Raw genomic sequence first — 56,212 nt, forward strand, 5'->3', positions numbered from 1 at the left:
TCAAATCGCACGGGCATAATAGTCTCTCGGCGATGGCAGGGGTGTGACACACCTCTGTCCATTTCATGAGCCATGGGACTATACTGCCTGAGTCCCATGTATGGATGGTTTGAGGCTCGCTGATTTATGGATAACAAGCAGATAGAAGGCAACATCTTTGTTCCGGCCCATATCGACGATGTCTGGCGCGCCTGGACAACCGAGAGTGGCCTGCGCAGTTTTCTGGCGCCGGAGTGCCTGATGGTGCCCGAACCAAATGGTCCCTTCGAAATCTATTTCAGACCCGATGCCCCGCTGGGTGAACGTGGCAGCGAAGGTTGCCGGGTGATGGCCGTCATGCCCCACGACCTGCTCAGCTTCAGCTGGAATTTCCCGCCCTCCCTGCCCCACATCCGCCTGCAGAAGACCCAGGTCAGCCTGCGGTTCGTGCCGGAAGGCCAGGGCACCCGGCTCTACTTCCTGCAAACCGGCTGGGCCAACGACCCGGACTGGGATCAGGGCTACGCCTATTTTCGCGAAGAGTGGCTGGAAACCAGCCTGCCCCGCCTGCAATACCGCTTCACCCACGGCCCCATCGACTGGAACAACCCGCCGGACAAGCAGCAACTGAAGTCCCTGGCTCAATAAGAGCCCATATAAAGAAGAACACCGCCAGCTGGCGGTGTTTCTTTTTTCATGGAGATCAGACTCGGCACACCCTGACTCACACCCCCAGCCGGTCGCGCAGGGTGTACCAGGCGGCGCCGGCGGCGGTGAAGGGGATCCGGAACAGGCGGCCACCCGGGAAGGGGTAGTGCGGCAGTTTGGCAAACGCATCGAAGCGCTCAGCCTGACCGCTCAACACCTCGGAGAGCAGCTTGCCCGCCAGATGGGTACAGGTGACGCCATGGCCGCTGTAGCCCTGCATGTAGTAGATGTTGGAGCCGATACGGCCAAACTGCGGCAGGCGCGACAGGGTGAGCAGGAAGTTGCCGGTCCAGGTGTACTCCACCTTGACATCCGCCAGCTGGGGGAAGGTTTTCAGCATCTTGGGGATGATCAGCCGCTCGATATCCGCCGGATCCCGCGCCCCATAGACCACGCCACCGCCATAGATCAGCCGGTGATCACCGGAGGTACGGTAGTAGTCGAGCAGGTAGTTGCAATCTTCCAGGCAGTAGTTTTGCGGCAGCAGCGAGCGGGCCCGCTCCTCCCCCAGCACCTCGGTGGCGATCACCTGGGTGCCGCAGGGCATGCTCTTGCCGGCAAGCTCAGGCACCAGATTGCCGAGATAGGCGTTGCCGGCCACCACCACGAAGCGCGCCTTCACCGCCCCCTTGGCGGTCTTGACCAGCGCAGGCGTGCCCGGGGTGATGCTGGTGACGGCGGACTGCTCGAAGATCTTGCCCCCCTGCAAGCGGATGGCCTCCGCCTCCCCCAGCGCCAGGTTGAGAGGGTGGATGTGGCCGCCGCTCTTGTCGAGCAGGGCACCGACGTAGCGATCGCTCGCCACCACCTCGCGCACGCCGTCGGCATCGAGCAGCTCCAGCTTGTCGTTGCCCCACTTCTCCCAGCGCGCCTGCTGCGCCTTGAGCTCGTGCAGCTGCTTCTCGGTCTCGGCGGCAAAGACACCGCCCTCCTGCAGATCACACTGGATGTTGTAGCGCTTGATCCGCTCGCGGATGATCTGGCCCCCCTCAAACAGCATGGAACCGAGCAGCCTGGCCTGATCCGGCGGGCAGTTCGCTTCTATGGTGTCGATGTCACGGCTGTATGAGTTGACGATCTGGCCGCCGTTGCGACCGCTGGCGCCAAAGCCCACCCGGGCCGCCTCCAGCACCACCACCGAATAGCCCTTTTCCACCAGGTGCAGCGCGCTGGAGAGGCCGGTATAACCCGCCCCGATGACGCAGACATCGCACTCCAGCTGTTCGGTCAGCGTCGGATAGGGCGCGTGTTTGTTTGCACTGGCTGCGTAGTAACTGTTTACATGTTCGGTCATGATCCCTGTTTCCTTACCGGTTCTTTTCCCAAACGAGACGATGTCTCGGCACTAGAAGTTGGCCGGGGTGTGGGCGCTGACGATGCGGCACACCTGCCCCGACGGATTGCTGAAACTGTGGGGCTCGCCCGTGTCGATCACATAGCTGTCCCCGGCGCTGAGCGGATAGGCCTGGCCCGCCACCGTCAGAATCACAGATCCCTCCAGCACGGTGCCCACCTCCTCCCCCAGATGCGTGACCTGGCCGCCGGTGTCGGTACCGGGGGCGTAAGTCTCCAGCATGAAGCCGAGCTGGCGGCGGTTGTTGCCGTTGTGCACCAGCTTCATGGAGACCCCCTGGCTGCCCAGCTCGATCAGCTGCTCGGCCTTGATCACCACGCTCGGCGTACCGCCCTCCTCTTCCGCGAAGAAGCGCGACAGCGGCAGTTCATAGACGCTGAGCAGTTTTTGCAAAGAGGCCACCGACGGGCTCACCTTGTCCTGCTCTATCATGCAGATGGCGCCATGGGTCAGTCCGCTCAGCTCGGCGACCCGCCGCTGGGAGAGCCCGAGCCGCCGGCGGGTCGCCGCCAGACGCTCGCCCATGCTCTGCGCCCCCCCCTTGTCCGTCATGGGGTTGTCGGTCATGGACTGCCAGCGCGTCTCGCCCTGTGGTTGCTGCATTCGGCCACCTCCCTGTGTGCCTGTCAGGTGCCAGCTGGGCACCCGGTTAAAATAGCGAGTCAATCCCACCGACCTGTTTGTTATCCTGCACAGTGCATGCCGTTCATTATTTTGCACACCCTGCACCGCAAAAACCGGTAAAATCGCCCCAACAGCTCCATTTCTAGCACGCGAGACACAGTTTACTCAAATATATTTAACACTTGAAAAACATTTCAGCTCAATTTATGGTCTTCCTGTGCTTATTATTCTATACGGTGGCGGCACAGGATGAGCCGGCCCCCTGACCCACAATCGAGGCTTGCTATCTATGTCAGCATCACAACCTGCACTCTCCCTGATCAAATCCCTTGCCTATATAGATGGCCGCTGGTGTGAAGCCGGCGGCGGACGCCGGTTCGAGGTGCACAACCCGGCCACCGGTCAGGTCATTACCCAGGTGCCCGACATGGACGAGGGCGATACCCGCCGCGCCATCGCCGCCGCCCACGCGGCCCAGCCCGGCTGGGCGGCACTCACCGCCAAGGAGCGCAGCAACCGGCTCTACGCCTGGTTCGAGCTCATCATGGCCAACCAGGAGGAGCTTGCCCGCATCATGACCTGCGAGCAGGGCAAGCCGCTGGCCGAGGCCAAGGGGGAAGTGGCCTATGGCGCCAGCTTCATCCAGTGGTTCGCGGAAGAGGGCAAACGCGCCTACGGCCGCACCATTCCGGGCTTCTCCAGCGACCGCCGGCTGGCCACCATCAAGCAGCCGGTCGGGGTGGTCGCCGCCATCACCCCCTGGAACTTCCCCATCGCCATGATCACCCGCAAGGCGGGTCCGGCGCTGGCCGCCGGTTGCACCATCGTCATCAAGCCGGCTGCCGAGACCCCGCTCTGCGCGCTGGCGCTGGCGGCACTGGCGGAGCAGGCAGGCATCCCGGCCGGGGTCATCAACATCGTCACCAGCCATCAGGCCGCGGCGGTGGGCAACGAGCTGTGCAACAACAAGACGGTGCGCAAGCTCTCCTTCACCGGCTCCACCCGCATCGGCAAGCTGTTGATGCGTCAGTGCGCCGACACCATGAAGAAGCTGTCGCTGGAGCTCGGCGGCAACGCCCCCTTCATCGTGTTTGACGACGCCGATCTCGACGCCGCCATCGCCGGCGCACTCGCCTCCAAATACCGCAACGCCGGCCAGACCTGCGTCTGCGCCAACCGCATCCTGGTGCAGGCCGGCATCTACGACGCCTTCGCCGAGAAGCTCACCGCCGCAGTCAAGGCCTTCAAGGTGGGCGACGGCATGAGCGAGGGCACCCAGATAGGCCCGCTCATCAACCCGGCCGCCGCCAGCAAGGTGGCCCAGCTGGTCAAACAGGCTACCGCCGCCGGCGCTGAGCTGCTGCTGGGGGGCGAAGCCCACCCCGCCGGCCCGCTCTTCTACCAGCCCACCATTCTGGGCAAGGTGGATAAAGCCAACCCCATCCTGCAGGAGGAGATCTTCGGCCCGGTGGCGCCCTTGGTGCGCTTTGACACCGAGGCCGAGGCCATCGCCCTGGCCAACGACACCCCTTATGGTCTGGCCGCCTACTTCTATGGCCGCGACATCGCCCGCGTCTGGCGGGTGGCCGAGCAGCTCGAATACGGCATGGTCGGCATCAACGAGGGGATCATCTCGACCGAATTGGCCCCCTTTGGCGGCATCAAGGAGTCGGGCCTGGGTCGTGAAGGGGCAGCCGAGGGGCTGGAGGAGTACCTCGAGACCAAATACCTCTGCTTTGGCGGCATCCGATAGGCAGTCACATCTTGCGCCGGCAGCCGGGCCTGCAACAGGGGCCCGTCCCTCATCGGCGCAGCCATATCAGTTCACAAGGACGAAGTGAGTGCTCCCAAGGGGCCTCGCCACATTGAGACAGGGGCCCCCGGCCCCTCAGGGAGGAAAGATGAGTCAGTCAGTATCAAACAAGGCGTGGCAAGCGCGCCGTGAAGCGGCCGTGGTCAACGGCGTCGGCACCCTGCTGCCGGTGTTTATCGAGCGGGCGCAAAACGCCGAGCTGTGGGATGTGGAGGGCAACCGCTACATCGATTTTGCTTCCGGCATCGCCGTGCTCAACACTGGCCACAACCACCCGAAAGTGGTGGCGGCGGTGCGCGCGCAGCTGGAAAAATTCAGCCACACCTGTTTCCAGGTCACCCCCTACCCCGGCTATATCGAGCTGGCGGAAAAGTTGAATGCCCTGGTGCCCGGCCCCACCCCGAAACGCACCCTGTTTCTCTCCACCGGCGCCGAGGCGGTGGAGAACGCCATCAAGATCGCCCGTGCCCACACCGGCCGCAGCGGCACCATCGCCTTCAAGGGGGGCTTTCACGGCCGCACCATGATGGGGATGGCGCTCACCGGCAAGGTGGTGCCCTACAAGACCGGCTTCGGCCCCTTCCCGGGAGAGGTCTATCACCTGCCCTTCCCGAGCGACTACCTGGGGGTGAGCGAGGCCGATGCGCTGGCCGCGCTGGATCTCTGCTTCAGCTCGGATATCGAGCCGACCCGGGTGGCCGCCATCATCATCGAGCCGGTGCAGGGTGAAGGGGGCTTCTACCCCGCCTCCGCCAGCTTCATGCAGCGCCTGCGCCAGCTGTGCGATCAGCACGGCATCCTGCTCATCTGCGACGAGATCCAGAGCGGTTTCTGTCGCACCGGCAAGACCTTCGCCACCGAATATGCCGGCATCGAGCCGGACATCATGACCCTGGCCAAGAGCCTGGCTGGCGGCTTCCCGCTCTCCGCCGTGGTGGGCAAGGCGGAGGTGATGAACGCCGCCAAACCGGGTGGTCTGGGCGGCACCTATGCCGGCTCCCCCATCGCCTGCGCCGCCGCCCTGGCGGTGCTGGAGGTGATCGAAGAGGAGCAGCTCAACCAACGGGCCCAGGCTCAGGGCGAGCAGATCAAGGCGCGCCTGCAGCGGCTGGCGGAGCGTTTTGACTGCATCGGCGACATCCGCGGCCCCGGCGCCATGGTGGCCATGGAGCTTGTCAAACAGCGCGATGCGGCCAGACCGGATGCCGACCTCACCAAGCGGCTGGTGGCCGAGGCGGGCAATCGTGGACTGGTGCTGCTGGCCTGCGGTGTGCGCGCCAACGTCATCCGCTTCCTGGCGCCGCTGACGGCCTCGCCAGCCCTCGTCGACGAGGGGCTGGATCTGCTCGAGCAGGCCCTGCTGGCAGCCCAGGGCTGATCAGAACCGCAACATCCGCTCATCAGTGCAAAAAAATGCGTTTTTGCCCCCTTGATATGCTTGTCAAGGGGGCAACACGAATGCACAATGCGCCGCCGCAACAAAGGACCGACCACTTGCTGAGTCAGGTTCTTTTTTTGCGGCAAACAAATCCACAACGAGGCCGGAACCGACCGGAAATGATAGCGAGATGGGTTGCCATCTCACGACACCCGCTTCTCTAGTGAGGAACACCATGGGGTATTTCACTGCTTTCCTGCCGGCCCACGCCGGTCTGCGCCGCGTCTCTGGCGCCCCCTATGCCCAGGTTGATATCGTCAGCCTGATCCCTTCGGCCCGGATTGAGGGGAAAGCACAATGAATGCCCAACCCGTCGGCCTGAAAAAAAGCCTCAAACTGTGGCACGTGGTCATCATGGGGCTGGCTTACCTGACCCCCATGGCCGTGTTCGACACCTTCGGCATCGTCACCGAGATCACCGAAGGCCATGTGCCCACCGCCTACCTGTTCGCCCTCATCGGCATGCTGTTCACCGCCATGAGCTACGGCCACCTGGTTCGCAAGTTTCCCTCGGCAGGCTCCGCCTATACCTATGCCCAGAAGGTGTTTCACCCTTACGTGGGTTTCATGGTGGGCTGGGTCTCCCTGCTCGACTACATGTTTATGCCGATGATCAACATGCTGCTGGCCAAGATCTACATGGAGGCCCTGTTCCCGAGCGTGGAACCCTGGACCTACATTCTCGGTCTGGCCACCGTCATGACCCTGCTCAACCTGCGCGGCATCAAGCTGGTGGCCAACTTCAACAGCCTGATCGTCATCATGCAGTTCAGCATCATCGCCGTCTTCATCGGCCTCATCGCCTGGGATGTCTACCATGGCGAGGGGCTCGGCACGGTGGCGAGCAGCCGTCCCTTCTTCTCCGAGCACATGAATGTGGCCCCTCTGCTGACCGGTGCCTCCATTCTCTGCCTGTCGTTCCTCGGTTTTGACGCCATCACCACATTGAGCGAAGAGACCCCGGACGCCTCCCGGGTGATCCCCCGCGCCATCGTGCTGACGGCGCTGATCGGCGGCGTGCTGTTCATCTCCGTCTCCTACTTCCTGCAGCTGTTCTTCCCGGACATCTCCCGCTTCCAGCAGCCGGATGCGGTGCTGCCGGAGATCGCCCTCTATGTGGGCGGCAAGCTGTTCCAGGCGGTGGTGCTAGTCTGCACCACGGTGGCGGTGCTGGCCTCCGGGCTCGCCTCCCACGCCGGCGTGTCACGCCTGCTCTACGTGATGGGGCGGGATCGCGCCCTGCCGAGCCGCTTCTTCGCCTACGTGCACCCGACCTGGCAGACCCCGGCCCTGAACGTGCTGCTGGTGGGGGTGCTGGCCCTCTCGGCGGTGTCGTTCGACCTGGAGATGGCGCTGGCGCTGATCAACTTCGGCGCTCTGGTGGCCTTCACCTTCGTCAACCTGGCGGTGATCGCCCACTTCTACGTCAAGCTCGGTCACAACAAGACGCTGCGGGACCATCTGGTGTTCCTGCTGCTGCCCCTGTGCGGGGCCGCCTGCATCGGCGTGCTCTGGCTCAACCTGGAGCCAGCCTCCTTCGAGCTGGGGCTGATTTGGGCCGCTCTCGGCGCTCTCTATCTGCTGCTGCGCCTCACCGTGTTCCGGGTCCAGCTGCGCCGTCCTGAAACCGACGCTTCCTGAGCCTTCTTTGCGTTCACCGCGCCCGCCCTCTGCGGGCGCTTTTTTTTACCCCTGTCAGCCCTGCGCAACAGCCATGTTCGCGCGTGACCTGCGTCGCTGCAGCCCCCGTCAACACTGGCTGCCAGCCCGGTGGCGCAGCCCGACCTGACCCAGGTCAACAAAATCCCCCGACCGGGGCTTTTTTGCTTGTTTCCTACCCCCCCTGAGGGCACAATACGCCGCCCCTGAGAGCCGATGTTTTTTGCAGCATCGGTTCTTCGTTTTTTAGGGGAAAACCACATTCACCAAGAGGCCGGACTTTGTACCGGAATTGATATCGAGATTGCCAGGCAATCTCCCGACGTTGTGAGGAAAAACATGGGGCATTTCACTGCTTTCCTGCCGGTGCCCGCCGGCGTACGCCACCCGTCTGTGCCGCAGACCGGCGTCCCCTGTGTCCAGCGACGCGCTGCGTCCCTGATCCCGTCCCCCTTCGCCGACCTGGCGATCGCAGAGGAGAAAGCGTGATGGCCGGTGCCAAGCTGCTCAAGACGCTCACCCTCTTCCAGGTAGTGGTGATGGGTCTGGCTTACCTCACACCCATGGCGGTATTCGATACCTTTGCCATCGTCGGTGACATTACCGAAGGCCGCGTCGCCACCGCCTATCTGCTGGCGCTCGGCGGCATTCTGCTGACCGCCTTCAGCTACGGCCATCTGGTGCGCCGCTTCCCCTCCGCGGGCTCGGCTTATACCTATGCCCAGAAGGTGTTCAACCCCTACATCGGTTTCATGGTCGGCTGGTCCTCCCTGCTCGACTACATGTTCATGCCGATGATCAACATCCTGCTGGCCAAGATCTACCTGACCGCCATGTTCCCCGGCGTCGAGCCCTGGATCTTCATCTTCGGTCTGGTGACCGTGATGACCTTCCTCAACCTGCGCGGCATCAACCTGGTGGCCAACTTCAACGGCGTCATCGTCTTCATCCAGCTCGCCATCATCACCGTCTTCCTCGGCCTGATGGGCTGGGGCATCTATCACGGTGAAGGGGCGGCGACCCTGCTGAGCAGCCGGCCGTTCCACTTCGAGTCAGCCGGCATGGTGCCGCTGTTTACCGGCGCCACCATCCTCTGCTTCTCGTTCCTGGGCTTCGACGGCTTGAGCTCGCTCTCCGAAGAGACCCCCAACGCCGGCAAGGTGATCCCGCGCGCCATCGTGCTGACCGCGCTGATCGGCGGCATCATCTTCGTGGCCGTCTCCTACTTCCTGCAGCTCTACTTCCCGGATCTAGCCCGCTTCAAGGAGCCGGACGCCGTGCTGCCGGAGATCGCCCTCTACGTCGGCGGCACCCTGTTCCAGAGCGTGGTACTGGTGTGCACCACGGTCGCCGTGCTGGCCTCCGGCATGGCCGCCCACGCCGGCGTGTCGCGCATCCTCTACGTGATGGGGCGTGACCGGATGATCCCGGAGCGGGTGTTCGGCTACATCCACCCGAAATTCCGCACCCCGGCCATCAACGTGCTGATGGTGGGCGCCCTGGCGCTCTCCGCGGTGTCGTTCGATCTGGACATGGCGCTGGCGCTGGTGAACTTCGGTGCCCTGGTGGCCTTCACCTTCGTCAACCTGTCGGTCATCGGCCAGTTCTGGGTGCGCGAGAAGCGTAACAAGAGCCTCAAGGAGCACCTGCTGTTCCTGGTGCTGCCGCTGCTGGGCGCCGCCACCATAGGCGCACTCTGGATCAACCTGGAGCAGAGCTCGCTGGAGCTGGGCCTGATCTGGGCTGGCCTTGGCGTCACCTACCTGTTCCTGCGCCTCGCGGTGTTCCGCATCCCCTTCCGTCAGTACGAAGAGGCGGCCGACACCCAGTAAGGGCGACGAGCAGACGCACAAATGCAGAAGGGGAGCCATGGCTCCCCTTCTTGCTGTGCACGCCGCGCTCGCGGCCCCACCCACGACAGTCAGGCAGATCAGCCCTGATTGATCACCGCAGTGGCAGCCGCCTTGAGCGGATCCTTGGCCACCGCCTTCACATCCTGCTGGGTCTGCTTGAGCTGCTGACCGGCCTGATTGACCTTCTGCTGAGTCCCCTGCAGCTGGCTCTTGCCCTCTTTGAGGCCGGCAGTTTTCTGGTCCAGCACGTCCGTGGTGTGCTTCTTCACCTCGGCCTTGGCCTTCTCTTTCTGCTGGCGTACCAGCTTGTCGGTATCGCAGTTGCCCTTGACCCCCAGGGTCGCATTGAGCGCCTCGTTCTTCACCGCCTTGTCGAGGTTGCACTCGGATTTGAACACGCTCGCCTGCGCACCGGCAGACAGCAGACCCAGGGACAGACACAGCACCCATGCACGCATAACAACATCACTCTCGTTGAGGGAAGGAAAGGGGGCAGCATAGCGCCCTGACTCCCGGCTGCAAGCCGCGCGGGGGATCTGCGGCCAAACCGGCCGGGATCCCGGCCTGATCCGACACCTCCTGTCCAATGAGCCCCGCCGTCCATGTCATCAAATCATCACAAAAGTGTCACTTTGTCATATTTCTGTCATGGAGCCTTGGTCTAATGCGCCCGTCCATTTTCACGCAGACTGTCCCAAGAGGCTTCATGCACAGCACCCCATCTTTCGCACAACAGCAGACCCGTCGTACCGGCCCACTGTTCAACTGGCTCGCTGTCATCACTCTGATCTACCTGATCCTGGTTGCCGTCGGCGCCGTCTCCCACGGCTTCAAGGGCTTCTCCGGCGGCGCCGAGGGCGCGGCCCAGATCTTCGCCTTCGCCAGCAACCCCTTCGTCGCCCTGCTGCTCGGCATCCTGGCCACCGCCCTGGTGCAATCTTCCAGCACGGTGACCTCGGTCATCGTCGGCCTGGTGGCCGGCGGCCTGCCCATCGGCATGGCCATCCCCATGGTGATGGGCGCCAACCTCGGCACCACCATCACCAACACCATCGTCTCCCTCGGCCATATCCGGGATCGGGGCGAGTTTCGCCGCGCCTTTGCCGCCGCCACCGTGCACGACTTCTTCAACCTGCTGGCGGTGTTCATCTTCCTGCCGCTGGAACTGATGTTCGGCCTGCTGCAAAAGAGCGCCGAGGCGCTGGCCGACCTGCTGGCGGGCTCCGCCGACATGTCGATGCAGGGGATGGATTTCATGAAGCCGCTGCTCTCCCCAGCACTCACCTTCATCGACGGTCTGGTGGCCTTCCTGCCGGGCAAAGGGCCCGCCATCGCCACCATCTGCATCGGCATCCTGCTGATCCTCGGCTGCGTCACCTGGCTCGGCAAGGTGCTGCAGCGGGTGCTGGTGGGCCGTGCCAGGGATCTGCTGCACCGGGCGCTGGGCCGCGGCCCGCTGACCGGCATCGCCTCCGGCACCCTGGTCACCGTGATGGTGCAGTCCTCTTCCACCACCACCAGCCTGATGATCCCGCTGGCCGGCGGCGGCGTGTTCAGCACCCGTCAGCTCTACCCCTTCACCCTGGGCGCCAACATCGGCACCACCATCACCGCCCTACTGGCCGCCACCGCCATCAGCGGCGCCGGTGCCAAGCTGGCGCTGACCATCGCCCTGGTGCACGTGCTGTTCAACCTGTTCGCCGTGGTGCTCATCTACGGAGTGCCCTTCCTGCGTGAGCTGCCGGTCAAGGCGGCCGAGGGGCTGGCCCGGGTCGGCAGCGAGAACAAGCTGCTGGCGCTCGGTTACGTGGCGGGCCTCTTCTTCGCCCTGCCCGCTCTGATGATGGTGGCCGCCAAGTAACGACAGGGGCCGGGGGGTGCGCTGCGTCCCCCGGCTCTGGCTCTGGCTTTGCCCGCCCAGTCACATCTTGCCGCCCGCCGGCTCGCCCTCGCCTCCCGGCTGGGATAAGATGCCGCTCCCACTGCCCTCTCGGCATTTCACGACATAGGGATACCCGATGAAATTCGTTTTGATCGCGCTGCTGGTTGCCGGCGTCGCCTACTACTTCTACTCGAGCAGCAACAACAAGAAGCAGGCCGTGGAAAACGTGCGCAAGGGCGCCGAGTTCCTCGCCGCCAACAAGGAAAAACCCCTGGTGACCACCACCGCCTCCGGCCTGCAGTATGAAGTGCTGACCCCGGGCAGCGGCACCGTTCACCCCACCGCCACCAGCAAGGTGAAGGTGCACTACGAGGGCAAGCTGCTGGATGGCACCGTCTTCGACAGCTCGGTCGCCCGCGGCGAGCCCATCGAGTTTGGCCTCAACCAGGTGATCGCCGGCTGGACCGAAGGGGTGCAACTGATGGTGGAAGGGGAGAAGACCCGCTTCTACATCCCCGCCAACCTGGCCTATGGCGATCGCGCCGCCGGCAAAATCCCGCCGGGATCTGTGCTGATCTTCGACGTGGAACTGCTGGGTATTCAATAAACCGGCCAGATCCCACCCAGCGCCCGTGCTGACCTGCGAGGTGGCGCTGTTAGGGATAAAATCCGCATCAAGATGAACTGATGGCTGTGGGGCAAGACGCTCTCAGCCTTTCCCAGGGCCGGCCACTGCGCCGGCCTTGTCATGAGTAAAACCGCCCGCCCTCCCCCCCATCACTATCAACCAACAGTGAACAGTACTTATTCATAAAGCTGGATTGTTAACTTCATTGTCGGGGCAGATAATGACCATATCGTCAGTGGCATGTCGCCCTGGCCCAGAGTTTTCTGGTGCGCCGCGCACCAATACAACGCATATGGAGTCTGTCATGTCTATCGCCCCCGTCTGGTTCATCTCCCATGGCGCCCCGGATCTGGTTCTGCGCGACCAGCCGGCGACCCATTTCCTCAAAAATCTGCGCCTTGGCGATCTCAAGGGGCTGGTGGTCATCTCGGCCCACTGGTTTACCCGCAGCGAACTGCAGATCAACGTCGAGCCCAATCCGGCCTTGATGTACGACTTCTACGGCTTCCCCGAGCCGCTCTACCACATCCGCTGGCCGGCCAGCAGCCCGCTCTGGCTGCAGGAGGCGGTGAGCGATCAGCTGCTGCTGGCGGGCCTGCCCGCCGAGCCGGTGCGCCGCGAGCTGGATCACGGGGTCTGGTCGCCGCTCTCGCTGATGGATCCCGCCAGCAGCGTCCCGCTGGTGCAGCTCTCCATCCCGGCCAGCTTCACCCCGCGCCAGCTGTGGCAACTGGGGGAAGCGCTGCAGCAGCTGCGCACCCAGGGGATCGGCATCCTGGCCTCCGGCGCCATCACCCACAATCTGCGGGCACTGGGGCCGGAAAACTCGCCAGTGCCGGGCTGGGCCCGCAGCTTCGTCAACTGGCTGGAGCTGACCATGAGCGAGGGCGATCGGACCGCGCTGGAAGATTACCGGGCGCGCGCGCCGGGGGCGGTGGAATCCCACCCCCACGACGATCACCTGCGACCGCTGTTCGTGGCGCTCGGCGCCGCTGGCCAGGACAAGCCGGTCAAGCTGCACGACAGCTGGGATGGCGGCAGCCTCTACATGGGCTCCTACCGCTTCGGTTGAACCCTGGCAGCGCCAGACAGCGCAAGATGGCGGGTCGCTTCCCGCCATTTTTTATGGCGCCCACACTGACAAACTGCTGATTAAAGGTTCATTGTCCGCCGCTCTTCGGTAGAATCGCCGCTTTCGATCACCATCTGACCAGCGGGAGGGGCACAAGCCGGCAATGAACCTTATTCGACCCCTGCTGCTGCTCTGCCTGCTGTTTCCCCTCTGCGCCCAGGCGCTCACCCTGCACAGCCGTCACTATCTGCAGAGCAGCCCGGCCCCCACGCAGGCGGCCGAACAGCAGTGGCTGGCCCAACACCAGCTGCTGCGCGTCGGTGTGCTGCGCCACGACTACCGCCCGTTCGCCATGACCGGGCCGGACGAGCACTTCGAGGGGATCTCCGCCGACTATCTCGACATCGTCGCCAAGACCCTGCAAAAGCCGGTCGAGCTGCGGGTGTTCGACGACAAGCGCAGCGCACTGGCGGCGCTGCGGGCGGGGGAGCTTGACCTTGTCAATCTCGGCAACCTCAGCCTGAGCGGCCCCGACCAGGCGGGCATCGCCCTCAGCCAGCGCTATTTCAGCAGTGCCCCCGTCTTCTCGGCGCTCGCCGCCGAACAGGGCCCGCTGCTGCTGCCGGGCCAGCGGGTCGCCACCGTGCAGGGTTATGTGGACGAGGCCGCCTTCAAGCGCTACTACCCGGATCTGGTGCTGGTCAACTACCCCTCCAACGTGGCGGCCTTCGATGCGGTCTTCTTCGGCCGCGAGCCGCTGCTGCTAAGCGATCCCCACTCCCTGCACTACCTCAACAGCGAGCGCTTCGACAAGATCCGGCAGCGCAGCCAGGCGCAGCCCGCCATCGCGGCGGACGGCTTTCGCTTTGCGGTCTCGGCCGACAGCCCCCGGCTGCTGGCGCTGCTCAATCACGCCCTGGCGGGGGTGAGCGACATCACCCACAGCCTCATCTTCAGCCAGTGGAACGGCCCCATCCGCGACATCGTCGAGCGCCCCAGCAAGCTCTACAGCGCAGAGGAGCGCACCTGGCTGGCGACGGCAGGCCCAGTCAGGGTGTGGCTGATGGACGATCTCTACCCCTACGGGGTGCGCGACTACGACAACCAGCTCACCGGCATGTCGGTGGAGATGCTGGAGAAGATCAGCCGGCGCTCCGGCCTGCGCTTCGAGTTCGTCAGTTATGGCTCGGAGCTGGCGCGCAACGAGGCCCTGCTCAGGGGCGAGCTGGATCTCATCGGCGCCATCTCCCGCCCGGTGGCCGAGAGCTACCGGCTGCGCCCCTCCCTGCCCTATGCCACCGACGACATCTATGTGCTGGTGGCCCGCAAGGGGGATGCCTTGAGCGGCGATCTGGCACAACTCGCCGGCAAGCGGGTGGGCAGCACCCACTACAACCCCATTGCCCGGCGGCTCGACAACAGCCGGGTGAGCTATCTGGAGAGCGCCGACGAGGCGATGGCGGCCGTCGACGACGGCAGGCTCGACGCCGCCATCGTGCCGCTCTATTTTGCCCAGCATGCGGTGGAGTGCGGCCGGCTCAGCCAGATCCGCATCGCCGGCCCCGCCGACAACCAGCCCATCCGGATGGGCTTTGCCAGCCTGCCGGGCAACCGGATGCTGATGGATGTCATCGACAAGACCATCCTCTCCATCGCCCCCAACGAGCTGGCCACCATGAGCTACCAGTGGCGCAACCGCAAACTGCCGGCCCCCACTTTCATGGAGCGCAACGCCCCCTACTTCTACCTGCTGCTGGCCGGCCTGTTCGCCATCGCCCTGCTGCTGCTTTATCGCAACCGCATGCTCAACCGGCTGGCCCGCTCGGAGCAGGCCTCCCGCCGCCAGCTGGAGGAGCACGTGCGCTTCATCGAGGCGCTCGGCGAGAGCCTGCCCCACCCCATCGTGGTGCGTGACAAGGGCGGCAAGGTGATCCTCTGCAACAGCAAGTACCTGGCCATCCTCAACGCCCCTATCGAGCGGGTGCTCGGCACCTCGTTTGCAGAAGGGCTCAAGGGGCTGCTTGGCGCCGACGCCATCACTACCCTGGAGCAGGATTTTCAGCAGGTGCTGCAAAGCGGCAGCCCCATCTTGTCGGATCGCATCTTCAGCCAGCGCGGCCCGCGCCAGTTCGTCTACCACTGGATGGTGCCCTACTTTGACTACCGCGGCGCCATCAGCGGGGTGATCAACGGCTGGATCGACATCACCGAGCGCAAGACCATGGAGGAGGCGCTGCGCCGCGCCAAGGAGCAGGCCGACCGCGCCAGCCGCGCCAAGAGCGACTTTCTGGCCACCATGAGCCACGAGATCCGCACCCCCATGAACGCCATCCTCGGCATGCTGGAGCTGGCGAGCCAGGATCCCGCTCTGGCCCCCTACACCGGCGAGCAGCTGCGCATCGCCTCCGAATCCGCCAACGGTCTGCTGGATCTCATCGGCGACGTGCTGGACATCTCCAGCATCGAGTCGGGCCAGCTGACCCTGGCCCCCGAGCCGTGCGAGCTGGCGCCGCTGCTGCAATCGGTGGCCCGTGCCTTTGCGGGCATGGCCGAGCAGAAGGGGCTCAACTACCGGGTCGAGCTGGATCCCCTGCCGCGGGTGCTGATCGACGGGCCGCGCCTGCGTCAGATCGTCTTCAACCTGCTCGGCAACGCCATCAAGTTCACCGAGCGAGGGGAAGTGAGCCTGCAGGCCAGCCTAGTGGGAAGCGCGGAGCAACCCCAACTGCACCTGCTTATCCGCGACAGCGGGGTGGGCATCGCCCCCGACAAGCTGCCCGGGCTGTTCAACCCCTTCTACCGCGCCCACGACCCCTACCAGTTCGCTGGCACGGGTCTTGGGCTCAACATCGCCCGCATGCTGTGCCAGCTAATGGGGGGCAAGATAGCGGTCAGCAGCGAGCTTGGCAGCGGCACCGAGCTCAGGATCCGGCTGCCGCTCACCCCGCTGGCGCCAGCGCCAGAATCAGAGTGCGAACCCTTGCCTGTGCCGCTCGATGCCACATCGGCCATGGTGCCCTCCCCCAAGCGGCCCTCCCCCCCTGCCGCCACCGGCCGGCTGCGGGTGCTGGTGGTGGACGACAACCACGCCAACCAGGTGCTGCTGCGACAGCAGCTCAAGCACCTGGGCCACGAGGTGAGCGTGCGCGGCAACGGCGCCGAGGCGCTGCGGGCCATCCAGAATCAGGACTTCGACCTCATCATCACCGACTGCCAGATGCCGCTGATGGATGGCTTCGAGCTGACCCGCCGCCTGCGCGCCCGCGGCCACACCCTGCCCATCTGGGGCTTTACCGCCCACGCCACAGCGCGCGAGCGGGAGCGCTGCCTGGCCGCCGGCATGGACGAGTGCCTCTACAAGCCCATCGGCCTGGCCCGGCTGCGCACGGCCCTGGCCAGCCTCGAGCAGAGCGGCGCCAGCGCCCTGGGTCCGGTCTGATAATCTGAGCCGGATGGCGCGGGCTGTGCTCCCGCCCTATCTGCGCCAGCCGTGCCCGCCCCAGTCCCGCCAGCCCGATCTCTGTCACACCCTCGCATGCTCACGCCAGCCCTCAGCGCCTTCGGGCTGGAGTTAGCCTGCGGCAGGGTGTGTAATAGCCGTTTGTGTTTGGCGACTACCCGGAACCCCATGCAACTCAAACCCCTTCTCAAGGGGCGCTTTCAGCCCCACTGGCAAGCTGGCCACGATCTCATCGAACAGGTGGTCAGCTCCTGCATCACGGAGCGGCGTCTCATCCCCGAAGGAGAGCCCCTGATGCGCCAAGGCGAGCCGCTGCGGGATCTGGTGCTGGTCAAGAGCGGCCGCATCGCCATGGGCCACACCGCCATGAATGGCCGCCGCTTTCAGCTCGGCACCCTGGAGTGCGACCACCAGCTGTTTGGCGAGATGGAGTTCTTCACCGGCTACCGCTGCCAGCTCGACATCATCGCCGAGGAGCCGCTGGCAGTGGCCCGCATCGATGGCGAGCAGCTGGAGCAGGCGCTGGTCGCCCACCCCAAGGTGGCGCTCTTCTTTGCCACCGCCATTGCCATCGACTATCAGGACACGGTGGACATCTTCACCTGCCGCATGCTCTACCCCATCAGCTACAACATCGCCCTCGACCTCTATCACAGCCACTGCCACCACAACCCAGTGAGCGGCTTTCGCAAGGGGTATCAGGAGGCGGAACGCTTCGGCACTACGGACAGGGTCTACCGGCGGGCGGTGAAAGAGCTGATGGAGAAGGGATTGGTGGAGCGCGGTGAGGAGGGGTTGCAGATCCGCGATCTGGCGGGGCTCAAGGCCTTTCTGGAGCAGCCATAACTCGCGGGCATCAGTTGCCGGTTAAAGACAAAAAAGAGGGGCGGTTTATACCGCCCCTCTTGCTGTTTGCTCCCCCGCTCAGGCCAGACAAGGCTGGGGCCGGGCCATTTTCAGCGAGGCCACCAGCATGGCGAGGATCACGCCATAGATGACAGGGATGGCGTACATCACCGCCTGCAGACCGATCACCTGCTCGAACAGGGCGCTGATGGCCGGGCTGAACATGGCCCCGGCGCTGCCGCTGATGAGGATGTAGGAGACGTTCTTGCTCGATGCCTGGCGCACAAACGACACCCCGTAGGCGATAAAGGCGTTGTAGAGCGCGGCGCAGACAAAGCCGTAACCATAGGTGAGGTATGGCAGCTGGCTCAGGTTGTCGGTAGTGACGATGAGCGCCGTCATCCCCATCGCCAGGGTGATGATCACCAGCAGGAAGGTGCGGATCGCAATGCGGGTCACGATGGCGGTCGAGACCAGCGCGCCGAGCAGGGCCGCCGTCCAGTACTGGGTAATGATGTTGCCCGCCTCCTCGAAGGGGATGCCGAACTTGTTCTTCACGAACATGGGCGCCCAGGTGAGGAAGGTGTAGAGCGCCAGCATGCCCAGAAAAAGCCCCAACCCGCCGCTGATGATGCCGAGGTTCCACTCCGAGTGCTCGTTGCCGGCGCTCTCACCGCCCGCCTCGCAACTGCGGAAATTGGTCAGCACCGCCACCAGCATGGTTGCCAGCGCCACCACGCCCACCGCCAGATAGCTCCAGCTCCACGCCATGGCGTGAGCCAGGGTGTAGGTAGTGATAAGCGGGAAGACCACCCCGGCCACGTTGAAGGTGGCATCCTGCACCACCAGCATGGTGCTCTGCATCCGCGCCTGCCAGACGCTCACCACCAGGGTCCCCGCAATGCAGAGCCCCACCCCGCCGCACAGGCCGATCACCGTCATGGCCACCATCACCACATAGAGCGAGCCGGTCAGATGGAGCGCGGCCGCCGCCAGCGCGATCAGGCCGTAGCAGAGCAGCGTCATCCGCTTGAGGCCCACCTTCTCGATGAGGAAGAAGGCGGCAATGGTGCCCGCCAGCGCCCCGCCGTTGAGCAGGGAGAAGATGGAGGCCACCTGATTGACGTCGGCGCCGAACTTGGCGGCGATGGGGTCGATCAGCATGCCGAACTGGGTCGCAAAACCGGCCATCACGAAGTTGGCCAGGAAGCTGATGGCAGTGAGGGAGAGCTTATTGTTCATGTTGGATCTCTCTTGGGGTCAGGGTGCGTGCAGGGTTGGGCGGGCCGCGGCGCTTACAGCGCGGTGTGCAGCGCCAGCTCGATCATCTGGTTGAAGGAGAGTTGCCGCTCCTCGGCCGTGGTCTCTTCACCGGTCAGGCAGTGGTCGGAGACCGTCAGGATGGCGAGCGCCTCGATCCCCTGCTGATGGGCCAGCCCGTAGAGACCGGCCACCTCCATGTCGATGCCGAGCACGCCGAACTTCTCCAGCGCCGGAATCAGGTTTTCGTCCGGATCGTAATAGAGGTCGCCGGTGAAGATATTGCCCACCTTGACCGGAATGGCCTTCTCCTGCGCCTTGGTAAAGGCCTTGTGCAGCAGGGCGAAGTCGGCCGAAGTGGCCATCTGGTAACCGGCGCTGCGCTTGGCGTTGGTCGGGGAGTCGGTGCCCGCCGCCTGCGCCAGAATGACGTCACGCATCTGCACGTGGCGCTGGGTCGCCCCCAGACTGCCGATGCGGATGATCCGCTTGACCCCGAAGTCGTTCACCAGCTCGTGGGCGTAGAGCACCATGGAGGGGATCCCCATGCCGTGGCCCATCACCGAGATGCGCTGGCCGTTGTAGTAGCCGGTGTAGCCCAGCATGTTGCGCACATTGGTCACCTCGCGCGCATCGGTCAGAAAGGTCTCGGCGATATAGCGGGCCCGCAGCGGATCCCCCGGCATGATGACGGTCTCGGCGAAATCGCCCGGGTTAGCATTGATATGAGCGGTCATTGTTGTTGTGCTCCAGTTTGACTCGTGTGGATGAGCGCATCCTAGCCCCCGCCCCCTCGCCCCTTGCAGGACAAAAGTCCTGTTGCCCCGATCGAGATCCCAGTTCCGGCAACTTCTCCAAGGCCGCCCCCACTTGCCCCCCTTCGCCGCCGCTAATCTGCCTTCGCACAACCCAACCCAGCCCTACCCTGTCCTTGCGTCACCCGTTCAGCGATAACCCCTGCGCCCCAAAATAGCGCGGGGGGGCCATCAGGCCCCCCCGCAAACACACCCGACAAGAAAACCCCTTACTTGGCGGCGCTATCCTTCACGCACTTCTGGACAAAGCTGTTCTTGGCCGCGCCAGCCAGCTTCTTGTCGGCCGCCGCCTTCTCGCATTTGACCGCCGGATCCACTGCCGCGCCCGTCTTCACGCACTTCTGGATAAAGCTGTTCTTGGCCGCGCCGGCCAGCTTCTTGTCGACCGCCGCCTTCTCGCATTCGCCCGCCTTGGCGCCGGCGGCATCTTTCACGCACTTGCCGACAAAGCTGGTCTTGGCGGCGCCCGCCAGTTTTTTGGCCGCAGCCTGCGCCTCGCACTGCAACTGGGCAGCGTCGTTGGCAAAGACCGGATTGGCCAGCAGCACGCTGCCGCAGAGCAGGCCGAACAGGATGGCAATACGCTTCATATGACGTTCCTTATTGTGATGTGTTGGCATGGTGACCTCTTTGCATGGTGATCTGATTGCAAGTAACTGTTATGACAACAGCTGATTGTTGCCGCAGATCCCTCGCCTCGCCAGCCAGGGCCACGGAGCACAGGGCACCATAGCCGCACTATAGCGCTGATTGGCTAAGCGGGACTCTCCCCGGCCAGCCCTTCCTCAACAGTCAGCTTGCTCCTTTCTTCCCCGCCACGCTCTCCAAGCCAATAAAATCAAGGACCATGGGAATCCGGCCCCCGCTACAGCAATTTCTTGAGCCAGCGCATAAAACGCAGATATTCCTGATAGTTACGTCATTTTTTGACTGGTTTGCGTATGAAGCTTGAGCATATGCTGGTCATTCAGCGCCTACAGTACCATCCGGGCCCCGCCCGTTGGTCAATCGAGCACATTGGAAGCTGTAATCCAGGGGCGGTAGCGTGGTTTTTTGGCAGTGTCTAAGTGTAGCGATGCCACATTTTGCAGGCTGCATCTACTTTTTCTATACCCAATAGGTAAGACAATAAAAGGTTTTTGATGAAAATAATCATACCGGAAAAATTTAAATCCATCATGGATAAAGATGACAAGTTAATGGGTGCATTACTCATCAATAATAGTAACTTTTCAGATTGGTTGAGTAACAACAGTCTAGATTTCTTCCCTGAATATACCGACCATGGTATAGCGCATGTCAATTGCGTTTTAACAACAGCTGCAGAAATAATATCACCAGCATCCTACGAAATACTAACACCAAGTGATATATATGTTTTATCTACATCAATCCTCCTTCATGATTGTGCAATGCACATTAACCGTGATGGGCTATGGTCACTTCTGACCGATGAAACATATAATAAAATCATGTGGGGATTTGATGATGATGTTGAATGGCACACTAAATGGGATGAATTCAAACAAAAAGTTAAAAGATTCACTGATTCAGATTGGGATGGTTTATTTGGTGAATTTAGACATGTAAAGCTCCCTGAGCTACATGAAAAATCACTAAATGACAATCAGAAAATACTAATTGGTGATTTCGTCAGAACTCATCATGCAACAATAGCACAGTTGATCGCAAATTCAGGTATTCCAACTCAAGATGGACCTTTAGATATACTTTCTAAAGAATTTTCATACCTAAACCAGCTTTCTGGATTTATTGCAAGAAGTCATAACTATAGCCTTCGGCATGCTACAGATCTCTTAGGCGATAGTAAAAAAAGAGAACACAGAGATACACACCCAACATATTTAATGGGGGTTTTAAGAATTGCTGACTATATACAATTCAAAGCAAACAGAACACCGAAGATTTTATTTAAAACAAAAAATTTTTGTAGTCCAATATCGATCAAAGAATGGAAAAAACACCTTGCTATAATATCAACAAACAACTCTCATCCAGATGATGAACTACTATTTGTTGAAGCATTTCCAGAAGATGCCATTACGTTAAACTCCATCAAATATCTTTTACTAGGATTACAAAGAGAAATTGATGATTTTTGGTCAGTGTCTGGAGAGGTTTATAGCCGCTACCCATCATTAAAAAGATTAGGTATAATTTATAGAAGAATAAGATCAAATATCGACAACGCTGATGAATATGTTAGACATAATTATAAGAAATATCATCACGACACACTAAAAATAATATCTGAAAATCAAAAGCTATTCCCTCTCCTAATAAAACCTCTTTATGGTGACCTACCTCAAATAGGCATCAGAGAGTTGCTTCAAAATGCCATTGACGCATGCCATGAAAGATATAGCATTGAAATGGGAAGTAATGTAAGCAAATTAGAAATCCCATATTCAATATCCATAACTATTAACTTGGATACTTTGACTCTTACTATAAGTGATCAAGGTATTGGCATGAACGTAAAAATTATAAAAGATTATTTTTTAAAGATCGGGGCATCCTATAGAACATCTGAAGCCTGGAAGGCACACTTTTTACAAGGTGATCATTCATTTATACCAAGGACTGGTAAATTCGGTATTGGCATGCTTGCTGGGTTCCTTGTAGGAGATGAAATAAGAGTAATAACAAGACATGTTGCTGAAGACTCAAGGGCCATTGATTTTAAATATAAACTAGACTCTACTGATATAGAGTTATTGTTCACAACAAAGACATCAATTGGTACGAGTGTCGAGATAAAATCAGATCGTGAGAGGCTTGAGTGCATAGCAAAATCATTCAATTTAGATTTTAATATATCATATTATGGAGATGGCGGAGTTGTTAATGAAAGTATAAGCACTCTTAGTTCTAACTGGTTCTTTTTAGACACACCAAAAATAAATATAGAGTGTATTGTAGATGGAGAACGTAGCTCTATAGAAAATCATAAGCCATACTCAAAAAAATAATCTTAGACGAGTGAAACTCAATCGAGGACTCTATACTGGAGGGATTCTACTGGCGATTTAAACCCACAAAACCTGCCATTTACTGCAATGGTATATATGTTCATAAAGCTAAAACCCCAAGCTACTTCATTAATACTGAAATATACCAAGTAAGACTTCCAAAAATTGAGATAATGCTATTAGATAATGATGGTCTAGTTCCGCTCGGTTTGACAAGGAAGGATCTTGTTGATGATGGTTTTTATGAAGACAACAAACTAAGAACTGCTGTAATACATTCATATTCTCTCGAAGTAAAGAAAACATTGTTGAATTATAAATTTAATCCAACCTTTATTAAATCAAGTCTAGATAATAATTTAAATGTCGGATACTCACAATTATACCCAGTCATATTTTCAAAGGACATGCCACATCCAGTAATAAGCAAAAAAGTTGAGGGAACGAACATCTTTGTTGATTTTACACTAACAAGTCAAGAGAGAGGTATATTATTTAATCCTACATCGTTTAAAATACTATCAAAATATAACCTGTCATATATGGTATATTTAGAGTGTATAAAAGATGCTGATACTGTCACCATGGCAATTAACAATTTACTCTCCATGAAATCTAGCGAACAAAACTCATCATATGGTCATAGTGTAGTAAATTGGAGAGATTACTCCTATATCAAAGACATTGACATAAAATCCAACACCTTAATTTTCATAAAAAAATTCGATCTTCATAAATATCATAAGCCATCAGGAAGCTCTGAGAAATATTCAATTGGTAGTAATATTAATGCCAGAAGCATAAATCATGAATGGATATTACTGACAAATGGTGACTTTGACGAATCAATGTTTAATGCAGGAGTTGAAATAATAAATACAAATCCAAACTCATTTTTGTTTGCTATTTTCACCCCAATACATATAGGCTCAGAAGGTGAATTAGTAGATGCATGGGAAGGTATGTAAAGATGTATAACACTAAGGCTGTCATCTCCCTAAAACACTACTAATTATTTGAATTAATAATATCACTTAACCATCACAAACAGGAAAACTAGGGATACCCACCTTTCTGAGCCAACCATTCCTTGGCTGGCTCACGATTTAACCCCCTATTTCTCTAACCAATACTCCCTTTCAACCCCTACCCCAGCCACAAACTCGGGATCGTGGGAGACCAGCAGCAGGGTGCCCGGATAGTCGGCCAGCACCTGAATAAGCAGCTGGCGCGAGGGGTGATCCAGATGGTTGTCCGGCTCGTCCAGCAGCAATAGGTAGGGCTGTTGCGCCAACACCATCAAGAGACCCAGCTTTAGCCGCTCGCCACCGCTCAGACCATGGCAGGGCATCAGGGCACGATCGCCGCGCAGTGCGATGCCCGCCAGCCGGGTTCTTGCGTCGCTCTCGGAAAGCGTCGGTGCTGCTGCCAGCAGGTTGGCCAGCGGGCTGAGGTCTCGCGCAATCAGGCTGAGCCCCTGATCGAGACACGCCATCCGGCCATTGATGCGAAAGCTGCCCGCATCAGGTGCCAGCTCACCGCGCAGCATCTGCAGCAGGCTCGACTTGCCGCTGCCGTTGCAACCGGCCAAGAGACAGCGCTCGCCCCGTTGAAGCACCAGATCTACCTGCTGACCATGCCAGCGCCTGTGGCGCGCTGCCGTGATCACCAGCGGCTGGGCCGCCCCCTTGCGATCGCTCTCTGCCGGCCACTGCATGACAAGCGGCTGCACCGCCGCCAGTGCGGCTGCCGCCTCGGCACGCGCCTCCACCTGGACACTGTGGCCCCGCTCGTGGCGATCCAGCACCTTGCCAAGGGATTTGCCCGCCTGTTCCGCTTTGAAATCGAGCAGGATCCTGGCCTGGGATCCGCGCTCACGCCGCCCCTGGCTGGCCCGTCTGGCCGCCTGTTCGCGCACCTTTTGCATGCTGCGCGCCGCCGCCTTTTCACGGCGCTCCGCCTGCGCAAGCCGGGCGCTGCGGGCAGCCTGCAGCTCGGCCTGCTGCGCCAGAAATGCCTCAAACGAGAGGCTGGCACTCTGCAGCCCCTGCTCCCCCAGCTCCAGAATCTGGCTGGCCTGATTGAGCAGGCGCCGGTCGTGACTTACCAGCAGATAGCCACCACTGTGGCTGGCCAATCGCTGGCTCAGCCACTCGATGCCGCTGGCATCCAGATGGTTGTCAGGTTCATCGAGCAGCAGAAAGTGAGCAGATCTCGCAAACAGCGCCAGCAGGCGCAAACGGGTGAGCTGGCCACCGCTCAGGGTGCTGACCGGGGTATGGGCATCGAGTCTGAGTCCCGCCTCTACCAGCAGGTCGGCAAGATCGCTGCGCAGGTTCCAGCGATCAGCCAGCCGCTCGAAATCGTCCAGGGCGCAGCTCCCCTGTTCGATGCGCTCAAGGGCCCGCAGTGGCTCGCCCCAGCCGATAAGGTCGGACACGCTGGCTCCGTCGTCATGAATTTGAGCGGGCGCAAACTGGGACAACCAGCTGATGGGGGTCAACCACTCGATCTTGCCAGAAGCCGCGCGGCGCTGGCCCGCCAGCAGTTCGAGCAGCAGGCTCTTGCCGATGCCGTTGCGGCCGATCAGGGTGCAGCCCGCAGCGGGCAAAGTGAAGGTAAGGGGCACAGAGCAGGCGCCGAAGGGCAGCTGCAAGGCATTGATATGACACGCGATATGGGTCATCTGAACTCCTGTGGGCCAATGCGTGAGCCGCAGGCCAAGAGCCAAGCCAAATGACAGGGACACGTGTCCACAAATGGGAAAACAGCAGAGGAATCAGCATCAACCTGTCACGGTAAGACGCACCAGATCTCCCTGGCGGGAGAGGAATCAAAAGCGGGGTGCCGACAGGTTAAATGCGCATCGGAGGAAGTACTCATATGTCAAAGGAGCCAAAAGGCTAACCCGACGTATGCGGGCAGGTCAACACACATCATCTGGATCAGATCCTGTTGTCGGCCAATCCCGGCTGCCATAAAGGCTCGTACGAAAACCACCTCAAGGGAGATAGTTCAATACCCATATGAAGCACAACTAACGGATGACATGATCTAGAATGTGCACTCTTTTTTTATTCGGGATTCGATTATATGAAACGCGCTTTCTTCGCCGCTCTCACCATGCTGGCCGCACCTGCCATGGCCGAACAGACCATTGCCCACCACTTCGCCACACTGGAGTACCAGCGGATCATCGATGGCTGCCAGATGTATCGCCTCAATACCCCGCAAGGCGCGACCCTGCTGTTCGGACACAACTTCAATGACACTGGCGTCAATGCGGAGGGAGGTGCCTCTGCCGGTACCATGGATCTCTACTCTTACATGTATTCCGACCCGAAATATCGCAGCTACTTCCTGCGGGGCACCAATAATCTCTATCGGCCCTCCACCAGCGACTCTTATACCTTTATGACCCTCTCCGTCGGGGCCGGTAGATCACCCGACAACTTCATGTTGTCCCAGCGCAAGAATATCGAACGGGCGACCTCTTACTCCAGTGGCGATACCCAGCTCTCGATGCATTTCTACGACGGACAGGATCAGCCGAAATATGACAAGGCGATGCCGAAATATCTCTCGCTGTGCGGCAGCAATATTGCTTCCTTCGAGCCATTGACCAGCCTGAGACTGCGCATCACCAGCTCCACCATCAAGGTGCAGTACCCAAGATTCAACCAGCCTGCCGGGATCAAGGCCAGCAATGATCTGGTCAGCGAAGTCCAGCTCGCCTGGAGCAATGCCGACAACAGCGCCATCACGACCCGTCAGCATAAATACACCCGCATCTCCCGTGCCGAGAAACTCGACAAGCCGCAAGATCAGAAATTTGTCGAACTGGCCAAACTCGGCATCAACGACGACCGCTATATCGACATCAATGGCGACCAGAATCCTCTGATCCCCAGCAAGGAATATGTCTATCAGGTGCAGTACTGCGACGGTTACGACTTCTGCGAAGCGAGCCCTCAGGTGATTGGCAAAGCCAATTAAGCAGCCCGTTATCGAAGCAATAAAAATCCCCCGCGCTCGGGGGATTTTTGTTTTCTGTTTGGTGAGTCACTGTCTGCGCCAGCGGCGCAAGGACGGGCTTCTCACCATCAGCGGTTATTCAGCGCTTCCACTTTCGCGATCATGATGGCTATCAGGCTAGAGACGAGCATTAGCACCATGGCAATGGGCAGCGAGAACATGAGGTAATAAACACGTCCACTTACCACCCAAAAAGAGTCTGACGTCACCATGAAAGGCAGCGGCAGCAGCATGAGCAAGGCGAAGTAGAAAATGATCCTGGCGATCACCAGAGGGGTGGTGAGGGACTGAGTCACTATTTTTCGATACGGCCACATGATGGTTTGCTCCCTGATTCGTTATTATCCAGCCATCGGCCGCGCCCCCGGAAAGGAGTTTCGGCCTTGTTCGTCCATGATGGCTTCATGCAGCACCCTGATTAACAGCCACCGACCGGCTGGTCAAGGGACTCTCCATTACCGGCTTTTTCCCATGTTTTTTATTCTTCTGCGCGCCGCAATGATGGCGGGGAAAACCTGCATCAAATCGGTGCCGCACCACAGCAATGTCTAATAAGTGTTTCTATATCAGCAGTTTATTGATTGCCTGCCATTCGGGGGCTTGTAGTAGCCCCCACTCTGGGATAGCCCCAAGGAGCGTTCAGGCAGAAGGCGCGGGGCCCACCGCTGCCAGCAACGCAGTGCCATAGGAGTTGTCTATGGTGCAGCGCCACTGCCCATCGGCTTCTTTGCGAAACACATAGGTGGCGCGGCGGGTTTCATCAGTCAGGCCCCCCTGGCCATCCGGGTAATTGAGCCGGGTCTCCATGATCACCAGCGCATTGTCGGCCCCCTCGATCACCTCCATGGCGCCCTGTTCCACCTTGAGCTGCCCCTGAAAGTAATCCGAGATGGCAGTGAAGGCGCGGCGGATGGCGGGAATGCCGCGCACCACCATGCCGGGCTTGACCACTAGGGCAGCGTCCTCGGCATAGAAGGCCATCAGGGCGTCGAAATCGCGCCGGGAGATGGCGGCATCGCAGGTCTCGATGAGAGTTCGAAGGGGATGCTGATTCATCTTCACTCCTTATAGGGGGCGGCCTGCCCGCCCTGTCATGGATAGAAAACAACGGATAGAAAAATCCCCCGAGCTCGGGGGATTAGCTTTCAACTTAACCGAGCAGGAAGGCTCTTAGCGGGGCAAACTCCGCCGGCAGGTTGTGGGACAAGAGCGGCAGCACGGCGTGCTTGGCGAGCGGACCTGGCAGCGGCACGTCCAGCCCCAGGATCTCGTCCACCGACTCCTTGAACTTGGCCGGATGAGCGGTGCAGAGGAACACCCCCACTTCGTCCTCGGCCAGCTGTTCGCCCAGCAGATCCCAGGCAATGGCGCCGTGGGGTTCGCACAGGTAATCCAGCTCATGCAGGCGTTTGAGGGCTGCGCGGGTTTCGGCATCACTGCGCATGCCAGAGCCCAAGGTCTCCAGCGCCCAGCCGTTGCGACGGCACAGCTCCTCTACCCTAGGCCAGTTGTTGGGGCGGCTCACATCCATGGCATTCGACAAGGTTGCCACCGTCTGGTGCGGATCCCACTGACCGGTTTTCAGGTAGCGCGGCACGGTATCGTTGGCATTGGTGGCGGCGATAAAGCGCTTCACCGGCAGCCCCAGCGCCTTAGCGATAAGACCCGCGGTGAGGTTGCCAAAGTTGCCGGACGGCACGCTGATGACCGCCTTGGCGCGATCGGCTTTCGGCAACTGGGCCAGCGCCTCGAAGTAGTAGCAAACCTGGGCCAGCAAGCGGCTGATGTTGATGGAGTTGGCGGAGTTCAGGCCAATGGCCTTTTTCAGCTCCTCATCGTCGAAGGACTGCTTCACCAGCGCCTGGCAGGCATCGAAGTCGCCGTCGATGGCGATGGTGCGGATGTTGCCCCCTAAGGTGCAGAACAGCGCCTCCTGCAGCGGGCTTATCTTGCCCTTCGGATAGAGGATCACCACCTCGATCCCCTCCAGCCCGTAGAAGGCGTGGGCTACGGCGGCGCCGGTGTCGCCCGAGGTGGCGGTGAGGATGGTGATCTTGTCGTTGGTACGGAACGCCGCCAGGCACTGGGCCATAAAGCGGCCACCAAAGTCCTTGAACGCCAGGGTCGGGCCGTGGAACAGTTCGAGGGCATAGGTACCATCTTTGAGTTTCACCAGCGGCGCAGGGAAGGTGAAGGCGGCCTTGACCAGTTCATGTACCTGAGGCGCGGGCACTTCGTCCCCCAGCAGGTGGCTGAGGATGCGGGCGGAACGCTCCACCAGCGGCAGCTCCAGCAGGGCATCCACATCGGCCAGCGGCTCGAGCTGTTCGGGGAAGAACAGACCCTGTTCGCGGCCCAGACCCTGACGCACCGCCTGGGCGAAGCTCACCTGTTCACTCTTGTCCTTGATATTGTAAAGATTCATAGCTCGCTTCCTGTTACCCGTGCCCCGGCCATGTCGAGTTTGCAAACCCGGGCAAATCCATCTTCGTTCTGCACGAAATGTGCGTCCATCCAATCTTTCATCCGCTCGGCCTGGGCCAGATCCTTCATCACCACGAACACGCTGGGACCGGAGCCCGAGATACCGGTGGCCAGCGCCCCGTTCTGGGCGGCCTGGGCACGCACTTCGGCAAAGCCTTCAATCAGCGCCGCGCGGTAGGGCTCGGCAATCACGTCTTTCAATACGCTCGCCGCCAGCCCCTCCTGCCCGGTGTAGCTGGCGTGCACGAAGGCGGCCAGCCGGCGGCCATAGGTGAGGCAATCCTGCCGGCGATACTGGGCCGGCAAAATGGCGCGGGCAGCGGCGGTGGAGACCACTGTGCCCGGATAGCAGACCACCCAGTACCACTGCTCAAACACCGGAATGCCCTGGCTGATGACGCCGTGCTCTTCCAGCACCAGCTGCATGCCGCCCAGATAGCAGGGGGCGACGTTGTCGTAGTGGACGGAGCCGGAGATCTTGCCTTCCATCTCCCCCATCAGCAGCAGCAGGTCGTGTTCATTGAGGGGGGCGCCGTGAAAGGCGTTAAGGCCTTCCAGTGCCGCCACCACGCTGCAGGCGCTGGAACCCAGACCCGAGCCCACCGGCAGGTTCTTCTCCAGCACCATTTCGAGCGGCTTGAGCCCAAGGCCCCGCTTCTCCAGCGCCTCGCCATAAGCGAGCCAGCAGTCATGGAGGATGTTCTTTTTCGGGTCAGCCGGCAACTTGTGGGCGTATCGGCCCACGGAAGAGAGGGCAAACGGTACATCGGCTGCCTTGACCTGGACCCGATCCCCGAGCAGAGAGCCATCCACGGGGGCGAGCGCTGCCCCCAGTACATCGAATCCCACGCTCAGGTTGGCGCTGGAGGCGGGGGCATAGGCGACCACGCTGCCGCTCTGGTACATGTCTGAACTCATGCTTACAACTCCTGCTTCCAGTTCTGGGTGCGCAGCACGTCGGCAAAGACGCCCGCGGCGGTCACTTCGGTACCGGCGCCATAGCCGCGCAGCACCAGCGGGATCGGCTGGTAGTAGGTAGAGAAGAAGGCGAGCGCGTTTTCCCCGTCTTTGACCTTGAACAGCGGCTCGTCGGCGCCGACCGCCTTGATGGCGACCTTGCACTTGCCCCCCTCGATGGAACCCACGTAGCGCAGCACCTTGCCGTCACGCTGGGCCGCCGCGAACTGGTCGCGGAACCAGCCGTCAGCCTCCGGCAGGCGGGCCATAAAGGCTTCCACGTCGCCGCTCACATCAAAGCCCGGCGGCAGCGCCTGCTCCACTTCCACATCGGAGAGCTCCAGCGCCATGCCGGCCTCGCGGGCCAGGATCAGCAGCTTGCGGGCCACATCCATGCCGTTGAGATCGTCGCGCGGATCCGGCTCGGTAAAGCCGTTGCTGCGGGCAATCTTGGTGGCATCGGAGAAGGCCATCCCTTCGTCCAGCTTGCCAAAGATAAAGGAGAGCGAACCGGACAGCACGCCGTCGAAGGCGCGCAGCTTGTCGCCGGCCTTGATGAGGTTCTGCAGGTTCTCGATGACCGGCAGGCCGGCGCCCACGTTGGTTTCATACAAGAACTTGCGGCGAGTCTGGCGGGCGGTGCGGCGCAGCGCCTTGTAGTAATCCAGCGACCCGGTGTTGGCTTTCTTGTTCGGGGTGACCACGTGGAAACCGGCGGCGAGGAAGTCGGCATACTGCACGGCGATGGCCTCGCTGGAGGTGCAATCGACGATCACCGGGTTGATGAGGTGACTCTCTTCCACCAGCTTTTGCACCGCTTCCAGGCTGAAGCTGTCACGGGCCTCCACCAGCTGTTCACGCCAGTTGGCGAGGTTCAGCCCATCCTTGTTGACCGCCATCTGACGGCTGTTGGCAATGCCCACTACCCGCAGGCCGGTGCCCTGCTCGGCCAATACCGGCTGTTGGCGAGCAATCTGATCCACCAGGGCCGCGCCGACACCGCCAACGCCGACCACGAACAAGTCGATGAACTGCTGGCTGCCGAAGAAGTTCTGGTGGCAGGCCTTGATGGCTTCGGCCACCTTGCGATCCCGCACCACCGCAGAGATGGAGCGCTCGCTCGAGCCCTGGGCGATGGCGACTATGTTGATGGAGGCTTGTGCCAGCGAGGTGAAGAAGCGGGCCGCCATCCCCTTGCTGGTACGCATGCCGTCACCGATGAGGGAGATGATCGCCAGATCCTGCATGATCTCGAGCGGATCCAGCAGCTGGTTCTTGAATTCGAGCTCGAACTCGCGCTCCAGCACCTTGCGGGTCTTGTCGCAGTCATAGCTGTGGATACAGAAGCTGACGCTGTACTCGGAGGATGACTGGGTGATGAGGACGATGCTGACCCCGGCGCGGGAGACGGCGGAGAAGATGCGGCCGGCCATGCCCACCATGCCCTTCATGCCAGGGCCGGAGACGTTGAACATGCACATGCCGGAGAGATCTGAAATGGCCTTCACCTTCAGGTCGTCATCCCCCTGCTCGACACCAATCAAGGTGCCCGGCCCCTGCGGGTTGAAGCTGTTCTTGATGAGGCAGGGGATGTGGAACTGGGCCACCGGCGCGATGGTTTTCGGGTGCAGTACCTTGGCACCGAAGTAGGAGAGCTCCATCGCCTCCTTGTAGGAGAGGGTTTTCAGCAGATAGGCGTCCGGCACCAGGCGCGGGTCGCAGTTGTAGCAGCCCTCGACATCGGTCCAGATCTCGCAGCACTCGGCATCGACGCAGGCGGCCAGCACGGCGGCGGAGTAATCCGACCCGTTACGACCCAGCAGCACGGTTTCCCCCTTGTCGCTGCCACCGGTGAAGCCCGGCATCAGGTAGAGGCAATCGGAGCGCAGGCCCTTGGCGGCGAAGCGCAGGCGGGAGGCTTCGATGTCGACGTGAGCCTCCAGATAACCGCCGTCGGTCACCAGCAGCTGCTCCGGCACTATGATGTCCAGCTCGAGGCCACGCACCCGCAGCAGCTCGAGCATGAAGGCGATGGAGAGATTCTCGCCCCGGCTCAGGATGCGGGCCTGCACGTTGTCCGGGCAGAGCCCCAGTAGACGGATGCCCTGCATCAGCCGCTCCACCTGATCCAGTTCGCTGGTGAGACGAGACTGCAGCGCCTTGTCATCCAGCGCCGGATAGGCTGCCTTCAAGCCAGCCAGCAGGCGGGAGAAGATACCGTTGATCTCGAACAATGTGCTGCTGGCATCCATGCCGCGGCTGGTCTGCTCCACCAGAGCCACCAGGTGGTTGGTCACCTTGGCCGGTGCCGACAGCACCAGGGCAACCTGGGATTGGCCGTGGGTATTCACCGCGATATCGGCGACCCGTAAAAAACGCTCTGCATCGGCCAGTGACGACCCGCCAAACTTCAACACTCTCATCGCTTTCTCTCCCTGTGATCCTTGCAAATTTGCCCGAAAATGGTTCTGAAAATCATCCAACAAAAAGGCCCGTACTGGGTGGGTACGGGCCTTTTCTGATTTCTGTGCTTGTTCGTCAGCGCATCAACCGGCCCCAGTGCCACCTGTGGTGGTACCGGTAATAATGGTGGTGGTGATGACGTTGGTGAATAACTGCATGACGAACACTCTTGAACGAAGCTGGCTTTTAGCAATACCGCGCCGGGCGCAGGGCTGTCAACCTAAACCTCTTTGCCAAGTTTGCGGGCAAGGTCTTTGCAGAGCAGGTGGAGCATATTCAAATCCCGCTGCGGCAGCATGGGCACTCGGTCCATCACCCATTGATGCAGTTTTTCATCCTGCGAAACTCCGAGTTCACCGAGAATTTCTGCTGTTTTGCTTTTCAGCACCCGAACCTGTCCGGCGTTATCAACATTTTCTGCTAGCACCTCGGGCTCATCGAGCAACTGGCTCAACTCGTAGGCGTACAGCATGATCGCCTGTCCCAAGTTCAGGGACGGGTAGCTCACCTTGAGCGGCAGATAGCTGATGAGGTCGACCTGGGCCAGCTGCTCGTTGGAGAGCCCCGACTCCTCGCAGCCAAACACGATGGCGACCTTGTCCAGCGATGGCTTGGCCTTGATCTGGTCGCGGATCTCGGCCGGAGTGAGGTAGTGCTGATAACGGCCGCGCTGGCGGGCAGTGGTAGCCACCACCAGCTCCATGTCGGCCAGCGCCTCTTCCAGGGTGTCGAACGCCTCGGCCTGGGTCAGGACCTCCTGCGCACCATGGGCCACCCAGCTCGCCTCCTCCTCTTCGTGCACCCGGCTTGCCACCAGTCGCATGGCATCAAAGCCCATGGTTTTCATGGCGCGGGCGGCAGCGCCCACGTTGGCCGGGCGGGCGGGGGCCACCAGCACAAAATAGAGTTTCATCGGGTTTTCTCCTGGGCAGGGCCGAACGCGCAAACAACAGCGGAATATCGGCAAAACAGGGGCGCAATCTACCGTTTTCACCCGGAAATTGCCACTTGAACAGACGTTTGAATGTTGCCATAGTGGCCGGGAATGTGAACAAATTGCAGCCAATCCCAGGCGCCATCGGCCCGACAGATCACAAGGAAGAGAGAGATGCAGCAGCCATTGGAACAGGCCGTCGCCGAGACGATTCTGCAACGCTTCGAGTCGTTTTACAGCCGGTTTCTCGAAATCACCCAGGGCAGCAAGAGTCGCTTCGAGAACAGCGACTGGCTGGGGGTGCAGCTCGCCGGGCGCGAGCGCATTCGCCTTTATGATCATCACGTCGGCGCCACCACGGCGCTGATCAAGCAGATGATGGGGGCAACCCTGCCAAGCCAGGCCCTGCTCAAGCAGGTGAAGGGGGCGTTCAGCGATCTGCTGCCCAAGTGCGAGAACTTCGAGGTGGCGGAGTCCTTCTTCAACTCCGTCTATCGCCGCATCTTCCGCCATCGCAACATTCGCGACGAGAACCTCTACATCCATCCATTTCGCAGCCGGGGAGAACACCCCGACCTGAGCGCCCTGCTGCGCATCTATCGCACCGACCTCGCCCACCTGCCGCAGACCCTGAGCCAGCTGCTGGGGGATTACAGCTTTACCCTGCCCTATGAGGACAAACAGCGGGATATTGTCGACATCCAGCGCCATCTTGCCGAGAACGGGCCGGCCATCCTGCACGATGAGCCGTTCGCCATCGAGCTCCTCAAGGAGGTGTTCTACCGCAACAAGGGGGCCTATCTGGTGGGGCTGATCCGGGTCAAGGGGCAGGTCTTCCCCTTCATCCTGCCGCTGCTCAGCACCGGTCAGAGCATCTATGTGGACACCGTCATCTTCGAGCCTGAGCTGGCCTCCATCGTGTTCGGCTTCGCCCGCGCCTACTTCATGGTCTATGCCCCCGTGCCGGCGCTGTTCGTGCTGTTCCTGCGCCAGATCATGCCCCACAAGCCGGACTACGAGATCTACAACGCCATCGGTTGCCAGAAGCACGGCAAGACCGAGCTCTATCGCCACTATCAGCAGCACCTGGCCCAGAGCCGGGAGCAGTTCGTCATCGCCCCCGGCATCAAGGGGATGGTGATGAGCGTGTTTACCCTCCCCTCCTATGACGTGGTGTTCAAGGTGATCAAAGACGAGTTCACGCCGCCCAAGGATGTGAGCCACGAGCAGGTGAAGGCGAAATACCGGCTGGTAAAACAGCACGACCGGGTTGGCCGCATGGCCGATACCCAGGAGTTCACCAACTTCGAGTTTCCCCTCGATCGCATCTCGCCGGAGCTGTTGGCCGAGCTCAAGACGGTGGCCCCGTCTGCGTTGACCCTCACCGACGACAAGCTGGTGATCAAGCACCTCTACACCGAGCGCAAGATGATCCCGCTCAACCTCTATCTGGACAAGGCGGACGAGCAGCAGACCCGGCTCGCGCTGGAGGAGTATGGCAACGCCATCAAGCAGCTGGCGGCGGCCAACATCTTCCCGGGCGATATGCTGTTCAAGAACTTCGGCGTCACCCGCCACGGACGGGTGGTGTTCTACGACTACGACGAGATCTGCTACATGACGGAGTGCAACTTCCGCCAGATCCCGCCGCCCCGTTACCCCGAGGACGAATGGAGCGCAGAACCCTGGTATTCAGTCGCCCCCAACGACATCTTCCCCGAGGAGTTCGCCACCTTTTTGCTGCAAAAACCCCAGGTGCGCGACATCATGATGCAGCTGCACAAGGAGCTGTTCGATGCCAACTACTGGAAGATGCTGCAGAGCAACATCAAGGAGGGGGTATTCGAGGATGTCTATCCCTACCGGCGCAAGAAGCGCTTCAAGTTTCAGCGGGGGGGCTAGCCTATCCGGGAGCCCAGTTGCAAAAGGGAGTGCAAATAGCAAAAGGGACGCCGAGGCGTCCCTTTTGCGTTGAGCTGTCAGCTCGCGCTACGACAGTCCCTGACAAAACCGTCAGTTACTTGGCGGCAGGCATGGCGTCGAAGGTAAGCAGCGCCGCCTTGTTGGCGTCGCTCAATACCAGCTGCTGACCGCTGATCTGGAAGCTCGCCACTTTCTCCAGCTTCTGCAGATAGAGCATCTCCTTGCCGGCCAGATCGCCCATGCACATCATGCGGGTCGAACCCATGGGGCCCAGCGCCAGCACACCGTCACCCTGCTGGGTGATGGCGCCGAAATAGCGGTTGCAGCCGCCCTTGCCCGCCACCTTGTCACCGGCAACTTGCAGGGTAAAGGTGTCGCCGCTCGCCCCTTGCAGTTGCCAGGTGGAAGCTTGCAGTTGCGTCAGCTTGGAACCAGTTGCCATGGCGCAGCCTCCCAGGGCCAGTACGGCCAGCAGAGTCAGTTTTTTGTTCATGGGTTCACCTCTTGATATCAGCAAAATAGGGGAAGAAACATGGTGATGGGGGCCTGTGTATCATGAGAGCGGAGCAAATCAAAACTGTTTTATTGTGATCGAGGTTCCCTTTACTACCAGCTGGCATGTGCCATGCTTGTATTCCTGTTCCGGACCCAGGGAGGGGAAAAGAATGGTCAAATCATCCGTCATCGCACTCGTCTCATGCCTCAGCCTTACCACCCAGGCCGCCGACTGGGATTTCCTCAAGAACGACGCCAACAGCCAGCTCTACGTCAAGAGTTACTCCGGCGTGCTGCTCGACAATCAGGCTCATCACAACGACAGTTTCGATCTCTGGCTCATCAATACCGGCTATCAGTATCCGCTGCACGATGGCGTCAGCCTCTACATGGAAGCAGGCCCGGCCGTCGGCCCCAGCAGCGAGCAATCCGGCTACAACCTGAGCTCGGGGGTGCGCTATCAGCTCTCCCCCATGCTCAACATCGGCAGCCAGCTCAAACAGCTGGAAGTGAACAAGCCCAGCACCCTGCTGGAGCTCAACACCAGCCTGCTGTTGACCCCGCAACTGGCCATCACTGCCAACTACGGTGTCAGCGCCTTTAGCACCGAACAATCCCTCAGCGTCGGGATCGGCTTCAACTTCTAGCGGGATCAGATCAGCCGGGTGGCACTCACCAGCACGCCGTTGAGATCGGCGTAAACGTAGTCACCCGGATGTATGGTCACCCCGGCAAACGACACCACGGCATCCAGTTCCCCTTGTCCCCGCTTCTCGGTTTTGACCGGACAGGGCGCCAATGCCTTGACCCCCAGCGCCAGTGTCGCCAGCGTGCCCACGTCGCGCACTGCGCCGTAGATCACGATGCCTTCCCAACCCTGCTCCGCCGCCTTGATCGCCAGTTGATCGCCGAGCAGGGCGCGGCGCAGGGAGCCACCGCCATCGATCACCATCACCCGCCCCTGCCCGGGCCGGTTGACCAGCTCCCGCACCAGGCTGTTGTCCTCGTAACAAGAAAGGGTGACTGCCTGGCCGTGAAACAGCGCCTTGCCACCAAAATCTTGAAACAGCGGCTCCGCCACCTGCAGGGCATCGCCGTACTCGTCACAGAGATCGGGCAGTAGATCCAGCATCATAAGTCTCCTTCCATGGACATGAATTCGCTCATTCTTTCATCAAGCAGAGCCCCTGACAATCCAGTGGGATTCAATTTTGCCCAGATGGTGTGGCTCTCCCGCCAGCAACACCGGCAGCAGCCACAGTTCCCCCTGTTCCACCCAGTAGATGGCATTCTGGCCAAAGCGGGCCGCCAGCCGGATAGCCTCGCTGCGCGTGGAGGCCAGCAGCAGCGACGACTCCTGCCAGCTTTCATCCAGCGAACTGCCCCGACAAGACCCCATCACCTGCCAGCGAGGAACCGCCGCAATGGCCCGCCACAGGGCCCGCTGATGGCGGGTATTGCGACGCATTCCCAGCTGGCGACTGGCAGGATTCCAGGCCGTCACAATGGCGTAGGCAGGCCATTTCGGCGCCGAAAAGGGTGCAATAAAGCAGATTTTTCTGTAGTTTTCCCACAAATTCATGTCAACCACATGTTACATTCCATTACATTTTATAGGGGCGAAAATGGGGGCAACCCCAAGTATCATGCTGTGAACTCAGGGTTTGACCTATATCAAACCAGAGTTAAAAAGTTGCTATCTGACGGCAAAGAGTGTTGTTATGCGCCTGTTAACTGATAAAATGCAGCCACTTTTGTAATGGACTACCTTTCCAGGCTTCTCTCGATCAGACTTATTGAGAGCCTATGTGTGGCACAGGGATGTTTGCCAACGCTGATGCCAAATTCGCGATAATCCGACCTGACATTCATACCCAGGATGACGTAATAAATTTTCAGGACCGGTCGGGTAACGCCAAAGAGTGTTAAAATTTAGATAACTAACTGATAAGAATCTGGGAATACTCATGCAAACACCACACATTCTGATCGTCGAAGACGAACTGGTCACTCGCAATACTCTGAAAAGCATCTTCGAGGCAGAGGGCTATATCGTGCTCGAAGCCAACAATGGCGACGAGATGCATCAGGCTCTGACTTCCCACACCATCAATCTGGTGATCATGGACATCAACCTGCCGGGCAAGAATGGCCTGCTGCTGGCACGCGAGCTGCGTGAGGACGACAACATCGCCCTGATGTTCCTGACCGGTCGCGACAACGAAGTGGACAAGATCCTGGGTCTGGAGATCGGTGCCGACGATTACATCACCAAGCCGTTCAACCCCCGTGAGCTGACCATCCGTGCCCGCAACCTGCTGAGCCGCACCATGAACGTGGCCGCCGGTGGCGAAGAGAAGAAGCTGGTGGAGCGTTACCTGTTCAACGGCTGGGCATTGGACATCAACAGCCGCGCCCTGGTCAGCCCGGCTGGCGACATGTTCAAGCTGCCGCGCTCCGAGTTCCGCGCCATGCTGCACTTCTGCGAAAACCCGGGCCAGATCCAGACCCGCGCTGAGCTGCTCAAGAAGATGACCGGCCGTGAGCTCAAGCCCCACGACCGTACCGTGGATGTCACCATCCGCCGCATCCGCAAGCACTTCGAGAGCGTCAACGACACCCCCGAGATCATCGCCACCATCCACGGCGAAGGCTATCGCTTCTGCGGTGAGCTGGAGCAGGAGTAATCCTCCCTCCTCTCGAGTTGAAAAGGCGCCGATGGCGCCTTTTCCATTTCTGCGCCTTTCAGGGTGGCAGATCTGGCACTATCGCCGGCATCAAAAAACAGACAACAAAAAGCCCACTCGCAGGAGTGGGCTTTTTGCATGAAGGCTGGAGCGGGCAGCGGGAATCGAACCCGCATCATCAGCTTGGAAGGCTGAGGTAATAGCCATTATACAATGCCCGCCTGGCATCAAAACTTGCTTGGTGTGATGGGGAAACCCCACGACAGACAGCCGTTTCGGCTGAGGTGACAACGGCCTTGACCGTTATCTGGAATTTGGAGCGGGTGATGGGAATCGAACCCACGTATGCAGCTTGGGAAGCTACCGTTCTACCATTGAACTACACCCGCGTCAGGGCCTCTACTATATGCATTTTGCCGCCGAGCGCAATCACCTCGATACGGTTTTTTACCGTAAATCAATCTGTTCGACCAACTAATGAGCAGCGCGCCGCTTTTTCAATCAACCGTTTTCACAAGCCGGAATTTACAAGGTTGCCAAGCCTGGGGGGCGAGGATAGTCTTGCGCCACTCGACGCGAGGATGGTGGTAATGGATAAAAAAACGCAAAAACGACTCTATGGCTGGTTGCGCAATCAATCGAGCCACGGCCGGCGCTGGATCGGCCTCTCCATCGGCTTTGGCCTGGGTCAGGGCATCCTGATGGTGGCGCAGGCCTGGCTGCTGGCCACCCTGCTGCACGGTTTCATCATCGAAGGCACCACGCCGGCGCAATCCATTCCCCTCTTCATCGCCCTGCTGCTGGTCACCCTCGGCAAGGCGGTGCTGGCCTATGGCCGTGAAGTCGCCAGCTTCAAGGCCGGCAGCGCGGTGCGCCAGACCATCCGCGAGCTGGTGCTCACCCGCCTCGGCCGGCTGGGGCCAGCCTACATCCAGCGTCGACCGGCCGGCAGCTGGGCCAGCCTGCTGCTGGAGCAGATTGAAAACATGCAGGATTTCTTCTCCCGCTATCTGCCGCAGATGGCGATTGCCGTGTTCATTCCGGTGGTGATCCTGGTGGCCGTGTTCCCGGTCAACTGGGCCGCAGGCCTGATCCTGCTGGGCACGGCGCCCCTCATTCCCCTCTTCATGATCCTGGTGGGGGTCGGTGCCGCCGATGCCAACCGCCGCAACTTCCAGGCGCTGGCCCGTCTCTCCGGCCACTTCCTCGATCGCCTGAAGGGGCTGCGCACTTTGCAGCTGTTCATGCGCACCCAGGCGGAAGGGGATGCCATTCGCGATGCGTCGGAAGATTTTCGCGAACGCACCATGGAGGTGCTGCGCCTTGCCTTCCTCAGCACCGCCGTGCTGGAGTTCTTCGCCGCCCTCTCGGTGGCGCTGGTGGCCGTCTACTTCGGCTTCTCCTATATCGATCACCTGAACTTCGGCCACTATGGCAGCAAAGTTACCCTCTTTACCGGCCTGTTCGTGCTGTTTCTGGCCCCCGAGTTCTATGCCCCGCTGCGGGAACTGGGTGCCCATTACCACGCCAAGGCGCAGGCCATAGGCGCGGCCGAGCAGTTGCTGGAATTTCTCGAGGCCGACGTGAGCGAGCCCGCCTCTGGCAACGCCCCTTTCCATGCCGACACCCCCATCAAGGCCGAAGCCAAAGACCTTGAAGTGCTGAGTGCCGAAGGCAAGGTGCTGGTCGGCCCCATCGACTTCACCCTGGAGGCGGGTTCACGCACGGCGCTCATCGGTGTCAGCGGCGCCGGCAAGAGCTCGCTTGTCAACGCCCTGCTCGGCTTTGCCCCCTATCGCGGCGAGCTCAAGGTCAACGGCCAGGAGCTGGCCAGCCTCGACATGAGCCAGTGGCGGCTGCAGCTGGGCTGGCTCTCTCAGAACCCGCAGCTGTTCCATGCCTCGCTGCGCGACAACCTGTTGCTGGCCAACCCCTCCGCCAGTGACAACGAACTGGAGGAGGCCCTGAAACGAGCTCAGGCGTGGGAGTTTGCCATGGAGAAAGGGCTCGACTATGCGGTGGGGGATCAGGCCGGCGGTCTCTCGGTCGGCCAGGCCCAGCGCCTCGCCCTGGCCCGAACCCTGCTCAAGTCCACCCAGTTGATGGTGCTGGATGAGCCGACCGCCAGCCTGGATCGCCACTCCGAGCGGGCCATCATGACCACGCTCGAACAGGCCGCCGCGGGCCAGACCCTGCTGATGATCACCCACCGCATCGACCAGCTCACCAAGATGGACCAGATCCTGGTACTAGAGCGTGGCAAGCTGGTGGAGCAAGGCAGCTTCCAGCAACTGAGTAGCGCGCAGGGGCCGTTCGCCCGCCTGCTCTCCCAACGTAACGAGGGTTCTCTCGATGACTGATCTCTTGCCGTTTCTGCGCCTCTATCGCCAGCACTGGCTGAGCCTCTCCCTCGGCCTGCTGCTGGCCCTGGTGACCCTGGTGGCCGGGATGGGACTGCTGTCGCTCTCCGGCTGGTTCCTCTCCGCCGCCGCCGTGGCGGGGATGGCGGTCGCCAGTCGCGACACCTTCAACTACATGACGCCGGCTGGCGGGGTACGCTTCTTCTCCATCATCCGCACCGCCGGCCGCTGGGGTGAGCGGGTGGTGAGCCACGACGCCACCTTCCGGGTGCTGACCCGGCTGCGGGTCTGGTTCTGGCAAAAGCTCTCGCCGCTCTCCACCGGCACCCTGGCGGGCTTTCGCCAAGCGGACCTGCTCAACCGGCTGGTGGCCGACATCGACGCCATGGACCACGTCTACCTGCGACTGGTCACCCCCATCGGTGCGGCCCTGCTCAGCAGCGCCGGCCTGGTGTTCTTCCTCTCGCTGTTCGATGCCGACCTGGCACTGATTCTGGGCGCCATCCTGCTGTTCGGCATGCTGGCCCTGCCGCTGGTGTTCTACTTCCTCGGCCGCCAGCCTGGCCGCCAGCTGATCGCCGAGAAATCCAACCTGCGTACCCGTCTGGTGGACTATCTGGACGGTCAGGCCGAGCTGCAGATGTTTGCCGCCGCCCCCCGGGCGCGCGAGGAGCTGCAGCAGGCCGAACAGGCGCTGATCCAGGCCCAGGCCCGCATGGCCCGGGTGAGCGGGCTGGCCAACTGCTCGGTGCAACTGCTGAGCGGCTGGACCCTCACCCTGATGCTGTGGCTGGCCGGTCACGGGGTAGCAGGCGCCGCGCCGGATCCCATCACGGCGCTGATGGTGTTCGCCACCCTGGCCAGCTTCGAGGCGCTGATGCCGCTGGCCGGTGCCTTCCAGCACCTCTCCACCAGCCTCACCTCGGCCCGCCGCCTCAACGAGATCCTGCAGGAGGCCAAGGCCCCCGAGTGGGGCCACGAACAGCGCCACGCGCCACAGGGGGCGTTGCAGATAAGCGACCTCTACTTCAGCTACCCAGGCAACCCGCAGCCGGTGCTGCGCGGTTGCACCCTGCAGTTGCAGGCCGGTGAAAAACTGGCGCTGCTGGGCCAGACCGGCTGCGGCAAATCGACCCTGATGGGACTGCTGACCCGCGAATGGAACCCGCAGGCCGGCAAGATCCTGCTCGATGGCAAGCCGCTCACCGACTACAGCGAAGGGGCGCTGCGCGCCTCCCTCTCGGTGGTGAGCCAGCGGGTGCACCTGTTTGCTGATACCCTGCGCGGCAACCTCAAGCTGGCCGCCCCCCATGCCAGTGACGAGCAGCTGGTGCAGGTGCTGACCCAGGTTGGCCTCGCCAACCTGCTGGAAGATGACAACGGCCACAGCGACAGCGGGCTCGATGCCTGGCTGGGGGATGGCGGCCGGCCGCTCTCCGGTGGCGAGCGCCGCCGCATCGGCATCGCCCGCGCCCTGCTGCACGACGCGCCGCTCTGGCTGCTGGATGAGCCGACCGAGGGGCTCGACAGCCAGACCGAGCGGGAGATCATGGATCTGTTGTTCAAGCTGGGGTCGGATCGCACCCTGCTGCTCATCTCCCACCGTTTACTGGGACTGGAGCAGATGGACCGGATCGCCCTGATGGAAGAGGGGCAGATCCGCCTCTGCGCCCCCCATCAGACGCTGCTGGCGGATGACTACTACCGCAGCCTGCATCAGCGGCTGGCGCCGGTCTGATGAGCAACGAGAGAGGGGTGCCCGGTGCCCCCCTCTCTCATGACACCAGGCCAGTCATCTTTGCCGGCAGCGTGAAGCTGCACAGGCAACACACCGCCGGATCCTGGTCACACCCCGTCCATACGGCTAAAAATGGGGCTGGTCGACACCGTCGACTGGCCCCTATAATGGCCCCTTCGTTATTCCACAAGATGCCGACATGGAGCGCCTGCGCCTTGCTACTGTCCTCATCACCGACACAAGATACGAGACGATGAAACGCCTGATCCTGATGATGCCCCTGATTGCCTCCGGCTGCGCCGACTTTGCCTTCAACAGCAATCTGGACAAAGAGAACTTCGACGAGTACTTCAAGCCGGGCAGCGTTCAGATCTATGAACAGGGCCAGCTGGCCGATCTCAACTACCTCTACCTCGGCACCGTCGAAGGGGAGTCCTGCCAGAGCGATGCCAAGCAGCCGATCCCCAACGCTGGCGAGGCCCGTACTCTGGCCCGCCGCCGCGTGGCCGACATGGGCGGCAACGGCGTCACCTTCGACAAGTGTGCCGAATTCAGCGACACCCCGGGCTGCCTGAAGCAGGTGATCTGCTACGGCCAGGCGCTGAAAGTCGCCACCGAGAAATAAGCGTCAACTGCAAGGAGCCTGCATGGCACTGGCCATCGTTCGCCTCGGCACGCCCCGCCTGCCCGACGAGGGGCTGCGGATCGGCACCGTGCGCCGCCCACCCCGCGGCGTGCCCAAAACCGAGTTTGCCAGCCAGGATTGGTACGACGTCTGGTTTCCCAATCTCGCCCCCAGCAACGACACCATGAAGCTGGGCCAGGCTGCCGAGACGCCAGCCCAGTGGAGCGCCTTCTGCAAACAGTACAAGGCCGAGCTGACCACTCCGGCCGCCAGGCACGATCTGGCACTGCTGGCCGCCCTCTCCCACACCACCAACCTGTCGGTGGGCTGCTACTGCGAGCAGGAGTCCCGCTGTCATCGCGCCATCTTGCGCGAGCTGCTGACCGCCGCCGGCGCCGCCATGCGCACCGAGTAACTGCGCTCACGCCAAAAAGAAAAGGGCATCTCTCGATGCCCTTTTGCTTTGCTGCGGCACTTGCCGGCCTCTAGCGGACAAGCTGACGCAGCCGCGCCTCCTGCTCGGCCTTGATGCCGGCGGCCACCGCGGCGTCCGGCGCGCCGGCCAGCCACTCAGCCACATCCGCCACCGTCTCCTCCAGCGGCCGAAAGTTGAGGCCCTGCACGATGGCCGCCTCGGCGCTGATGCGGCCATAACCGGCATACTCGGGCTGCTCATTGGGCAGCAGGGTCGGATAGCTCTGCCAGGGCTCCACCCCGGCGGCCAGCAGCGCGGGCCAGGGCGCCCACTCCGGCACGATAGGGGTCGCAGGTGCCAGCCTGGCGGCCAGGCGATCAACCCAGTCGTTCAGTGCGATACCGGGCTTGAGCAGATTGAAGATGCCGCTCAATTGCTGCTCGGCGGCCCGCAGCACAAACTCGGCGCAGTCGCGCACGTCCAGATATTGCAGCCGGTCTTCCCCCTGCCCCGGCAGCAGCCAGGGGCCGCCCTGTTGCACCCGCTTCACCCACCAGGCCAGCCGACCGGTGGGATCATGGGGGCCGCACAAGACACCTGGGCGCAAAACGCAGAGTCGCTCGCCCCAACGGGCCCGATACGTGGCCTCGCACAGCACCTTGAGGGGGCCGTATTCTTCCGGCATCTCCCCCTCGGCAATCTCGTGCAGCGGCGCCGACTCGTCCTGCCCGGGCTGGGCGAAGTCGCGATAGACGCTGATGGTGGAGATGAAGATCAACCGCTCACAGCGCCCGAGCAGGGCGGCCGAGAGGCTCGCCGCCTGTTCGGGGCGATAGCAGCAGGTGTCGATGGCCAGATCCCAGCTTCCCTGGTAGCGATGCAGCGGGGTCAGGTCCTGATCCCGGTCCCCCTGCAGCTGGGTGAGCTCGCGCCAGTCCGGGTGCTGGCGACGGCCGCGATTGAACAAGGTCACCTCGTGGCCCCAGTCCAGCGCCAGCGCAGTGAGATGGCGCCCCAGAAATCCGGTGCCGCCGATGATCAGCAGTTTCATCCCTGTCTCTCCTGTGCGGCGCGGCCCCTCTCCTGCGGTCACGCCGGTTGTAGCGAGCCGCCCTGCTGGCGGACGCGCCGTTCACTCATCCTGCACCCACCCTACGCAACTTGGCGGCGCGATACAGCCCCGAAGCGGCCGGGATGGGAGCGGGATCACGGCAAGCAGGCAGCCACCGGCCGGCGGGCAAGCCTGCGTTTTGAGGGCCGCTGTGCTACATTGCCGGGGTTTTCAGTCAGGATCCGCCATGAAGTTCGAAATCGACACCCTGGGTATCATCCGCTCTCCCTACAAGGAGAAGTTCGCCATCCCCCGCCAGCCCGGTCTGGTCAAATCGGCCCGCGCCCGCCTCGAGCTGCAGCCCCCCTACGATCAGCCGGACGTGCTGCGCGGCATCGAGCAGTTCTCCCACCTCTGGCTCAGCTTCGTATTTCACCAGACCATGGCGCAGGGCTGGCACCCGACGGTGCGCCCGCCGCGCCTGGGCGGCAACGAGCGGGTCGGGGTATTTGCCACCCGATCTACCTTTCGTCCCAACCCGCTCGGCCTCTCGGTGGTCGAGCTGCACGGGGTCGGCCGTGAGCGCGGCAAACTCTGGCTCGAACTGGGGGCGGTGGACCTGCTCGATGGCACCCCCATCGTCGACATCAAGCCCTATATCCCCTATGCCGACAGCCTGCCGGATGCCCGCGGCGGTTTCGCCCCCGATGCCCCCACCCCGCCGCTGGCGGTGAGTTTCAGCCCCGAGGCGGAGCAACAGCTGCAACCCTGGCTCAAGACCCACCCCGAGCTGCGCCTGCTGGTGAGCGAAGTGCTGGCCCAGGATCCGCGCCCCGCCTACAAGAAGGGCAAGCCGGATGACAAGGAGTACGGCGTCAGGCTGTTTGACTGCAACGTGCGCTTTCGCATCAGCGAGCCCAGTTGTCTGGTGCTCGCCATCGAGCCGGCCCTGTGAGCCAGCCATAAAAAAACCACCCGTTCGGGTGGTTTTTTGTTGCTTGCCGCTGCTCGGCCCCCTTACAAACGGGTGAGCAGCAGGCTGCCGATGGAGTAACCGGCGCCGAACGAGCAGAGTACGCCGCGCGCCCCGGCGGGAAGGTCGCCGTTGTGAAGGTGGAACGCAATGATGGAGCCCGCAGAGCTGGTGTTGCCATAGCTGTCGAGAATGACCGGCGCCTCCTGCTGGCTGGCATCGTGGCCCAGCAGCTTGCGGGCAATGAACTGGTTCATGGTGAGGTTGGCCTGATGGAGCCAGAGCCGGCTCAGGGAGTCTGCTGCCCAGCCCTGCTCGTCGAGCTGGCCGGCAATCTGGTCACACACCAGCGGCAGCACCTCCTTGAACACCTTGCGCCCCTGCTGGCGAAACAGCTTGTCATCGCCGTAGCGGGTACGTGGGCTGAGTCGGTTCAGGAAGCCGAAGTTGTTGCGGATGTTGTTGGAGTACTGGGTCACCAGCTTGCTGGCCACCAGTTGCCAGGGGTTGGCCACCTTGCAATCGGCTTCCCGCTCCAGCAGCACGGCGGTACAGGCGTCGCCGAAGATGAAGTGGCTGTCCCGATCGCGGAAGTTGAGGTGCCCAGAGCAGATCTCCGGATTGACCACCAGCGCCAGTTTGGCGCTGCCAGCCGCCAGCATGTCTGCCGCCGTCTTGATGCCGAAGGTGGCGGAGGAGCAGGCCACGTTCATGTCAAATGCCATGCCGCTCGCCCCCAGATAGTGCTGCAGCTCGATGGAGAGGGCCGGGTAGGGGCGCGGCATGTTGGAGGCGGCGACGATGACCAGATCGATCTCGCCGGGCTCGCGACCGGCGGCGATCAGCGCCTGCTCGGCGGCGGCCACCGCCATCTCCACCATGATGGAGGGCTTGTCATCGGGCCGCTCGGGCAGCAGCGGCTGCATGATGTCGGGATCCAGCACCCCCTCCTTGCTCACCAGATAGCGGCTCTTGATGCCGGAGGCCTTCTCGATGAAGTCGCTGCTCGAATGCTGCTTGGCGGGCAGCTGGCCGGCGTCGATGGCGGAGGCGTTCTCCTCGTTGTAGAGATCCACGTACTGGTTGAAGGCGGCCACCAGCGCTTCATTGCTGACGGCAAAGGGAGGGGTATAGAGGCCTGAGCCACTGATCACGATAGAGGTCATCTTTGCTCCTCGCCGGGTTCACTCCCGGCTTGTTGGTTTGTTCGGGTAGAGAGGGTCACAGCTGGTCGATGGCCGCAGCCAGACCCGCCAGGGTCAACGGGTGCATGCGCCCGCCGATCAATTCATTCATCAGCTTGATGGAGGGGTGCCAGAGCCACTCCCGGCGCGGGGTGGGGTTGATCCACACCAGCTTGGGAAAGTGCTGCTGCAGGCGGGCCAGCCACACCTGGCCCGCCTCCTCGTTCCAGTATTCGACGCTGCCGCCGGGCCAGGTGATCTCATAGGGGCCCATGGTGGCATCCCCCACCAGGATCACCTTGTAGTCGCTGCCGTAGGTGCGCAGCAGGCGCAGGGTATCGAAGCGCGCCTCGTGCCGGCGGGCGTTGTCCTGCCAGACGAAGTCGTAGAGACAGTTGTGAAAATAGAAGTACTCCAGATGCTTGAACTCGTGGCGCAGGGCCGAGAAGAGGCGCTGCACCTCGGCCACGTGGGCATCCATGGATCCCCCCACGTCGAAGAAGACCAGCAACTTGACCCCGTTGTGGCGCTCGGGTCTGAGCTTCACATCGAGCCAGCCCTGTCTGGCCGTGCTCTGGATGGTGTCGTCGAGATCCAGCTCGTCGGGGTTGCCCTTGCGCACCCAGCGTCTGAGCTTGCGCAGCGCCAGCTGGATGGCCCGCTGGCCGAGCGGCGAGTCGTCGCTGAAGTTGCGGTAATGCCTTGCCTCCCACACCTTGACCGCCTTGCCATGCTGGCCCTCTCCCCCCATGCGCACTCCTTCCGGGTGAAAACCGCCGTGACCAAACGGGCTGCTGCCACCGGTCCCCACCCACTTGTTGCCGCCGGCGTGACGCTCCTTCTGCTCGCTTAACCGCTGGTTGAGGGTCGCCAGCAGCTGGTCGAGCCCGCCGAGGGATGTGAGCAACGCCTTCTCCTCGGCGCTCAATAGCCGCTCGAACTCCTGGCGCAACCACTCATCGGGCAGACTCTCCGGCAACAGGGGGATGGCGGCCAGCCCTTCGTAATACTCGGCGAAGGCGCGATCGAAGCGATCATAGTGGGCCTCGTCTTTCACCAGCAGGCAGCGGGAGAGCTGGTAGAACTCGTCCATGTCGAGGCTGGCCAGCCGGGCTGCCAGCGCCGCGTGCAAGTCCAGCAGTTCACGCAGACTGCAGGGGAGCTTGTGGCGGCGCAGGTGGGTAAAAAAGTCGATCAGCATGAGTCAGCTGCCGCGTCTGGCCAGAAAGGCAAGCTTCTCAAAGAGATGCAGGTCCTGCTCGGTCTTGAGCAGGGCGCCGTAGAGGGCGGGCACCAGCTTGCCGGGCTCACGGGCACGCATCACCTCGGGGGCGATATCGTCGGCCAACAGCAGCCGGATCCAGTCCAGCAGCTCAGAAGTGGACGGCTTCTTGCGCAGCCCCTCTACCTCGCGCAACTCGAAGAAGAGATCCATCGCCTCGCCAAGCAGACTCTCCTTGAGGTCGGGGTAGTGGAGCTTGACGATGGCCTGCATCTCGGCCTTGTCGGGGAAGCGGATGTAGTGGAAGAAGCAGCGGCGCAGGAAGGCGTCCGGCAGCTCCTTCTCGTTGTTGGAGGTGATGATGACCACCGGCCGCTGGCGCGCCTTGACCCGCTCGCCGGTCTCGTAGACATCGAACTCCATCCGATCGAGCTCCTGCAGCAGATCGTTGGGGAACTCGATGTCCGCCTTGTCGATTTCATCGATGAGCAGCACCGGGCGCTGGTCGGCGGTGAACGCCTGCCAAAGCTTGCCCCGGCGGATGTAGTGGCTGATCTCCCCTACCCTGGGGTCGCCGAGCTGGGAGTCGCGCAGCCTGGCCACCGCATCGTACTCATAGAGCCCCTGCTGGGCCTTGGTAGTGGATTTGATGTGCCAGGCAATCAGCTCGGTACCCAGATGGCGGGCCACAGCTTCGGCCAGCTCGGTCTTGCCTGTGCCGGGTTCCCCTTTGATAAGCAAGGGTTTTTCCAGCACGATGGCGGCATTGACCGCCATCTTGAGCGATTCAGAGGCGAGATAGCGATCGCTTCCTGCAAATCCCATAACGTCCATTCCTTTGACGATGAGAGACCTTTTTGAGATCGAGGCCTCAATAAGAAAGAATAAGCTCTATATCTTGTAATAACATATTGTTATAACAAATCGTCACTTCTCATTCAGAAACCACAGGGTAATCTTGTTTCATCGCCGTAACAAACAGGGATAGCACCATGAGCAAAATTTTTGAGGACAACAGCCAGACCATAGGTCACACCCCGCTGGTTCGTCTCAACCGTGTTACCAAGGGCCGCGTGCTGGCCAAGATTGAGAGCCGTAACCCGAGCTTCAGCGTCAAGTGCCGTATCGGCGCCAACCTGATCTGGGATGCCGAGAAACGCGGCGTCCTGACCAAGGGCAAGGAGATCATCGAACCCACCAGCGGTAACACGGGTATTGCTCTGGCCTTCGTGGCCGCCGCCCGTGGCTATCCCATCACATTGACCATGCCGGCCACCATGAGCCTGGAGCGCCGCAAGCTGCTCAAGGCACTCGGCGCCAACCTGGTGCTGACAGAAGGGCCGCTCGGCATGAAGGGCGCCATTGCCAAGGCCAACGAGATCCTCGAGTCTGAGCCGGGCAAATACGTGCTGCTGCAACAGTTTGAAAACCCCGCCAACCCGGAAATCCACGAGAAGACCACAGGCCCCGAGATCTGGGACGCCACCGACGGTCAGGTGGATGTGTTCGTGGCCGGCGTCGGCACCGGCGGCACCATCACGGGTGTCTCCCGTTACCTGAAACAGACCAAGGGCAAGGCGGTGGTCTCCGTCGCCGTCGAGCCGAGCGAATCGCCGGTGATCAGCCAGCGTCTGGCCGGCCTTGAAATCAAACCGGGTCCCCACAAGATCCAGGGGATCGGTGCCGGCTTCATCCCGGGCAACCTGGACCTGACCCTGCTGGACCGCGTCGAGCAGGTGAACAGCGATGACGCCATCGAGATGGCTCGCCGCCTGATGGAAGAGGAAGGGATCCTGGCCGGGATCAGCTCAGGCGCCGCCGTAGTGGCCGCAGCTCGCCTCGCTGAACTGCCGGAGTTTGCTGACAAGACTATCGTTGTCATTCTGCCGAGCGCCGCCGAGCGTTACCTCTCCAGCGCCCTGTTTGCCGGGGTGTTCAGCGAGCAGGAACTGCAGCAATAAGTGATCGGATTATTTCAAAACAACGGCGCTCTCAGGAGCGCCGTTTCTTTATGAGCTAGACTGAGCACTTGGCAGCGCCAGTCGACCCCTTATTTTTCGGGGTAAAATAACAAGCAACCCAGCGACAAAAAAAGCAGACATTCTGTGATAAATCTCATATCCTGTGCCGCGTCACGAGGTGTTTGCCGACTAGGTATCACAAAGTAACAAAGTGTTATTTTTCGTTATAAAATAATTTCAAGCCAGCATTGACGCGGCTTGTAGAGTGATAACGGAAAAGAGTTGAGGCAGACACCGAATACTGCACAGAAAATTGACCTGGATTAAACCATTGCAGGTCTGATTTCGTTACTTTACAACATATCCATACTGACACGGTGCGAGAAGGATGCGTCAAAAGCATCCCTCACACCAAAAAATATCAATAATATGGGGTGAAACCATGTACGAGAAGTCTGTTGTTATTACTGCTGAAAACGGCCTGCACACCCGTCCGGCAGCTCAGTTCGTGAAAGAAGCCAAAGAATTCCAAAGCGAGATCACTGTGGTCTCCGGTGGCAAATCCGCCAGCGCCAAGAGCCTGTTCAAGCTGCAGACCCTGGGCCTGACCAAAGGCACCAACGTGACCATCCAGGCCGACGGCCCGGACGCTCAGAAAGCCGTTGAGAAGCTGGTTGCCCTGATGGACGAGCTGGAGTAATCCAGCTTTATTCCTCCCCCACAGTCGTTTTAATAGGAAGGATTATGATATCTGGCATTCTTGCGTCCCCCGGTATCGCATTCGGCAAGGCGCTTCTTCTGAAAGAAGATGAAATCGTTATCAATCAGGGCAAAATCGCTGCCGAACAGATTGATGCCGAAATCAACCGCTTCCTCGAAGCCCGCACCAAGTCAGCCGCACAGCTGGAAGCCATCAAAGAGATGGCCGGTCGCACCTTCGGTGAAGAAAAAGAGGCCATCTTCGAAGGCCACATCATGCTGCTCGAAGATGAAGAGCTGGAAGGGGATATCAGATCCTTCATCAAAGACAACAAGGCCACCGCTGACAAGGCCATCTACGAGGTCATCGAGCAGTACGCGAAGATGATGGCCGAGCTGGATGACCCCTATCTGCGCGAGCGCGCCACCGACTTCCGTGACATCGGTACCCGTCTGGTCAAGAACGTACTGGGCATCGCCGTTGTCAACCTGAGCACCATCGACGAAGAGGTGATCCTGGTCGCCAAAGACCTGACCCCGTCCGAAACCGCTCAGATCAACCTGAAATACGTGCTGGGTTTCGTCACCGACATCGGTGGCCGTACTTCCCACACCTCCATCATGGCCCGCTCTCTGGAGCTGCCGGCCATCGTGGGTACCAACGACATCACCGAGCGCGTCAAGAATGGTGACGTGCTGGTGCTGGACGCGATCAACAACCAGATCATCATCAATCCGACTGCCGAACAGCTGAACGAAGCCAAGCAATTCCAGGCCCAGTTCCAGGCCGAGAAAGATGAACTGGCCAAGCTCAAAGATCTGCCTGCCATCACCCTCGATGGCCATCAGGTCGAAGTGTGCGCCAACATAGGTACCGTCAAGGATACCGAAGGTGCCATCCGCAACGGCGCCGAGGGCGTGGGTCTGTACCGTACCGAGTTCCTGTTCATGGACCGTGACGCGCTGCCGACCGAAGACGAGCAGTTCAAAGCCTACAAAGAAGTGGCCGAAGCGATGCCGGATCAGCCGATCATCGTGCGCACCATGGACATCGGCGGCGACAAAGAACTGCCCTACATGAATTTCCCGAAAGAGATGAACCCTTTCCTGGGCTGGCGTGCCGTGCGGATCTTCTTCGATCGCGCCGACATCATGCATGCCCAGCTGCGAGCCATCCTGCGTGCGTCTGCCTTTGGCAAACTGCGCATCATGTTCCCGATGATCATCTCTGTCGAAGAGTTCCGCAGCCTGAAGGCTACAGTAGAGACGCTGAAAGCCGAACTGCGTGCCGAAGGCAAAGCCTTTGATGAATCCATCGAAGTGGGTATCATGATCGAGACCCCGGCTGCTGCCGTGATGGCTCATCATCTGGCCAAGGAAGTGGATTTCTTCAGTATCGGTACCAACGACCTGACCCAGTACACCCTGGCTGTCGACCGTGGTAACGAGATGATTTCCGCCATGTACAACCCGCTGTCACCCTCCGTCTTGACGCTGATCAAGATGGTTATCGATGCATCCCACGCCGAAGGCAAGTGGACCGGTATGTGTGGTGAACTGGCTGGTGACGAGCGTGCCACCCTGCTGCTGCTGGGTATGGGTCTGGATGAGTTCTCCATGAGCGCCATCTCTGTACCGCGTATCAAGAAGCTTATCCGCAACACCAACTTCGAAGATGTGAAGGCCATGGCTGATCAAGCGCTGAGCTTTGCCACCGCCGCCGAAATCGAAGCCTGTGTAGATAACTTTATTAAGCAGAAGGCAGTCTGCTAAGATCGGCTGCAAACAGCGACAATCATCTCTAGGAGCTTTTACTATGGGTCTGTTTGATAAACTGAAGAAACTGGTTTCCGATGACAGTTCTGATACCGGCGGCATCGAAATCTTTGCCCCGCTGTCAGGCGAAATCGTACCGATCGAAGATGTGCCCGACGTAGTCTTCGCCGAGAAGATCGTCGGCGACGGCATCGCCATCAAGCCGGCTGGCAACAAGATGGTTGCGCCGTGCGACGGCACCATCGGCAAGATCTTCGAGACCAACCACGCGTTCTCGCTGGAATCTGACTCTGGTATCGAGCTGTTCGTTCACTTCGGTATCGACACCGTTGAACTGAAAGGCGAAGGCTTCAAGCGCATCGCCCAGGAAGGTCAACAGGTCAAGCGCGGTGACACCATCATCGAGTTCGATCTGGCCGTTCTGGAAGCCAAAGCCAAATCTACCCTGACTCCGGTGGTCATCTCCAACATGGACGAGATCAAAGAGCTGGTGAAGATGACGGGTGCCGTGACCGTGGGCGAGACCCCGGTGATCCGCATCAAGAAATAAGGCCGCATGGGCCGAGCGCCCGTCGCCGCAACAAAAAACCGAAGCCCTGGCTTCGGTTTTTTTATGGGCGTTTTCCGGCTAGGCCCTGCCAAATACCACCCGGTTGCGGCCGTTGCTCTTGGCCTGGTAGAGCGCCTTGTCCGCCACCTGCAGCAGGCTGTCGCAGCTCTTGCACTCGCCTCGGGTGGCACAGCCCAGACTCATCGTCAGGGAAAAACTCTGCCCCTCCCACGCCACCACATGGTCGACAAACTGCCGGCGCAACTGCTCGGCTCGCTCGACCACCTGTTCAGCATCCACCCCAGGCAGGATCAACAGAAACTCCTCCCCGCCCCAGCGGGCCAGATGCTCTGCGGGCTGCAGCTGCTGCGCCATGATGCGGGCCACCTCGCACAACGCCGCATCCCCGGCGGGATGACCGTAGCGGTCATTGATCTGCTTGAAGTGGTCGATATCGCACAGGATCACCGAGAAGGGCTCCCCCTGCAGCCAGAGCGCCTGCAACTGCTGCCCGGCGGCACGCCGGTTGCCGAGCTCGGTCAGCGGATCGGTGCAGGAGAGCCGGCTCACCTCCTCTATCATGCAGTGCAGGTCGTGGATGTCGCGCAGCGTCACTATGTGCCAACCCGGCATGGCATCCGCCGTCAGCTGGGCCGTGATGGTAAACCAGCGCTGCTGGCCGCTCTTGCAGTAGAGACAGGCGTTCATCTCGGCCACCGCCGCGCCGTTGGCCAGGCTGGTCATCACCGCCTGGTTCCAGCGCTCAATCGCCTGGGCCCTGCTCTCTTCATCGCGATAGACGGTGGCAAACCAGCTGGCCATGTCGGGCAGATCCGTCAGGTCGTAGCCCAGCTGAGTCACGAAGGCCCGGTTCACGAACCTGTGATGGCGGGCCGGGATCTCCGACAGTCGAGTAGGTATGCTGCCCAGCGTCTCGCTGCAGGCGGACTCAGATATCAGGATCGGAAACGGGATCACGTCGAAGGAGCGAAACAGGATCTGCTGCAGCTCGGTCAGGATCACAGGATCGGTGATGTTCAAGGTAACTCCTTTACCAAGGTATCGTTCAAAGGTAAGTGAGCGCTGATCGCGGGTAAAGCGCTCATTGCGCGGCTCTGACCGCCTTGGTCGCAGCATTTTCTCCCGGTTGCCACTCCTGATAGGGGCCGTGAATGGCGGAGTAGATCTTGTCGAGCTGACCGGAGGCCCTGAGCCGCTCGATGGACTGGGTCAGGAAGCGGTCGACCGCATCCCCTTTCGGCCCTTTGGGGATGATGAACACATCGTCAAACTCGCCGAAATAGACCCGGTGGATATTGGTCAGCCCCATCTTGCGCAGGGTGAAATCCGCCTCCTCCTGCGCCCACAGCAAGGCATCGATGCGGCCCCGGCTCAGCTTGCCGAGGGATTGCTCGAGCGAGAGAGAGCGCTTGACCGAGAAGGGCCAGAAGTCGGTCACCCCCTCGATGAGCAGATCCCGCTTGGTGTACTCGTAGCCCAGCACCATGGCGGGAGTAATGGGCGCCGCACTGTTGCTGTAGAGCACGTGGGTCACCTTGCCAAAGGTCGCCGAGCTGAAGCGATAGGGCAGCATGGACTCGTCGATGTAGGGATTGCGCAGCGCCGGCAGGTTGAAGTCCGCCTCCCCCACCACCACGCTGCGGGTGGCACGGGACATGGGGTAGACCATCACGCTCAGCTCCACCCCGTCATCCAGCCCGGCGATGGCCTTGACCAGGTCGACGAAGGGACCGGTGCCGTTGGAATCGATGAGCCCCGGCAACAAACCAAGATAGGCTGAAAAATGGGTCGGTCGGCCAGGTTCTGCCGCAGCCAGCCGCTCCTCGTCGACCCCCGCTATCCCCAGCAGCATGGCGAGCAGCATCAAGCCTGCCAGCACGCCCACTCTCAGATGCTTCATGATGCAACCTCTCACCACCCTGGCCGGCATGGCCCTGTTGATCAGAAGCATAGACTCGGCACAGAGCGTGTCGGGCGAGTTGCAAATAAGATGTTAAAAAACACACCGAGATCAAGGTTTTGACACATCTGCGCGGTAACATGAAAAGGAATGGTGCGGGGGCAGGATGCCCGCTGCGACCACCCTTGATGCAATGCGAGCCCCGAGAAGGATATGAGCATGTTGAAAAATACCGAACAACGTTATGGCAGCCTGAGCATAGGGCTGCACTGGTTGACTCTGCTGCTGATGATCGCCGTCTATGCGCTGATGGAGTTCAGGGACATCTTCCCCAAAGGGTCGGCCGGCCGCGACCTGATGAAAGAGTTTCACTTCATGGTGGGTCTGCTGATCCTGGCACTGGTGGTCGTGCGCCTGCTGGTGCGCGCGGGTAGCCCCTCACCGCGTATCGTGCCCGAGCTCTCCCCCCTGATGCTCACGCTGGCCAAGCTCGCCCACCTGGCGCTCTATGGCTTCCTGATCCTCACCCCGCTGCTGGGCTGGCTGCTGCTGAGCGCAGGCGGCAAGCCCATCCCCTTCTTCGGCCTGGAGCTCCCTGCCCTCATCGCCCCCGATGACGGCCTGAAGGGCACCATCAAGGAGCTGCACGAGACGCTGGCCAACATTGGCTATGCGCTGATTGCCCTGCACGCGGCGGCAGCCATCTACCACCACCATGTGCTCAAGGACAACACCCTGACCAATATGCTGCCCGAACGGCGCAGTTGATCCCTTGCCAGCAAAGAGGGGCGTACTCGCCCCTCTTTTGATCAGGCCTGTTTGGCCACAACCTCGGCAGCATCGACAGCCTTGTTTTTACCTTCAGGCTGCAGTTGCTTGACGTTGCCCTTGCTCTCGCCCTTCTGCTCCTCCTGAGATTGGGACTGGCCGACAAACTGGCCTCCTTTGCGGATGGAGAGGCTCCCGCCCTTGAACAACCCCTTCATCTTGCCGTTTTCGAGGATCTCCACCTCGCTCGAGGCACAAGTGCCATCCAGAGTGCCATTGATGATCACGTGGGCGGCGCTGACATCCCCTTCAATCCGGCCGCCTTCCATGATGCGAACCGTCCCGCCGTTCAGCTGCAGCGTCCCGACGAACTGGCCATACACATCCAGATTGCCCTCCACCTGCAACTCACCCTTGAAACGTGCCCCCTTGGCGATCACCGTGGTCGTGCTCCCCGCCCCGACCACCTCAGACTCATTGCGCTTTCGTCCAAACATCTTGGTTTTCTCCACCATCAACAGCAGCACCATCAGTAGCAACGGCACTATGGGTAATTTGTAATATGCAGATCCCGCCACATAAAGCAGCAACGCCAGGCCCCAGCAGA

General features: G+C 60.7%; 51 protein-coding genes and 2 tRNA genes (1 of these 53 cut by a window edge). 28 read left to right on the top strand and 25 right to left on the bottom strand.

From position 1 onward, the window contains the following. The first annotated feature begins 126 nt into the window (after nt 1–126). A complete protein-coding gene (locus tag PG900_RS12975; RefSeq protein ID WP_011706794.1) occupies nt 127–627 on the top strand; it encodes an SRPBCC family protein in 501 nt (166 codons plus the stop codon). A 76-nt stretch (nt 628–703) separates the two neighbouring features. Here the strand turns inward: PG900_RS12975 and PG900_RS12980 are convergent, their stop codons facing one another. Beyond that, nucleotides 704–1,981 carry an NAD(P)/FAD-dependent oxidoreductase gene (locus PG900_RS12980; protein ID WP_029299586.1) on the bottom strand — a complete coding sequence of 426 codons (1,278 nt, stop codon included), beginning with the start codon at nt 1,979–1,981 and terminating at the stop codon, nt 704–706. 51 nt (nt 1,982–2,032) lie between these two features. Then, complete coding sequence (puuR, locus tag PG900_RS12985; RefSeq protein ID WP_044800441.1) at nt 2,033–2,644, bottom strand: HTH-type transcriptional regulator PuuR; 612 nt, start codon at nt 2,642–2,644, stop codon at nt 2,033–2,035. Nucleotides 2,645–2,954: 310 nt separating this feature from the next. Here puuR and PG900_RS12990 point away from each other — a divergent pair, with 310 nt between their 5' ends. The 6 genes from PG900_RS12990 (at nt 2,955) to PG900_RS13015 (ending at nt 9,407) form a co-directional block, all read left to right on the top strand. Beyond that, nucleotides 2,955–4,418, top strand: a complete 1,464-nt coding sequence (locus PG900_RS12990) for an NAD-dependent succinate-semialdehyde dehydrogenase (protein WP_270831572.1) — start codon at nt 2,955–2,957, stop codon at nt 4,416–4,418. Nucleotides 4,419–4,566: 148 nt separating this feature from the next. After that, nucleotides 4,567–5,856 carry a 4-aminobutyrate--2-oxoglutarate transaminase gene (gene gabT, locus PG900_RS12995; RefSeq protein WP_270831573.1) on the top strand — a complete coding sequence of 430 codons (1,290 nt, stop codon included), beginning with the start codon at nt 4,567–4,569 and terminating at the stop codon, nt 5,854–5,856. Nucleotides 5,857–6,091: 235 nt separating this feature from the next. Next, entirely contained in the window at nt 6,092–6,217 is a 126-nt protein-coding gene (locus tag PG900_RS13000; RefSeq protein ID WP_257620539.1) for a hypothetical protein, read from the top strand. Then, nucleotides 6,214–7,557 (top strand): APC family permease, encoded by a 1,344-nt coding sequence (locus tag PG900_RS13005; RefSeq protein WP_270831574.1) that lies wholly within the window; start codon nt 6,214–6,216, stop codon nt 7,555–7,557. Before PG900_RS13000 ends, PG900_RS13005 begins: the two co-directional genes overlap by 4 nt. 357 nt (nt 7,558–7,914) lie before the next feature. Then, entirely contained in the window at nt 7,915–8,064 is a 150-nt protein-coding gene (locus PG900_RS13010) for a hypothetical protein (protein ID WP_162837661.1), read from the top strand. Beyond that, the gene (locus PG900_RS13015) at nt 8,064–9,407 is read left to right on the top strand and encodes an APC family permease (RefSeq protein ID WP_011706802.1); all 1,344 of its coding nucleotides are present in this window, start codon (nt 8,064–8,066) and stop codon (nt 9,405–9,407) included. The genes PG900_RS13010 and PG900_RS13015 overlap by 1 nt, the downstream gene beginning before the upstream one ends. A 98-nt stretch (nt 9,408–9,505) precedes the next feature. On the opposite strand, the gene PG900_RS13020 is transcribed toward PG900_RS13015, so the two are convergent. Further along, nucleotides 9,506–9,886, bottom strand: coding sequence for a hypothetical protein (locus PG900_RS13020; RefSeq protein WP_043121510.1), 381 nt, complete (start codon nt 9,884–9,886; stop codon nt 9,506–9,508). A 248-nt stretch (nt 9,887–10,134) separates the two neighbouring features. On the opposite strand from PG900_RS13020, the gene PG900_RS13025 reads away from it, so the two are divergent. The 5 genes from PG900_RS13025 to PG900_RS13045 all read left to right on the top strand — a co-directional run bounded on the left by PG900_RS13025 (nt 10,135) and on the right by PG900_RS13045 (nt 17,316). Further along, nucleotides 10,135–11,289, top strand: coding sequence for a sodium:phosphate symporter (locus PG900_RS13025; protein WP_024945097.1), 1,155 nt, complete (start codon nt 10,135–10,137; stop codon nt 11,287–11,289). Nucleotides 11,290–11,446: 157 nt separating this feature from the next. After that, nucleotides 11,447–11,917, top strand: coding sequence for an FKBP-type peptidyl-prolyl cis-trans isomerase (locus PG900_RS13030; RefSeq protein WP_042065740.1), 471 nt, complete (start codon nt 11,447–11,449; stop codon nt 11,915–11,917). A gap of 325 nt (nt 11,918–12,242) precedes the next feature. Beyond that, complete coding sequence (locus PG900_RS13035; RefSeq protein WP_103829216.1) at nt 12,243–13,010, top strand: DODA-type extradiol aromatic ring-opening family dioxygenase; 768 nt, start codon at nt 12,243–12,245, stop codon at nt 13,008–13,010. Between the two features lie 163 nt (nt 13,011–13,173). Further along, on the top strand, nt 13,174–16,449 hold the full coding sequence (locus PG900_RS13040; protein ID WP_270831575.1) for a response regulator: 3,276 nt from the start codon (nt 13,174–13,176) through the stop codon (nt 16,447–16,449). Nucleotides 16,450–16,638: 189 nt separating this feature from the next. Continuing rightward, on the top strand, nt 16,639–17,316 hold the full coding sequence (locus PG900_RS13045) for a Crp/Fnr family transcriptional regulator (protein ID WP_252375637.1): 678 nt from the start codon (nt 16,639–16,641) through the stop codon (nt 17,314–17,316). Nucleotides 17,317–17,394: 78 nt separating this feature from the next. On the opposite strand, the gene tsgA is transcribed toward PG900_RS13045, so the two are convergent. The 3 genes from tsgA to PG900_RS13060 form a co-directional block, all read right to left on the bottom strand. Beyond that, the gene (tsgA, locus tag PG900_RS13050) at nt 17,395–18,558 is read right to left on the bottom strand and encodes an MFS transporter TsgA (protein WP_270831576.1); all 1,164 of its coding nucleotides are present in this window, start codon (nt 18,556–18,558) and stop codon (nt 17,395–17,397) included. A 53-nt stretch (nt 18,559–18,611) separates the two neighbouring features. Continuing rightward, nucleotides 18,612–19,313, bottom strand: coding sequence for a purine-nucleoside phosphorylase (gene deoD / locus PG900_RS13055; protein ID WP_005303072.1), 702 nt, complete (start codon nt 19,311–19,313; stop codon nt 18,612–18,614). A gap of 287 nt (nt 19,314–19,600) precedes the next feature. Next, nucleotides 19,601–19,981: a hypothetical protein gene (locus tag PG900_RS13060; protein WP_270831577.1), complete on the bottom strand. Its 381-nt coding sequence runs from the start codon at nt 19,979–19,981 to the stop codon at nt 19,601–19,603. A gap of 552 nt (nt 19,982–20,533) precedes the next feature. Between PG900_RS13060 and PG900_RS13065 the strand changes: the two genes are divergently transcribed. Then, nucleotides 20,534–22,384, top strand: coding sequence for an HD domain-containing protein (locus PG900_RS13065; RefSeq protein WP_270831579.1), 1,851 nt, complete (start codon nt 20,534–20,536; stop codon nt 22,382–22,384). A 173-nt stretch (nt 22,385–22,557) separates the two neighbouring features. Beyond that, nucleotides 22,558–23,352 carry a hypothetical protein gene (locus tag PG900_RS13070; RefSeq protein WP_270831580.1) on the top strand — a complete coding sequence of 265 codons (795 nt, stop codon included), beginning with the start codon at nt 22,558–22,560 and terminating at the stop codon, nt 23,350–23,352. Nucleotides 23,353–23,498: 146 nt separating this feature from the next. Here the strand turns inward: PG900_RS13070 and PG900_RS13075 are convergent, their stop codons facing one another. Further along, nucleotides 23,499–25,070 carry an ATP-binding cassette domain-containing protein gene (locus PG900_RS13075; RefSeq protein WP_270831581.1) on the bottom strand — a complete coding sequence of 524 codons (1,572 nt, stop codon included), beginning with the start codon at nt 25,068–25,070 and terminating at the stop codon, nt 23,499–23,501. Nucleotides 25,071–25,477: 407 nt separating this feature from the next. On the opposite strand from PG900_RS13075, the gene PG900_RS13080 reads away from it, so the two are divergent. Beyond that, a complete protein-coding gene (locus tag PG900_RS13080; RefSeq protein WP_270831582.1) occupies nt 25,478–26,380 on the top strand; it encodes a hypothetical protein in 903 nt (300 codons plus the stop codon). Nucleotides 26,381–26,487: 107 nt separating this feature from the next. Here PG900_RS13080 and PG900_RS13085 read toward each other — a convergent pair whose 3' ends face one another. The 6 genes from PG900_RS13085 to PG900_RS13110 all read right to left on the bottom strand — a co-directional run bounded on the left by PG900_RS13085 (nt 26,488) and on the right by PG900_RS13110 (nt 33,236). After that, nucleotides 26,488–26,736 (bottom strand): hypothetical protein, encoded by a 249-nt coding sequence (locus PG900_RS13085; protein ID WP_252375641.1) that lies wholly within the window; start codon nt 26,734–26,736, stop codon nt 26,488–26,490. Between the two features lie 322 nt (nt 26,737–27,058). Next, nucleotides 27,059–27,475, bottom strand: coding sequence for a YybH family protein (locus PG900_RS13090; protein ID WP_270831583.1), 417 nt, complete (start codon nt 27,473–27,475; stop codon nt 27,059–27,061). A gap of 94 nt (nt 27,476–27,569) precedes the next feature. Next, nucleotides 27,570–28,844 carry a threonine synthase gene (thrC, locus tag PG900_RS13095; RefSeq protein WP_270831584.1) on the bottom strand — a complete coding sequence of 425 codons (1,275 nt, stop codon included), beginning with the start codon at nt 28,842–28,844 and terminating at the stop codon, nt 27,570–27,572. Then, nucleotides 28,841–29,821, bottom strand: coding sequence for a homoserine kinase (thrB, locus tag PG900_RS13100; protein WP_024943687.1), 981 nt, complete (start codon nt 29,819–29,821; stop codon nt 28,841–28,843). Before thrB ends, thrC begins: the two co-directional genes overlap by 4 nt. Nucleotides 29,822–29,823: 2 nt before the next feature. Continuing rightward, nucleotides 29,824–32,283 (bottom strand): bifunctional aspartate kinase/homoserine dehydrogenase I, encoded by a 2,460-nt coding sequence (thrA, locus tag PG900_RS13105; protein ID WP_270800415.1) that lies wholly within the window; start codon nt 32,281–32,283, stop codon nt 29,824–29,826. Between the two features lie 260 nt (nt 32,284–32,543). After that, nucleotides 32,544–33,236 (bottom strand): tRNA/rRNA methyltransferase, encoded by a 693-nt coding sequence (locus PG900_RS13110; protein ID WP_270800417.1) that lies wholly within the window; start codon nt 33,234–33,236, stop codon nt 32,544–32,546. A 195-nt stretch (nt 33,237–33,431) separates the two neighbouring features. Here PG900_RS13110 and aceK point away from each other — a divergent pair, with 195 nt between their 5' ends. Further along, a complete protein-coding gene (gene aceK, locus PG900_RS13115; RefSeq protein WP_024943685.1) occupies nt 33,432–35,159 on the top strand; it encodes a bifunctional isocitrate dehydrogenase kinase/phosphatase in 1,728 nt (575 codons plus the stop codon). 115 nt (nt 35,160–35,274) lie between these two features. Here aceK and PG900_RS13120 read toward each other — a convergent pair whose 3' ends face one another. Further along, nucleotides 35,275–35,673, bottom strand: coding sequence for an META domain-containing protein (locus PG900_RS13120; protein WP_024943684.1), 399 nt, complete (start codon nt 35,671–35,673; stop codon nt 35,275–35,277). Nucleotides 35,674–35,845: 172 nt separating this feature from the next. Here PG900_RS13120 and PG900_RS13125 point away from each other — a divergent pair, with 172 nt between their 5' ends. Then, nucleotides 35,846–36,322, top strand: coding sequence for a hypothetical protein (locus PG900_RS13125; protein WP_270831585.1), 477 nt, complete (start codon nt 35,846–35,848; stop codon nt 36,320–36,322). A gap of 5 nt (nt 36,323–36,327) precedes the next feature. Here PG900_RS13125 and PG900_RS13130 read toward each other — a convergent pair whose 3' ends face one another. Beyond that, nucleotides 36,328–36,807: a putative 4-hydroxy-4-methyl-2-oxoglutarate aldolase gene (locus tag PG900_RS13130; RefSeq protein ID WP_016351502.1), complete on the bottom strand. Its 480-nt coding sequence runs from the start codon at nt 36,805–36,807 to the stop codon at nt 36,328–36,330. 42 nt (nt 36,808–36,849) lie between these two features. Next, nucleotides 36,850–37,266, bottom strand: coding sequence for a DUF3293 domain-containing protein (locus tag PG900_RS13135; RefSeq protein ID WP_270831586.1), 417 nt, complete (start codon nt 37,264–37,266; stop codon nt 36,850–36,852). A 376-nt stretch (nt 37,267–37,642) separates the two neighbouring features. Between PG900_RS13135 and arcA the strand changes: the two genes are divergently transcribed. Continuing rightward, a complete protein-coding gene (gene arcA / locus PG900_RS13140) occupies nt 37,643–38,362 on the top strand; it encodes a two-component system response regulator ArcA (RefSeq protein WP_011706824.1) in 720 nt (239 codons plus the stop codon). A gap of 146 nt (nt 38,363–38,508) precedes the next feature. Here the strand turns inward: arcA and PG900_RS13145 are convergent. Together PG900_RS13145 and PG900_RS13150 are read right to left on the bottom strand one after the other, a co-directional pair. After that, a tRNA-Gly gene (locus tag PG900_RS13145) sits at nt 38,509–38,583 on the bottom strand. A gap of 94 nt (nt 38,584–38,677) precedes the next feature. Beyond that, nucleotides 38,678–38,751: transfer RNA gene (locus tag PG900_RS13150), tRNA-Gly, on the bottom strand. A gap of 201 nt (nt 38,752–38,952) precedes the next feature. On the opposite strand from PG900_RS13150, the gene cydD reads away from it, so the two are divergent. The 4 genes from cydD (at nt 38,953) to PG900_RS13170 (ending at nt 43,500) form a co-directional block, all read left to right on the top strand. Beyond that, complete coding sequence (gene cydD / locus PG900_RS13155; RefSeq protein WP_270831587.1) at nt 38,953–40,722, top strand: heme ABC transporter permease/ATP-binding protein CydD; 1,770 nt, start codon at nt 38,953–38,955, stop codon at nt 40,720–40,722. After that, nucleotides 40,715–42,460, top strand: coding sequence for a heme ABC transporter ATP-binding protein/permease CydC (gene cydC, locus PG900_RS13160; protein WP_270831588.1), 1,746 nt, complete (start codon nt 40,715–40,717; stop codon nt 42,458–42,460). Before cydD ends, cydC begins: the two co-directional genes overlap by 8 nt. Nucleotides 42,461–42,713: 253 nt before the next feature. Next, entirely contained in the window at nt 42,714–43,085 is a 372-nt protein-coding gene (gene rcsF / locus PG900_RS13165) for an Rcs stress response system protein RcsF (protein WP_010633326.1), read from the top strand. A 22-nt stretch (nt 43,086–43,107) separates the two neighbouring features. Next, nucleotides 43,108–43,500: a DUF488 domain-containing protein gene (locus PG900_RS13170; RefSeq protein WP_206818447.1), complete on the top strand. Its 393-nt coding sequence runs from the start codon at nt 43,108–43,110 to the stop codon at nt 43,498–43,500. Nucleotides 43,501–43,570: 70 nt separating this feature from the next. Here PG900_RS13170 and PG900_RS13175 read toward each other — a convergent pair whose 3' ends face one another. Further along, nucleotides 43,571–44,551 carry an NAD-dependent epimerase/dehydratase family protein gene (locus PG900_RS13175; protein WP_270831589.1) on the bottom strand — a complete coding sequence of 327 codons (981 nt, stop codon included), beginning with the start codon at nt 44,549–44,551 and terminating at the stop codon, nt 43,571–43,573. A gap of 247 nt (nt 44,552–44,798) precedes the next feature. Here PG900_RS13175 and tsaA point away from each other — a divergent pair, with 247 nt between their 5' ends. Further along, nucleotides 44,799–45,506, top strand: coding sequence for a tRNA (N6-threonylcarbamoyladenosine(37)-N6)-methyltransferase TrmO (gene tsaA, locus PG900_RS13180; RefSeq protein ID WP_270831590.1), 708 nt, complete (start codon nt 44,799–44,801; stop codon nt 45,504–45,506). Between the two features lie 62 nt (nt 45,507–45,568). On the opposite strand, the gene PG900_RS13185 is transcribed toward tsaA, so the two are convergent. From PG900_RS13185 to PG900_RS13195, 3 genes are read right to left on the bottom strand one after another with little or no spacing between them, the layout of a single operon-like run. Then, nucleotides 45,569–46,690: a beta-ketoacyl-ACP synthase III gene (locus tag PG900_RS13185; protein ID WP_270831591.1), complete on the bottom strand. Its 1,122-nt coding sequence runs from the start codon at nt 46,688–46,690 to the stop codon at nt 45,569–45,571. Between the two features lie 55 nt (nt 46,691–46,745). After that, nucleotides 46,746–47,909, bottom strand: a complete 1,164-nt coding sequence (locus PG900_RS13190) for a vWA domain-containing protein (protein ID WP_266141111.1) — start codon at nt 47,907–47,909, stop codon at nt 46,746–46,748. 3 nt (nt 47,910–47,912) lie between these two features. Continuing rightward, nucleotides 47,913–48,755, bottom strand: coding sequence for an AAA family ATPase (locus PG900_RS13195; RefSeq protein ID WP_266141110.1), 843 nt, complete (start codon nt 48,753–48,755; stop codon nt 47,913–47,915). A gap of 167 nt (nt 48,756–48,922) precedes the next feature. On the opposite strand from PG900_RS13195, the gene cysK reads away from it, so the two are divergent. The 4 genes from cysK (at nt 48,923) to crr (ending at nt 52,916) form a co-directional block, all read left to right on the top strand. Further along, on the top strand, nt 48,923–49,891 hold the full coding sequence (gene cysK, locus PG900_RS13200) for a cysteine synthase A (RefSeq protein WP_011706833.1): 969 nt from the start codon (nt 48,923–48,925) through the stop codon (nt 49,889–49,891). A gap of 442 nt (nt 49,892–50,333) precedes the next feature. After that, nucleotides 50,334–50,591 carry an HPr family phosphocarrier protein gene (locus PG900_RS13205; RefSeq protein ID WP_005303128.1) on the top strand — a complete coding sequence of 86 codons (258 nt, stop codon included), beginning with the start codon at nt 50,334–50,336 and terminating at the stop codon, nt 50,589–50,591. A 44-nt stretch (nt 50,592–50,635) separates the two neighbouring features. Next, a complete protein-coding gene (gene ptsI, locus PG900_RS13210; protein WP_011706834.1) occupies nt 50,636–52,363 on the top strand; it encodes a phosphoenolpyruvate-protein phosphotransferase PtsI in 1,728 nt (575 codons plus the stop codon). Nucleotides 52,364–52,406: 43 nt separating this feature from the next. After that, nucleotides 52,407–52,916 carry a PTS glucose transporter subunit IIA gene (crr, locus tag PG900_RS13215; RefSeq protein ID WP_005303134.1) on the top strand — a complete coding sequence of 170 codons (510 nt, stop codon included), beginning with the start codon at nt 52,407–52,409 and terminating at the stop codon, nt 52,914–52,916. 78 nt (nt 52,917–52,994) lie between these two features. On the opposite strand, the gene PG900_RS13220 is transcribed toward crr, so the two are convergent. Next, on the bottom strand, nt 52,995–53,957 hold the full coding sequence (locus PG900_RS13220; protein ID WP_266141109.1) for a sensor domain-containing diguanylate cyclase: 963 nt from the start codon (nt 53,955–53,957) through the stop codon (nt 52,995–52,997). Nucleotides 53,958–54,018: 61 nt separating this feature from the next. Continuing rightward, on the bottom strand, nt 54,019–54,837 hold the full coding sequence (locus tag PG900_RS13225) for an ABC transporter substrate-binding protein (RefSeq protein WP_270800440.1): 819 nt from the start codon (nt 54,835–54,837) through the stop codon (nt 54,019–54,021). Nucleotides 54,838–55,056: 219 nt separating this feature from the next. On the opposite strand from PG900_RS13225, the gene PG900_RS13230 reads away from it, so the two are divergent. Further along, the gene (locus PG900_RS13230; protein WP_039215989.1) at nt 55,057–55,605 is read left to right on the top strand and encodes a cytochrome b; all 549 of its coding nucleotides are present in this window, start codon (nt 55,057–55,059) and stop codon (nt 55,603–55,605) included. 41 nt (nt 55,606–55,646) lie between these two features. Here PG900_RS13230 and PG900_RS13235 read toward each other — a convergent pair whose 3' ends face one another. After that, nucleotides 55,647–56,212: the 3' portion of a bactofilin family protein gene (locus tag PG900_RS13235; RefSeq protein ID WP_043121419.1), read on the bottom strand. The gene runs 76 nt beyond the window's last position; only the last 566 of its 642 coding nucleotides appear in the window; the start codon falls outside the window, past its right edge — the gene reads right to left on this strand; its stop codon occupies nt 55,647–55,649.

Source organism: Aeromonas sp. QDB03, from assembly GCF_027707985.1.
In the GTDB taxonomy this organism is placed as follows: domain Bacteria; phylum Pseudomonadota; class Gammaproteobacteria; order Enterobacterales; family Aeromonadaceae; genus Aeromonas; species Aeromonas hydrophila.

Bases quoted from the DNA above. Each gene is read 5' to 3' on its own strand.
- PG900_RS13120 (WP_024943684.1), bottom strand. From the start codon at position 35,673: ATGAACAAAAAACTGACTCTGCTGGCCGTACTGGCCCTGGGAGGCTGC.
- rcsF (WP_010633326.1), top strand. From the start codon at position 42,714: ATGAAACGCCTGATCCTGATGATGCCCCTGATTGCCTCCGGCTGCGCC.
- PG900_RS13195 (WP_266141110.1), bottom strand. From the start codon at position 48,755: ATGGGATTTGCAGGAAGCGATCGCTATCTCGCCTCTGAATCGCTCAAG.
- PG900_RS13225 (WP_270800440.1), bottom strand. From the start codon at position 54,837: ATGAAGCATCTGAGAGTGGGCGTGCTGGCAGGCTTGATGCTGCTCGCC.
- PG900_RS13030 (WP_042065740.1), top strand. From the start codon at position 11,447: ATGAAATTCGTTTTGATCGCGCTGCTGGTTGCCGGCGTCGCCTACTAC.
- crr (WP_005303134.1), top strand. From the start codon at position 52,407: ATGGGTCTGTTTGATAAACTGAAGAAACTGGTTTCCGATGACAGTTCT.
- deoD (WP_005303072.1), bottom strand. From the start codon at position 19,313: ATGACCGCTCATATCAATGCTAACCCGGGCGATTTCGCCGAGACCGTC.
- thrA (WP_270800415.1), bottom strand. From the start codon at position 32,283: ATGAGAGTGTTGAAGTTTGGCGGGTCGTCACTGGCCGATGCAGAGCGT.
- thrB (WP_024943687.1), bottom strand. From the start codon at position 29,821: ATGAGTTCAGACATGTACCAGAGCGGCAGCGTGGTCGCCTATGCCCCC.
- PG900_RS13060 (WP_270831577.1), bottom strand. From the start codon at position 19,981: ATGAAGCGTATTGCCATCCTGTTCGGCCTGCTCTGCGGCAGCGTGCTG.
- PG900_RS13080 (WP_270831582.1), top strand. From the start codon at position 25,478: ATGAAACGCGCTTTCTTCGCCGCTCTCACCATGCTGGCCGCACCTGCC.
- PG900_RS13130 (WP_016351502.1), bottom strand. From the start codon at position 36,807: ATGCTGGATCTACTGCCCGATCTCTGTGACGAGTACGGCGATGCCCTG.
- PG900_RS13230 (WP_039215989.1), top strand. From the start codon at position 55,057: ATGTTGAAAAATACCGAACAACGTTATGGCAGCCTGAGCATAGGGCTG.
- ptsI (WP_011706834.1), top strand. From the start codon at position 50,636: ATGATATCTGGCATTCTTGCGTCCCCCGGTATCGCATTCGGCAAGGCG.
- PG900_RS13170 (WP_206818447.1), top strand. From the start codon at position 43,108: ATGGCACTGGCCATCGTTCGCCTCGGCACGCCCCGCCTGCCCGACGAG.
- tsaA (WP_270831590.1), top strand. From the start codon at position 44,799: ATGAAGTTCGAAATCGACACCCTGGGTATCATCCGCTCTCCCTACAAG.
- PG900_RS12980 (WP_029299586.1), bottom strand. From the start codon at position 1,981: ATGACCGAACATGTAAACAGTTACTACGCAGCCAGTGCAAACAAACAC.
- PG900_RS13045 (WP_252375637.1), top strand. From the start codon at position 16,639: ATGCAACTCAAACCCCTTCTCAAGGGGCGCTTTCAGCCCCACTGGCAA.
- cysK (WP_011706833.1), top strand. From the start codon at position 48,923: ATGAGCAAAATTTTTGAGGACAACAGCCAGACCATAGGTCACACCCCG.
- PG900_RS13190 (WP_266141111.1), bottom strand. From the start codon at position 47,909: ATGCTGATCGACTTTTTTACCCACCTGCGCCGCCACAAGCTCCCCTGC.
- PG900_RS13090 (WP_270831583.1), bottom strand. From the start codon at position 27,475: ATGAATCAGCATCCCCTTCGAACTCTCATCGAGACCTGCGATGCCGCC.
- PG900_RS13010 (WP_162837661.1), top strand. From the start codon at position 7,915: ATGGGGCATTTCACTGCTTTCCTGCCGGTGCCCGCCGGCGTACGCCAC.
- PG900_RS13025 (WP_024945097.1), top strand. From the start codon at position 10,135: ATGCACAGCACCCCATCTTTCGCACAACAGCAGACCCGTCGTACCGGC.
- PG900_RS13075 (WP_270831581.1), bottom strand. From the start codon at position 25,070: ATGACCCATATCGCGTGTCATATCAATGCCTTGCAGCTGCCCTTCGGC.
- tsgA (WP_270831576.1), bottom strand. From the start codon at position 18,558: ATGAACAATAAGCTCTCCCTCACTGCCATCAGCTTCCTGGCCAACTTC.
- cydD (WP_270831587.1), top strand. From the start codon at position 38,953: ATGGATAAAAAAACGCAAAAACGACTCTATGGCTGGTTGCGCAATCAA.
- PG900_RS13040 (WP_270831575.1), top strand. From the start codon at position 13,174: ATGAACCTTATTCGACCCCTGCTGCTGCTCTGCCTGCTGTTTCCCCTC.
- PG900_RS13070 (WP_270831580.1), top strand. From the start codon at position 22,558: ATGCTATTAGATAATGATGGTCTAGTTCCGCTCGGTTTGACAAGGAAG.
- gabT (WP_270831573.1), top strand. From the start codon at position 4,567: ATGAGTCAGTCAGTATCAAACAAGGCGTGGCAAGCGCGCCGTGAAGCG.
- aceK (WP_024943685.1), top strand. From the start codon at position 33,432: ATGCAGCAGCCATTGGAACAGGCCGTCGCCGAGACGATTCTGCAACGC.
- PG900_RS13110 (WP_270800417.1), bottom strand. From the start codon at position 33,236: ATGAAACTCTATTTTGTGCTGGTGGCCCCCGCCCGCCCGGCCAACGTG.
- PG900_RS13065 (WP_270831579.1), top strand. From the start codon at position 20,534: ATGAAAATAATCATACCGGAAAAATTTAAATCCATCATGGATAAAGAT.
- PG900_RS13175 (WP_270831589.1), bottom strand. From the start codon at position 44,551: ATGAAACTGCTGATCATCGGCGGCACCGGATTTCTGGGGCGCCATCTC.
- PG900_RS12990 (WP_270831572.1), top strand. From the start codon at position 2,955: ATGTCAGCATCACAACCTGCACTCTCCCTGATCAAATCCCTTGCCTAT.
- thrC (WP_270831584.1), bottom strand. From the start codon at position 28,844: ATGAATCTTTACAATATCAAGGACAAGAGTGAACAGGTGAGCTTCGCC.
- PG900_RS13205 (WP_005303128.1), top strand. From the start codon at position 50,334: ATGTACGAGAAGTCTGTTGTTATTACTGCTGAAAACGGCCTGCACACC.
- PG900_RS13000 (WP_257620539.1), top strand. From the start codon at position 6,092: ATGGGGTATTTCACTGCTTTCCTGCCGGCCCACGCCGGTCTGCGCCGC.
- PG900_RS13185 (WP_270831591.1), bottom strand. From the start codon at position 46,690: ATGACCTCTATCGTGATCAGTGGCTCAGGCCTCTATACCCCTCCCTTT.
- PG900_RS12975 (WP_011706794.1), top strand. From the start codon at position 127: ATGGATAACAAGCAGATAGAAGGCAACATCTTTGTTCCGGCCCATATC.
- puuR (WP_044800441.1), bottom strand. From the start codon at position 2,644: ATGCAGCAACCACAGGGCGAGACGCGCTGGCAGTCCATGACCGACAAC.
- PG900_RS13015 (WP_011706802.1), top strand. From the start codon at position 8,064: ATGGCCGGTGCCAAGCTGCTCAAGACGCTCACCCTCTTCCAGGTAGTG.
- PG900_RS13020 (WP_043121510.1), bottom strand. From the start codon at position 9,886: ATGCGTGCATGGGTGCTGTGTCTGTCCCTGGGTCTGCTGTCTGCCGGT.
- PG900_RS13125 (WP_270831585.1), top strand. From the start codon at position 35,846: ATGGTCAAATCATCCGTCATCGCACTCGTCTCATGCCTCAGCCTTACC.
- PG900_RS13085 (WP_252375641.1), bottom strand. From the start codon at position 26,736: ATGTGGCCGTATCGAAAAATAGTGACTCAGTCCCTCACCACCCCTCTG.
- PG900_RS13005 (WP_270831574.1), top strand. From the start codon at position 6,214: ATGAATGCCCAACCCGTCGGCCTGAAAAAAAGCCTCAAACTGTGGCAC.
- arcA (WP_011706824.1), top strand. From the start codon at position 37,643: ATGCAAACACCACACATTCTGATCGTCGAAGACGAACTGGTCACTCGC.
- cydC (WP_270831588.1), top strand. From the start codon at position 40,715: ATGACTGATCTCTTGCCGTTTCTGCGCCTCTATCGCCAGCACTGGCTG.
- PG900_RS13035 (WP_103829216.1), top strand. From the start codon at position 12,243: ATGTCTATCGCCCCCGTCTGGTTCATCTCCCATGGCGCCCCGGATCTG.